Raw genomic sequence first — 56,766 nt, 5'->3', positions numbered from 1 at the left:
ACTTACCGCTCGCCAACTATCTCATCGATCAGGAGCATGAGAGCGTGGTGATCATGGGTGGTCAGTACAATAAAAGTCAGTCGATTACGCTTAGCCCACAGGACAGCGAAAACAGTCTCTACGCCGGACACTGGATGTTTACCAGCGGCAAAGGCCTGACCGCTGAAGGTTTGTATAAAACCGATATGCTGACCGCGATGGCGGAACAAAACATGCTCAACGTGGTAGGCAAACTCGTGGTGCTGGTCGACAGCAGTAAAGTCGGTGAACGCGCAGGCATGCTGTTCAGCCGCGCAGAACAGATCGACCTGGTGATCACCGGCAAAGGGGCTAACCCCGAGATCCTCCAGAAGCTGGAAGATCAGGGAGTAAAAGTGCTGCGCGTTTAAAGGTGCTGGCGGAAAAACGCTACCGTGGCGTCCAGCGCCGCTGGCGTGATGCGGTGGCGAACGCCTGATTCCCACAAACAGGTCAGATTACCGTCCAGCCCGTCCTTCTTTAACGCCTGCTGCAGGCGGAAGGTACCGTCAGGTGGCACTACATCATCCGCATCACCGTGCCACAGCAAAAGCGGGCGATCTGCGAGGCGCGGCAATGCCCGGGTTACTTCCCACTCTTCCAGCCTCGCGGTGATTTCCGCTAAATCCTGAGGGGGAAAAAGGGTCTTCGCCAGCGAGGTAAAATAACCCGAGCCCATCAGACAGGCGACCGACCTCACTTCTGGATGGTGCGTCATGATCCCCAGGGCTGTCATACCGCCCATTGACGCCCCGGCCACGGCCAGACGATTCTCGGCCACCAGCCCTGCCTCATAAAGCGCATCGCGCAACCCGGCAAACTCGGTCAGACTCCCGTGCAGTATGTGCCAGAACTGCCCAAGGCGCGCCTGCTCATTACCCATAAATCGTGCGCCGTGGTCAGGCGCATCCGGCATCACCACGCGAAAACCTGCCTGCGCCAGCGCGACCGCAAAGTAACTGTAAACCAGCTTCGATGAGGTAAATCCATGATAAAAAACCACAACAGGCAGCGGTTTATCACGTTTACCCGCTGGCATAGCGTGTAAAATTTCATGGTCGCCGAGATGGCGTATTTCAATTTCAATCATTGTCGACCCTGCACGAATGGATGATTCATAATGTTGAGAACTGGATTACGGTTTCAGGCTATTTTCATTCGAAAATTACGTCCCAGCTAACACTTCGGGAACATTCCCCCAAAACTAAATTCACAGACAACTACACTATGGCTATCAGGAAACGAGATATGGTTATGCACAGGTTTGCTGCTTTATTGCTGGTGTTTCTGCTCAGCGGCTGTAGCGCACTGCAGGGAACACCGCAACCCGCTCCCCCGGTTGCCGATCATCCGCAGGAGATTCGTCGTAATCAGACGGAAGGATTACAACGAATGGGCACCGTCTCCGCGCTGGTTCGCGGTTCGCCGGATGACGCAGAAGAGGCAATAAAGGCACAAGCCGTCGCCGCCAAAGCAGATTATTACGTCATTATTATGATCGACGAAACCATCATAACGGGGCAGTGGTATTCACAGGCCATTTTGTACCGAAAATAATGGTTTACCTTTGAACGACATTTACACTGCTTTGCGTCCATAGACATTTTCCTGTCCACAATAAACTCCATGCCAGCGACAAGGGATGGGAGTTTATTCGCGAAGGATTGCCCGGCGGATACCGGAAATATGTGAAATGGAGCTGACGATGAAACGAACTCTTGCTTTGACCTCTCTGTTGCTCTCCGCAGGCCTGGTGAGCACCACCGCGCAGTCAGCAGAATTCGCCAGTGCTGACTGTGTAACTGGCCTGAATGAAATTGGCCAGATCTCCGTGAATAATATCTCGGGGAGCCCGCAAGACGTTGAACGCGTCGTGGCATTAAAGGCCGATGAGCAGGGTGCTTCCTGGTATCGCATCATCCAGATGCAGGAAGATAACCATATCGACCACTGGCGGGTACAGGCCATTCTCTACGTGTAAACTCCCTCCTGATAAAAGCCACTTATTTTTAGTGGCTTTTCGCTTTTGCAAATTTTTTATCTTATGAAAAACCAATCAATAACAACAAAATAACATTTTGTTACATTAATTCAGTAAACGTAATCTCCGCTCTGCCGTTGAAGAACCACACCTATTCAATGATGAGCAATTTATGATCAACGTTTTTCGCCGTGCAGGCCTGGGGGCGAAGCTGTCGCTGCTGACGGGCGTCAGTGTCGCCACGCTGTTTCTGCTTTTCACTTTTCTGCTCAGTCAAAAAGCCAGCCAGCAGCTTGAAGCCCTTGCGGTAGAAGACCTGCACAATCAGTCCACCGGCATGGTCGACATGGTGCAGATGTTTAACACCAGCCTGAGTGAAGAGGTTGAGAGTTATACCCGGCTGTTTACCACCTTTTTACCGCAGCCACTGAATATTGATACTTCCCAGGCTCAGACGATTAACGGACTCAGCGTCCCGCTTCTGAAAGGCGGTGATACCGGACTGCATCAAAACAACACCCTGTCTGACGAGTTCCTGAACCGTACGGGAGCCATTTCGACGCTGTTTGTACGCAGCGGTAATGACTTTGTTCGCGTAGCCACCTCCCTGCGTAAAGAGAATGGCGAGCGGGCGATGGGCACCGTGCTGGATACCGCCAGCCCGGCCTTTGCCGCCGTCAACAGAGGGGAAGTCTACCGCGGACTGGCGCTGCTGTTTGGCAAACGCTATATCACCCAGTATCAGCCGGTTAAAAACGCCGAAGGACAGGTCATTGCGATCGTCTTTGTTGGCGTGGACATTACGCACTCCTGGAACGTCATGCGCGAGAAAATCCTCACCCGCCGCCTGGGCGAGAGCGGTCACTTCTTCGTGCTGGATCGCAGCAACGGCAAAACGCGCGGGCAATACCTGTTCCATGCCGGTGAAGAGGGGCAGTTGCCGAAGTGGGACGACGCGACGCAGCAGCAGCTTCTGGGTGACAAGCCCGGCACCCTGGAACGCGTAAGCGACGACGGCCGCACGCTTAAAATGGCGTATACCCCGCTGCCAGGCTGGAACTGGACTATCGTGGGCGAAGTGGATAAATCGGTGCTGCTCGCAAGCGTTAACGCCATGCGCGATCGCTTCCTGCTGGCCGGCGTGGTCTTATCTATCCTGTTTGCTGGTCTGTTTGTGGTCCTTATTCGCCGTGTGCTGACCCGGCCACTGAGCCATGTGATCCATCTTGCCCGGCAATATGCTGCAGGGGATCTCCGTTCCAGCCTGCCCGTGACGCGTCAGGACGAAGTCGGCCAGCTGATCGACGCCATTAACGGCATCGGCGGAGGCCTGCAAAAAATTGTTCTGCAGGTTCGCGAGGCCGCAGGCGAGATCCATTTGGGCACTAACGCGCTGGCTTCCGATACCGGCGAGATTTCTGAGCAGATCAACAAGCAGGCCAGCAGCGTGGAAGAGACCTCCGCCAGCATGGAGCAGCTGGCCGCCACCGTACAGCAAAATGCCGCCAACATGGAGCAAACGCAGCAGCTGGTGGGTGAAACCTCCCTCGCGGTCCATCAGGGCGGTGAGACGGTCACCCACGCCGTGTCGACCATGGACGACATTCGCGAGGCGTCAAAACGCATCGAAGACATCACGCGTGTGATTGAGTCCATCGCTTTCCAGACCAATATCCTGGCGCTGAATGCGGCAGTGGAAGCGGCCCGCGCGGGCGAGCATGGGAAAGGGTTTGCGGTGGTTGCGCAGGAAGTTCGCGCCCTGGCCGGACGCAGCGCCAACGCGGTGAAGGAGATTGAACAGCTGATTGGCGATACGCTCAGGAAAGTGAGCGAAGGCCATGCGCTGTCTGAACAGACGCGCCTGGCGATGGATGACATCATCATTCATATCGATAACATCAGCCAGCTGGTCACCGAGATTAACCATGCCTCACGCGAGCAGTCCGCAGGGATTGGCCAGGTGAATCTCGCCATGACCCACATTGGCGAAGCGTCGCATATTAATGCGGATCGTATCTCACGCAGCGAACAAACCGCTCAAACGCTGCGCGAGAAGGGGTCACATCTGGCTCAACTGGTGAGTCTGTTCCAGCTAAAAGACTAACCGACTCTGCCCGTCGCACGCAGCAGCAGGTCATTTTGCACCTGCTCGCTCATCAGCGTACCGCCACGGGTATCCAGCATCATGCGGCACCACGCCTGCGCCACCGGGGGCGATGCGTGCCGCAGCATTTCGCTTCCGGCCCCCAGCAGGAAAAGCTGCTGCGCAATTTCCCGCCCCTGCGCCTCCTGCGGTTTACGCAGTTTTTGCTGAAGCTGTCGCCAGCTGCGGTCGAAGTGTCTGTCCTGCCCTTTTACCTGTGCAAACTCATCGGCAAGCAGATCGTGAATACCCGGCTGCTTCGCCAGCACGCGCAGCACGTCCAGGCACATGATATTGCCGGGCCCTTCCCAGATGCTGTTCACCGGCATCTCGCGATACAGGCGGGGAAGTTCGCTCTCCTCGCAGTACCCGACTCCGCCCAGCACCTCCATCGCTTCCGCCACAAACGGGATGCCCGCTTTGCACACGCTAAATTTCGCGGCCGGGGTAAACAGCCGCGCCCATGCCGCTTCCTGGGGATCCGCGCGTTTATCCCACGCCCGGGCCAGGCGAAACAGCAGCGCCGTTTGCCCCTCCAGCACCAGCGCCATCCGACTTAACACCTCACGCATGAGCGGCTGATCGATAAGATTTTTGCCGAAGGTCTGACGCTGATGCGCGTGGTATAGCGCCACGGACAGCGCACGACGCATCAGTCCGTGGCTGCCCAGCGCGCAGTCAAAGCGCGTCAGGCCGCCCATTTTGAGGATCTGCCGTACCCCTTCGCCCTCTTCCCCCAGCAGCCAGCCGGAGGCATCAAGAAACTCTACCTCGCTGCTGGCGTTGGAGCGGTTCCCGAGCTTGTCCTTAAGGCGCTCCAGCCGGACGGCGTTGCGCTGTCCGTCAGGTAAAAAACGCGGCACAAAAAAGCAGGACAACCCGCCCTTCGCCTGTGCCAGCACCAGATGCGCATCGCTTTGCGGGACGGAGAAAAACCATTTATGGCCCACCAGCCGGTAGCTGCCGTCGCTGCATTTTTCCGCTTTGGTGGTGTTGCTCAGCACGTCCGAGCCGCCCTGTTTTTCCGTCATCCCCATACCGATCAGCAGGCCGCGTTTTTGCGCGCCAGGCGCCAGATGAGGATCGTAGCGATCGCTGAGCAGCGGCGTCAGCCAGTCGTGAAATAGTTTAGGGAGTGCCTGCTGCAGGAGCGGTGTCGCGGCAAACGTCATGGTGACGGGACAAAGCGTGCCTGCCTCAACCTGAGCATGAAGCACAAAGCGTGCGGCCCGGGCGACAAACGCCCCCTTACGCGCCTCCTCTTCCCATGCCAGGTTATGTACCCGATTGGCACACAGCCCCTGCATCAGCAGGTGCCATGCCGGGTGAAAGCGAACGTCATCCAGCCGCTCTCCGGTAGCGTCATAGCGAAGCAACTCCGGCGGATTCACGTTCGCCAGCCTGCCCAGCTCCAGCGACTCTGCGGTACCTAACTGCTGCCCGATGCTGGCGAGCAGTTCGATATCCCACTCGGCACCCTCACGCGAGACTGCGTCACGCAGCGCGCAGTCCGAGAGAAAAAGGTTGCTGTTAGAGAGTGGTGCAGGTTGATTGAAAACGGTATGAGTCTGCCAGTGCATACTGTCTCCCTCCTTCAGTGGCAATGACGATAAGTATGGACAGACCGCGCACACGCTGCATGGGAGGGGAGTCACACGTTCACGATCCCGCAGATATCATTCGTGAAATAGCTCACAGAACATAAGAATAAACTATTTCATGACTTCGCTTTTGTTGAATAATTTATTCTCTCCCCCTTTCAGTGAGGAAAGTTATGCAACCGGATGCGCACAAGCGAGCATTAATTGCCGGCTCCATTGGTAACTTTATCGAGTGGTATGAGTTTGCGGTCTACGGTTTTCTGGCGACCGTCATTGCGAAGAACTTCTTTCAGCTTGAAGGGGAAGCGGGGCTTACCAGCCTGATCCTCACCTACGCCTCATTTGCCATCGCCTTCTTCTTCCGCCCGCTGGGGGCGGTGGTGTTTGGCCGCATCGGCGACCGGATTGGCCGTAAGCCGACGCTAATCATTGTGCTGGTGCTGATGACGCTGGCCACCGCCGCCATCGGCATTGTGCCGGTCTACGCCAGCATCGGGATTGCCGCACCGCTGATCGTTACGCTGCTTCGGATCCTGCAGGGGCTGTTCGCGGGCGGCGAGTACGGCGGTGCAGTCTCGCTGATGACGGAGTTCGCCCCGCGAGGCAAGCGCGGGCTCTATGGTGCCTGGCAGTCCTTTACCGTGGCGCTGGGGCTGTTAGCGGGCGCCGGCATCGTGGCGCTGCTCTCCGCCCTTCTCACGCCTGAAGCCCTGCACGACTGGGGCTGGCGCATTCCTTTCTTCCTGGCGCTGCCCATGGGCGCTGTTGCGCTGTGGCTTCGCGTCAGCATGGAGGAGACACCCAGCTTTGTGCAGCAGCAGGACAAACCGGCCGTCGCTCAGGCGGACATTGCCGCCACGCTCCGGGCCATCGTGATGGGGATTGGCCGCGTGATGGTCTGGTCTGCGGCGGGGTACACCTACCTGGTCATTATGCCGACCTATCTGCAGTCGGCGCTGCACACCGGGTTTAATCAGGCGCTGTTGATCGCAGTGATTTCGAACGTTGGGTTTGCGCTGACGATCATTCCGTCGGGGATCCTGAGCGATCGGATCGGGCGTCGCACGGTGATGATTATCGCCACCGCGCTGCTGCTGATCCTCGCCCTGCCGCTGCTGAAACTTCTGCAGGCGGAGTCCAGCACGCTGGCGGTGAAAGCGATAGTGGTATTGATTGCGGGCGGTCTGGTGGGGATGTTGGCGGGGCCGGGCCCGGCGATGCTCTCTGAGATGTTCCCGACGCGCGTGCGCTATACGGGCCTGGGGCTGGCCTATTCGTTATCGAACGCGATTTTCTCGGGATGCGCAGGGTTAATCATAACCGGGCTGATTAAGCAGACGGGCAATCTGGATATTCCGGCGTACTACGTGATGGCGACGGCAGTAGTGAGTATTTTCGCGCTGATGACGCTGAGGAAGGATGACCATTTGCGGTCACTGGAGGAATGAGGTTAATGCCCGGTGGCGCTACGCTTACCGGGCCTACGGTACCGTGCCTTTGTAGGCCGGGTAAGGCGAAGCCGCCACCCGGCATAACAGGCTACCCGCGCTGACGCACCGCTTCAAACAGGCAGATGCCCGTCGCAACAGACACGTTCAGGGAGGACACGCTGCCCGCCATCGGGATGCTGATCAGCTCGTCGCAGTGCTCGCGCGTCAGGCGACGCATACCTTCACCTTCCGCCCCCATCACCAGCGCCAGACGGCCGGTCATTTTGCTCTGATACAGGGTATGATCCGCTTCACCGGCCGTGCCGACGATCCAGATGTTCTCTTCCTGCAGCATACGCATGGTGCGCGCCAGGTTGGTCACGCGGATCAGCGGAACGTTTTCCGCCGCGCCGCAGGCCACTTTCTTCGCCGTCGCGTTCAGCTGCGCGGAGCGATCTTTCGGCACGATCACCGCATGCACGCCCGCCGCATCCGCACTACGCAGACACGCGCCGAGGTTGTGCGGATCGGTAACGCCATCGAGGATCAGGAAGAACGGATTCTCGAGCTCAGCGATCAGATCCGGCAGATCGTTTTCCTGATACTGACGGCCCGGCTTCACGCGGGCAATGATCCCCTGGTGAACCGCGCCTTCACTTTTCTCATCCAGGAACTGGCGGTTAGCCAGCTGGATCACCACGCCCTGCGCTTCCAGGGCGTGGATCAGCGGCATCAGACGTTTGTCTTCACGCCCTTTCAGAATAAACACTTCCTGAAAACGCTCCGGTGCGCGCTCGAGAAGGGCCTGCACCGCGTGGATGCCGTAAATCATTTCACTCATTGATGGTTCTCGTAATAAGTATTTCCCCTCTCCCGGTTGGGGAGAGGGTCAGGGTGAGGGGAGAATTTACTCCGCCTGCTTTTTCTTAGCCGCGCGCTTCGCTTTGGTGGCGGCCGCTATTTTCTGTGTCTTCGCGGAAGGTTTCTTCGCGGCACGGGCTTCTTTCTTCGCCGCCTTCGGCTTCTGCTTCTTCTCACCGCGGAACGCGCTGTCCGGCTCGAAGTTCACCTTCTTACCGGCCTGACGGCGCTTGCCGCTCGTTTTGCCGTTTCCGCCTTTTTTCGCTCTTTCGCGCTCGGTTTTACCGACGTTACGCGGCGCGCGCTCGCTGGAGATCAGGCTGAAGTCGATTTTACGGTCGTCCATATTCACGGCCTCAACCTTCACTTCCACACGGTCGCCCAGACGATAGGTCTGGCCGCCAGATTCGCCGATCAGACGCTGACCGACCTGGTCGAAGCGGTAGTAGTCGTTATCCAGGCTGGAGACGTGCACCAGACCGTCGATAAACAGCTCGTCCAGACGAACGAAGAAGCCAAAGCCGGTCACGCTGGCAATCACGCCTTTGAAGACGTTACCGACCTGGTCCAGCATAAAGTCACATTTCAGCCAGTCCGCCACGTCGCGGGTGGCCTCATCGGCACGGCGTTCGGTCATGGAGCAGTGCTGACCCAGCTGCAGCATCTCTTCCATCGAATAGTGGTAGCCACCGGTTTCAGTGGTGTTCCCTTTATGGCCCTGCTCCTGCGCCAGCAGATACTTGATCGCACGGTGCAGCGAAAGGTCAGGGTAACGACGGATCGGCGACGTAAAGTGGGCGTAAGACTGCAGCGCCAGGCCGAAGTGACCGCGGTTTTCCGGATCGTAAATCGCCTGCTTCATCGAGCGCAGCAGCATTGTCTGTAGCATTTCTGCATCAGGACGATCGCTAATGGATTCCAGCAGCTCGGCGTAATCGCGCGGCTCTGGCTTATTGCCGCCCGGCAGCTCCAGACCGAGCTCGGCCAGCACGGAGCGGAACGCGGTGATGGCTTCCGTCGACGGTTTATCGTGAATACGAAACAGCGCAGGCTCTTTGGCTTTCTCAACGAAGCGTGCCGCCGAGATGTTCGCCAGGATCATACACTCTTCAATCAGCTTGTGCGCATCGTTACGCTGAGTCTGCTCGATGCGCTCAATGCGGCGCTCGGCGTTGAAGATAAATTTCGCCTCTTCGCTCTCAAAGGAGATCCCGCCGCGCTCTTCGCGCGCCTGATCCAGCGTTTTGTAGAGGTTATGCAGCTCTTCGATGTGTTTGACCAGCGGCGCGTACTGTTCGCGCAGATCCTGGTCGCCCTGCAGCATATGCCAGACCTTGGTGTAGGTCAGACGCGCGTGCGAGCTCATCACCGCTTCGTAGAATTTATAGCCAGTTAAGCGCCCTTTGTTGGAGATGGTCATCTCGCAAACCATACAGAGGCGGTCAACCTGCGGGTTCAGGGAACACAGGCCGTTAGACAGCACTTCCGGCAGCATCGGTACAACCTGCGACGGGAAGTAGACCGAGGTACCACGGCTGCGCGCTTCGTTATCCAGCGGGGTATGCGGACGAACATAGTAGCTTACGTCTGCAATCGCTACCCACAGACGCCAGCCGCCACCGCGTTTTTTCTCGCAGTAGACGGCGTCATCGAAGTCACGGGCGTCTTCACCGTCGATCGTAACCAGCGGCAGGGAGCGGAGATCCACGCGGCCCACTTTGGATTCTTCCGGCACTTCTTCGCGCAGGCTTTCGATCTGCTCTTCAACCGCTTTCGGCCAGATGTATGGAATTTCGTGGGTGCGCAGCGCCATATCAACGGCCATGCCGGTGCCCATATTATCGCCCAGCACTTCGACGATTTTACCTACCGCTTTGGTGCGACGGGTTGGGCGCTGGGTGAGTTCCACCACCACCACAAAGCCCATGCGGGCGCCCATCACCTCTTCAGGTGGGATCAGAATGTCGAAGCTCAGACGGCTGTCGTCCGGCACCACGAAGCCCACGCCCGCGTCGGTAAAGTAGCGACCAACAATCTGGCTGGTTTTTGGCACCAGGACGCGCACGACGCGCGCTTCTCGGCGACCTTTACGGTCAGCGCCCAGCGGCTGCGCCAGAATTTGGTCGCCGTGGATGCACATTTTCATCTGTTCAGATGAGAGATACAGATCGTCTTTACGGCCTTCCACCCGCAGGAAGCCGAAGCCATCGCGGTGACCAATGACGGTCCCTTTCAGCAGATCGAGGCGTTCTGGCAGCGCGTAGCACTGGCGGCGGGTAAAGACCAGCTGCCCGTCACGCTCCATCGCGCGCAGGCGGCGGCGAAGGGCTTCAATTTGCTCTTCACCTTCAATGTTTAATTCAACAGCAAGTTCTTCACGATTGGCGGGTTTTTCGCGTTTTGTTAAGTGTTCAATGATGAACTCGCGGCTGGGGATAGGATTCGCGTATTTTTCGGCTTCGCGTTCCTGGAAAGGATCGTGTGACATGTCGGTTCCTCCGTTGTCAGCTCCGGTGGAAATTTTCTTCATTCCACCAGCAATAATTTATAAAGCGGTTGATTCTCTTCAACCAAATCGGCCAGCGTGTAGTTATCCAGCTCCTTGAGAAAACTTTGCACGGCCTTAGAAAGCGCCTTTTTCAGGCGGCAGGCGGGCGTGATGTGGCAGAACTCGCTGCTGCAGTTCACCAGAGACAGCGGCTCCAGTTCACGTACCACATCGCCAACACGAATACTCTGTGCCGGTTTACCGAGACGGATCCCACCATTCTTCCCGCGGACGGCAGCAACGTATCCGGCACGACTAAGTTGATTGATTATTTTGACCATATGATTACGGGATACGCCGTAGACCTCTGTGACTTCAGAGATACTGGTCATTTTCCCATCGGGTAACGACGCCATGTAGATCAGCGCGCGTAAGCCGTAATCGGTGAAACTTGTTAACTGCACATCAACCTCAGGAAAAAGGGAAATCGCGGACAAACCGCAGAGATATTCATTAATGATGATAAACCAGCCAGATAGTTAGCGGCTAATTTATTTGACAGACGGGGCGAAAAAGCGGAGATCCAGGAGCGGTCGCCGGATGGCGCTACGCTTATCCGGCCTACGGGTCTCCCCGCAGGCCAGCAGTCACGAAGATTATGCGTCGAACGGGTCGCGCAGGATCATCGTTTCAGTACGATCCGGGCCGGTAGAAATAATATCGATCGGCACTTCGGTCAGTTCTTCAATACGCTTGATGTAATCCAGCGCCGCCTGCGGCAGGCCGCTACGCTCTTTCACACCGAAAGTGGTCTCAGACCAGCCCGGCATGGTTTCGTAGATTGGCTCAATGCCTTCCCAGTCGTCAGCAGCCAGCGGCGTGGTGGTCACTTCGCGGCCATCAGGCATACGGTAGCCTATGCAGATTTTCACTTCTTTCAGGCCGTCCAGTACGTCCAGCTTGGTCAGGCAGAAGCCAGACAGGGAGTTGATCTGCACTGCACGACGCACGGCAACCGCATCCAGCCAGCCGGTACGACGACGACGACCGGTGGTCGCGCCAAACTCGTTACCCTGCTTGCACAGGAACTCGCCGGTTTCATCAAACAGTTCGGTCGGGAATGGACCTGCACCCACGCGAGTGGAGTACGCTTTGATGATGCCCAGAACGTAATCCACATAACGTGGACCCAGGCCAGAGCCGGTCGCCACGCCACCCGCGGTGGTGTTGGAAGAGGTTACGTACGGATAGGTACCGTGGTCGATGTCCAGCAGCGTACCCTGCGCACCTTCGAACATGACGAAATCGCCACGCTTGCGCGCCTGGTCCAGCAGATCGGACACATCAACAACCATACCGGTCAGAATGTCTGCAATCGCCATGACGTCATCCAGCACTTTCTGGTAGTCAACAGCGTCAGCTTTGTAGAAGTTCACCAGCTGGAAGTTGTGATATTCCATCACTTCTTTCAGTTTTTCAGCGAAGGTTGCTTTGTCGAAGAGGTCACCCACGCGCAGACCGCGACGTGCAACTTTATCCTCGTAAGCCGGGCCGATACCACGACCGGTGGTGCCGATCGCTTTCGCGCCGCGGGCTTTTTCACGCGCAACGTCCAGCGCCACGTGATAGTCCAGGATCAGCGGGCAGGCTTCGGAGAGCAGCAGACGCTCGCGAACCGGGATACCACGGTCTTCCAGACCTTTCATCTCTTTCATCAGCGCCGCTGGAGACAGCACAACGCCGTTACCGATGATGCTGGTGACGTTTTCGCGAAGAATGCCTGATGGAATAAGATGGAGGACGGTTTTTTCACCGTTGATTACGAGAGTATGGCCTGCGTTGTGACCGCCCTGGTAGCGCACAACATATTTAGCCCGTTCAGTCAGAAGATCAACAATCTTCCCTTTACCTTCGTCACCCCATTGGGTGCCCAGTACGACGACGTTGTTACCCATTTTTTTCAAAATCACCGTTTGCTTAAAAATGGATTCTACCATCGCTTTTTCAGATATACAGCACTTTTTGACCTCAGAATATCCCAAATCCGACCACTTTTTGATCAGCCAATCGTTTTCCTCAACATGTAGTAGATCACGATGCCCGCAACCACAAGACCGCCGCCAAAACGACGTAAAATATTATCCGGCAGTTGGCTCATGGTGGCGATCATTCGACGCCAGGCGCGTGGATAGAGCATCGGTCCCAGACCTTCCAGCACCAGGACCAGGGCCAGCGCGAGCCAGATCGTTGAATTCATTTTTGTTCCTTATAAAAGAAAACCACCGCTCCGTGGGGAGCGGTGGTTTGAATACTCAAACGAGCCTGAGTTTATCGCGTTGCGTTAGTCGGCGTCTTCATATAACGGAAGAAATCGCTGTCCGGGCTGAGCACCATCACATCCTGGTTGCTCTGGAAGCTATTCTCGTAAGCACGCAGGCTACGGATAAAGGCATAGAAGTCAGGATCCTGACTGAAGGCATCGGCAAACAGCTTCGCCGCCTCGGCATCACCTTCACCACGCAGGATACGGCCCTGACGCTCAGATTCCGCCAGCGTTTTGGCCACTTCGTAGTCCGCAGCAGCACGCAGCTTCTCCGCCTCTTCCTGGCCCTGTGAACGGTGACGACGGGCGACCGCTTCACGCTCGGCGCGCATACGGTTGTAAATCGCCTCGGACACTTCCACCGGCAGGTTGATCTGCTTGATACGCACGTCTACCACTTCAATACCCAGCGCAGCCATACTGTTCGGGTTGATCACCGGCACTTTACCGTTGGTTTCAGCCTGAACGCGCTCAGCCGCTTTGGCAATCGCATCATCTGCTGCCGGCGTTGAAACTTCATCTTCAGTGCCCGCTGTGCCAGAGTTCAGCGCATCGCGAACTTCCAGGGTCAGACGGCCACGGGAGTCGGTCACGATGTCTTTCACATCCAGACGACCAATCTCAGAACGCAGACGGTCAGAGAACTTACGTTTCAGCAGCACTTCTGCCTGAGAAACGTCACCGCCGCCCGTTGCCAGGAAGTAACGGCTGAAATCGCTGATGCGCCATTTGATATAGGAATCAACGATCAGGTCTTTCTTCTCTTTAGTCACGAAACGGTCGGCCTGGTTATCCATAGTCTGGATACGCGCATCAAGCGTTTTCACTGACTGAATGAACGGCACCTTGAAGTGCAGACCCGGTTCGTAGATCACCGGGCGTTTGTCGCCATCACGCACGACGCTGCTGAACTGGAACTTGATCCCACGCTCGCCCTCTTTCACCACAAAGATCGAGGTATAAAGCACGACCAGTACGATGACGATGATCGCAATAACTGACTTACGCATCCTTATTCCCCCTGACGCTGGTAGTCGTTACGCTGCGCGTTAGCACGGCGTTGGTCCATAATGTCACCATCGCTCGAAGAAGACGTGGTTGTTGCGCTTGTGCTACCGGATGACGCAGGTGGCAGACGCAGCAGGTTGTTCGCACCGCTGTTGTCTTTTGCTGCCGGTGCAGAACCGCCTTTCAGCATCTGATCCAGCGGCAGCACCATCAGGTTTCCGCCTTTACTGTCGTTAACCAACACTTTGCGGGTGTGGCTCAGCACTTTTTCCATGGTCTCAATATAGAGACGCTCACGGGTAATTTCCGGCGCCGCTTTATATTCCGGCAGGATCTTCGCGAAGCGAGCGACCTCACCCTGTGCTTCCAGGATGGTCTGCGTCTTATACGCACGCGCTTCTTCCAGAATACGCTGCGCCTGACCGTTAGCACGTGGCTGAACTTCGTTGGTGTAGGCTTCTGCTTCACGGATGTACTGCTGTTCGTTTTCACGTGCAGCAATCGCATCGTCAAAGGCCGCTTTCACCTCTTCCGGCGGACGAGCGGCCTGGAAGTTGACGTCCAGCAGGGTAATCCCCATGTTGTATGGACGAATGGTCTCTTCCAGCTCACGCTGGGTATCGCTACGGATAACGGTACGACCTTCGGTCAGGATACGGTCCATGGTGTATTTACCGATCACCCCGCGCAGGGCGCTGTCGGTCGCCTGGCGCAGACTGTCATCAGCGCTGGTCACGCTAAACAGATAACGCTCAGGATCGGTCACGCGGTACTGCACGTTCATCTCAACGCGCACCACGTTTTCATCAGACGTCAGCATCACACCAGACGCTGCCAGTTCACGGACCGATTCCACGTTGACCGCGGTCACGTCGTCAATGAAGGTCGGTTTCCAGTTCAGGCCCGGCTCAACCAGATGGCTGAACTTGCCAAAACGCGTAACGACACCGCGTTCCGCTTCTTTAATAGTGTAGAACCCGGTAGCAGCCCAGATGATTACCACTGCAGCGGCAACAATACCGACTACGCGGCCACCCATTTGCGGGCGCGGCCCCTGGGTGGAATTTCCACCTGAGCCAGAACCTTTACCTCCGCCAAGACCACCAAGCTTCTTGCTCAGCTTGCGGAAGATATCATCCAGATCCGGCGGCCCCTGCTCGCGACCACCTTTGTTGCCATTTCCCCCAGAGTTGCCGCCTTGATTATTGCTGCTTCCCCACGGGTCGCGGTCCTGTCCGTTATTACCGGGCTGATTCCACGCCATGTATATGCTCCATATTTGTTATGCAAGGGCGAATTATTCAGGCATCCCCTTTCTGATCAGACGATATAGTCGACCAGCGCAGGTTCTTGTTTACAGAGGCGACGCCAGTCAACGATCGGCATACGCACCTGCATCCCCACGCTGCCGTCATCCTCCATCCACTCTTTTTCTATCGCCTGAAGCTGATAAAACCGGCTGCGCAGCCTGCCTTCCTGTGGCGGCAGTCGCAGCGTGTGCTGAGCTACCTCACCGGAAAGACGTTCTGTCAAAGCCTGGAAAAGCAGTGGCACACCAAGACCGGTCTGGGCAGAAAGCCAGACCCGAATCGGTTTGTTCTCTTCATCTCTGTCGATACGCGGTTCGAAATCGTCCAGCATATCGATCTTGTTCATCACCAACAGCGTTGGGATTTCGTGGGCGTCGATCTCTTCGAGCACCACGTTCACCGCGTCGATGTTCTCCTGCACGCGCACGTCTGCCGCATCAATCACGTGCAGCAGCAGGGTCGCCTGTCGCGTCTCCTGCAGGGTGGCCTTGAACGCCGCCACCAGGTCATGCGGCAGGTGACGGATAAACCCTACGGTATCCGCCAGCACCGTTTCACCGACGTCTGCAACGTCAATACGGCGCAGCGTCGGGTCCAGGGTCGCAAACAGCTGGTCTGCGGCATAAACCTGGGCCTCGGTTATCTGGTTAAACAGGGTGGATTTACCGGCGTTGGTATACCCCACCAGCGACACCGTCGGGATGTCGGCTTTGGTTCGTGCCCGACGCCCCTGCTCACGCTGTTTCTCGACCCTTTCCAGACGTGAGAGGATCTGGGTAATTCGGCCACGCAGCAAACGACGGTCGGTTTCGAGCTGGGTTTCACCCGGGCCGCGCAAACCAATCCCGCCTTTTTGTCTTTCAAGGTGGGTCCAGCCACGCACCAGACGCGTTGCCAGATGACGCAGCTGCGCCAGCTCAACCTGCAGTTTCCCTTCGTGGGTACGTGCACGCTGAGCAAAAATGTCTAAAATCAATCCCGTGCGATCGATAACACGGCATTCGCAGAGAGCTTCCAGGTTGCGCTCCTGGGCTGGAGACAGCGCATGATCAAACAACACGACTGACGCGCCGGTTGCTTTTACGGCATCCGCAATTTCGACTGCTTTACCTTCACCAACAAAATACTTTGGGTGCGGCGCTTTACGGCTACCGGTAATCACCTGCATTGCTTCGACACCGGCGGAAGAGACCAGAGATTCAAACTCCTGGAGGTCTTCCATATCTTTGTCTTGCGAAAAATAGATGTGTACCAGCACCGCCTGCTCACCGGCATCATAACGGTCAAACAAGCGTAAACCTCTCTAAAAAGATCAGCGGGGAACGCAGGATCCCTGGCTCCCCGTGTGGATAACAGTGCGAAACCTTATTCGGTCTCGTCGCTGTCCTGCGCTGGCGTTGAAGAACCCTGCGCGTTGCTGCCATGATGGTAGTTACTACCTGTGCCGCCGCCAGCGTTATTGCTGTGATGAGATACCGGACGGGACGGAACAACAGTAGAAATAGCGTGCTTATAGACCATCTGACTGACCGTGTTTTTCAACAGAATCACGAACTGATCGAAAGACTCAATCTGACCTTGCAGCTTAATACCATTCACCAAATAAATAGAAACTGGAACACGTTCCCGACGCAATGCGTTCAGGAACGGATCTTGTAAAGATTGCCCCTTAGCCATTCTATCTTTTCCTTATATGCTTGTTTTGTACTTAGAACCTTGCGATTCTGAAAAATTGCGCACGATACGCCTCAATTGTACACATTCAGTGAGCGATATCACCAACAACCTCAATCACGTCGCTTAACGCCTGTTGTGGTTTTTCACTGTCTAACCAGTGAACCCCTTCCCAACCGCGCAACCAGGTGATCTGGCGCTTCGCTAACTGTCTCGTGGCGCAAACACCTCGATAAACCATTTCATCGTATGAAATCTCACCTTCAAGGTACGACCACATCTGGCGGTATCCCACACAACGAATGGAAGGCATGTCCGTATGCAAATCTCCACGGGCAAATAGCGCCCGCACTTCTGCTTCAAAATCTGAAGCTAACATCTGATGAAAACGCTGCTCAATTCGCTGATGGAGCAGTTCACGGCTCGCCGGGGCGATGGCGAACTGATGCACCTGATACGGCAGAGCGTCTCCTGACGTTTGCGTCAGTTCCGTTAAAGTTTTACCCGAAATGAAAAAAACTTCCAGTGCCCGGGAAAGCCTTTGCGGATCATTTGGATGGATCCGCGCTGCGGCAACCGGGTCAATCTCCGCCAGTTGCTGATGCAAAACGTCCCACCCCTGCTCTGCCGCCTGCTGCTCAATTTTCGCTCTTACTTCCGGGTCCGCGGATGGCAGAGGTGATAACCCCTCCAGCAGCGCCTTGAAGTAGAGCATGGTTCCGCCAACCAACAGCGGTATACGCCCCGCCGCCGTTATCTGGGCCATCTCGGCTAAGGCATCCCGGCGAAAATCCGCTGCGGAGTAAGCCTGAGCCGGGTCGAGGATATCCAGCAAACGGTGCGGTGCCGCGCGCAGTTCTTCTGCGTCAGGCTTCGCCGTGCCGATGTCCATCCCTCGGTAGATGAGGGCGGAGTCGACGCTAATCAACTCTACCGGCAAAACTTTACGCAACTCAATGGCGAGCGCCGTTTTGCCGGAGGCCGTTGGGCCCATTAAAAAAATTGCCTTAGGCAGGCTCGCCTTACTTACGTCAATCATGTTTCAGGGCGTTCATCGCCGTTTTTAAATCAACAGGTTGTAATAACCCACCCGGCGGCGCTTTCACCAGATGCGGACAGAGGCGTTCCACCTCCGCCAGCACGCTGATGGCCTGTGCCATGCTCCACGGCGCGTGTTCGCTGGCCAGATGGCGGGCGATCCACTGCGCGGTGTTAGCGGCATCAAACGATGTTTGCTGCGCCAGGTAGCCTATCAGTTCAGGAATCAAGTTTTGTAAATTTTGTTGGCGTAAGGGTAAAGGCACTGCACGAATTGTCACATGTTGTGGTTCGAGCACAATTTCAATACCCATTTGCGCCAGCTGTGCTTCGGCACGCTGCAATATCCTTGTTTCATCAGGGGATATTTTCAGGCGAACCGGAATTAACAGCGGCTGCGCACAGGCGGCATTTTCGCCCGGCGTGAGCTGCACCTGTTTAAGCCAGCGTTCGGCAACCGGCAGTGCCAGAAGCATCAATTTGCCGTCACGTTCCAGCAGAGCCATATCCGGCGCGATAATCGTCAGCACCCGGCCAAAACTCTGGCTATGGCCGTCCAGAGAAGGCTGAGGTGCCGGAATAGGTTCTTTACGCTCTACGACTGGCGTCTCCAGCAGTTTGCGGTACAACGCGCCCTGCTGCTTTTGATAGCCAGGCTGGGCATTCGGGTAGTTGGCACCCGTTGGACGCGGTGCGGCCCCTGCGGAGGAAAAGCGCGGCGCTTCCGGTTCACGCGCAACGGCGGGCTCCGCAAAATGGTTGCGGCCTGCAGCGACACGGTTTTCAGGAATTGGGCGTGGCGCAGGTTCTGCGTGTTCCAGCGGCAACGGCGTTTCACCCTGCTGCTGCAGCACGCTCAGCACGCCCTGATAGATAAAATCATGCACCAGTCGCGACTGGTGGAACCGCACTTCATGCTTGGCAGGATGGACGTTCACATCCACCTGATGCGGGTCGATTTCCAGATAAAGCACGAAAGCAGGCTGCTGATCGGCCCCGAGCTTGTCTTCGCAGGCCTGGCGAATGGCGTGATTGATGAGACGGTCGCGCATCATGCGGCCGTTGACGTAGCAATACTGGATCTCCGCAAACGCAGCGCTGCTCGCGTTCGGATCGGCTACCCAGCCGCGCAGCGCCAGATCGCCGTGCTGCCACTCAATGGCCAGCGCCTGTTCCAGAAACGGGGTCCCGCAAATGGCGCCCAGCCGACGCTCTTTCTGTCCACCTTCTGCCACCGCGCGATACTGACGCATCACCTTGCCGTTGTGGCTGAGGTTGATGGTGACATCGAAACGCGCCAGCGCGATGCGGCGGATGATCTCGTCGATGTGTCCGAATTCGGTCTTCTCGGTACGCATGAACTTGCGTCGGGCGGGGGTGTTGTAGAAGAGATCTAATACTTCAAGCGTCGTGCCGACAGGGTGCGCCGCGGGTTTGACCGTCACATCCATATCGCGCCCTTCGGCGTAAGCCTGCCAGGCTTCCTGCTGTTCGGCGGTACGGGAGGTCAGCGTTAAGCGCGAAACCGAGCTGATACTGGCCAGCGCTTCACCGCGAAAGCCGAGGCTAATAATCGCTTCCAGGTCATCCAGAGAAGCAATTTTACTGGTGGCGTGACGGGCCAGCGCCAGCGCCAGCTCCTCTTTTTTAATGCCGCAGCCGTTGTCGCGAATGCGGATAAGCTTCGCGCCGCCGCGCTCGATATCAATATCGATGCGGGTCGCGCCCGCATCGAGGCTGTTTTCCACCAGCTCCTTCACGACCGACGCGGGACGTTCCACCACCTCACCGGCGGCGATTTGGTTCGCAAGCTGCGGCGGCAGAACCTGAATCGGCATGAATTCTCCTTAGTTGGTCGCGGTCATCTCACCCGGTAGCGCTGCGCTGGCCGTCTGGGCAGCGCCGCTCTGTGGCGCAGACTGCAGCGGATGGGCATCAAAGTATTTACGCAGACCGTTATAAATCGCTTCGGCAATTTGCTGCTGATAGCTGTCGCTTCCCAGCAGACGCTCTTCACCGTTGTTACTGATAAAGCCCGTCTCTACAAGGATGGATGGGATATCTGGCGAGCGCAGAACGCCGAGGCTGGCATGTTCAGGACGACGCTTATGCAGCACACCAATGCTTTGCAGCTGGTTCAATACGTTAGTGGCCACATCATACCCGACGCGCTGAGAATGACCGAATTGTAAATCCAGCACCGCCTGGCTCAGGTACGGGTCTGACTGGCTGTTTGCCAGCACATCGCCCGCGCCGCCTAGCAGTTCAGACTGCTTCTCATGCTCTTCCAGCCAGTTGGCCATTTCGCTGTTGGCGCGACGGTTCGAGAGTACCCATACCGAGGCACCGGTCGCGTTACGGTTAGGCGCAGCATCTGCGTGGATGGAAACCAGGAAATTCGCATTCTGCTTGCGCGCGACGTCCGAACGCCCCATTACCGAAATGAAGTAATCCCCGTCGCGGGTCAACACGCCTTTGAACGTAGGGTCGTCGTTGAGCAGTGCACGCAGCTTACGGGCAATGGCGATGGTGACATTTTTCTCTTGCGTCCCACCCGGGCCAATCGCCCCCGGGTCCTGTCCACCATGACCTGCATCAATGGCGATAATCACTTTGTCACCGCTGGTCGCAGCACGGCGCGTACTCACCGCCGGACGGGTCACCGTATTGCTGCTGGTTGCCGCAGTGATGCGATCGTTCTGTGATTTAAATGGATTACGCGCAGGTTCAGCAGGACGCGGCGTATACACCGGTTCTTCCACGCGTTTGGCAACGACAGGCGGCGGTGGAGGCGGTGGCGGGACATCGGCATTGATGGTAAAGACCACCGTATAGTTCGCCCCGTTTTGCTGCTTCACCGCCTTCGTTTTGCCCTTTTCGGTCAGATCGACCACCAGGCGTAACGACTGGCTATCCTGCGGCGTACCCGAACGGATACTTTTCACCAGGTTGTTGCCGCTGAACTGCAGCGGTAATCCCTGGATCACGCCTGTCTGTTTGATATCCAGCGCCACGCTGTGGCTGTCTGGCTGTGAAAACGCATACTCAGGATCGCCCATAAAGCTGAACGTGATCCGGGCCTGGCTTTCGCCGTTCGATACCTGAATATCTGAAAGATTTGCCGCCCCGGCCTGCGCGCACAGCAGCACGGTGGCAGCCAACAACCAACCTTTAACGCGATTTATCATCCCGTCATCCCTACGCTTAACCGGCCAGACGCGCCAGTAAGGAACTGCCTGATGAGGAAACAGCACTGATGCGTGCCTCACGCCCTTGAGCCTGGTAATCTAAGTGAATTTCGACATCCGGGTCAGGCAGCACACCCGCACCTTGTTGCGGCCACTCCACCAGGCAAATGGCGTCGTTGGCAAAATAATCACGGATCCCCATAAATTCCAGCTCCTCAGGATCCGCAAGGCGGTATAAATCGAAGTGGTACACCATGAGATTTTCAAGGGTGTACGGTTCTACCAGCGTGTAGGTTGGGCTTTTCACATTCCCGTTATGCCCTAACGCCTGCAAAAAACCCCGGCTGAAGGTGGTTTTACCCGCCCCTAAATCACCATACAGATAAATGACGGTTGCCCCCTGACAGGCCTGCGCCACGCGCTTGCCGAGATCTAAAGTGGCTTGTTCATCAGGTAAAGGAATCGCTCGATTAGTCATTTTCTACGTCAATCACATCCGGGTTAACTACACGCCGCAGCGTGCAAAAGAGATCGGTGGCCAGCATACCGCGCGTACCGTAACGCGCAGCCAGTTTATCTGCCGCAACGCCGTGGGCCACGCAGCCCGCACAGGCTGCATCATAAAGGGGAAGTTTCTGTCCAAGCAATGCGCCAATAATACCGGAAAGCACATCGCCCATGCCGCCGCTCGCCATGCCCGCATTTCCGGCATCAATAACGCCCTGCGTCTCGTCACAGGCGACAACGGTTCCCGCCCCTTTTAAAACGGCAACACCTCCGTAACGTTTTACCAGACGCTGAGCAGAAAGTAAGCGATCGCTTTCAATTTCTGCCACGCTGCAGTTAAGCAGCCGCGCGGCTTCGCCGGGGTGTGGCGTCAGAATGCGATTGTGACGCTTATCCGGGTTTATTGCCAGAAGGTTAAGCGCGTCGGCATCCCACAGCATCGGTTTGCGAAAATTCTCGACCTTTTGCAGGGCCTGTTTACCCCACGCCTGCTGCCCAAGCCCGGGACCGATCACCACCACGTCCGCCCATTCGAGGCTTTGCTCCAGCGTCTGGAGCGTAAGCTCATGGACCATCAGCTCCGGTCGGGCCGTGACGATCGGCGCAATATTCTCAATGCGAGTGAGCACTCGCACTAATCCGGCGCCGCTGCGCAGAGCCGCTTCACCAGTCATGCGAATCGCACCCGCCGTACCGTGGTCACCGCCCACAATCACCAGCCTGCCGTGATCGCCCTTATGTGACGTTGGTCGTCGCGGCGGGAGCCACGCTGCAAGCTGCGACGCATCATAACGCATGAGGTGCGTTTCCTGCCCGGCCAGCCAGCTCTCCAGCCTCAGCGCACTGTGGTGCAACACGCCAACGACATCCCGCGCTTTGCCGGTCAGTAATCCTGGCTTCAGGGCGATAAAGGTTACCGTATGTGCCGCCTGAATCACCGCCCCCGGCGTCGCACCCGTTTGTGCAATCAGGCCAGAGGGAATATCCAGGGCGACTACCGGCGCGGAATGTCTGTTAGCGTGTTCAATGAGTGCGGCAACGTTTTCGCGCGGCGCGCTGCGCAGCCCGGTGCCCAGCAGCCCGTCAACAATCAGATCAACATCCTCTGGCCAGACGATATCAGGCGCATGAATCACACCGCCGGCGTTCAGCCATGCCTCCCGCGCCGCGCTGGCCTCTTCCGGCAGCGGTTTATCACTTTCGAGAGCCAGCAAGGTCACGCGGATACCCGCAGCCACCGCGAGACGGGCGACGACGTAGCCGTCACCGCCGTTGTTGCCGTGCCCGCACAGAATCAGCCAGTGGGCGGCCTGCGGCCAGGCGCTACGGGCAACGTCAAACGCTGCCTCACCCGCGCGGAGCATCAGTTCATACAGGGTAATCCCGAGGCTGTCTGCAGCCTCTTTTTCGGCGCGCCGGAGGTCATCCGCATGCCAGATGGAATGTGGTATACTTGCGGGGTTTTTCTTCACCGTATGGTCCGTCATGTCACAGCCCCTCGATCTCAATGAATTAGCGCAAAAAATCAAACAGTGGGGTGCTGAGCTTGGCTTCCAGAAGGTAGGCATTACCGATACCGACCTCTCCGCCAGCGAGCCCAAACTGCAGGCCTGGCTGGACAAACAATACCACGGCGAAATGGAGTGGATGGCACGTCATGGCATGATGCGCGCCCGTCCACACGAGCTTTTGCCGGGCACATTACGCGTCATCAGCGTGCGCATGAACTACCTGCCCGCCAACGCGGCCTTTGCGCGCACGCTCAAAGACCCCTCGCTGGGTTACGTTAGCCGGTACGCCCTCGGTCGTGATTACCATAAGCTTCTGCGTAACCGTTTAAAAAAACTCGGGGAAACTATTCAGCAGCACTGTGTTTCGCTGAATTTTAGACCCTTTGTCGATTCCGCGCCTATTCTTGAGCGTCCGATCGCCGAAAAAGCCGGGCTTGGCTGGACAGGTAAGCACTCACTTATTCTTAGCCGCGACGCCGGATCGTTCTTCTTCCTCGGTGAACTGCTGATTGATTTACCGCTGCCGGTAGACGGCCCGGTAGAGGAAGGCTGTGGCCGCTGCGTGGCCTGTATGACCATCTGCCCCACCGGCGCCATCGTTGAGCCTTACACCGTTGATGCGCGCCGCTGTATCTCCTACCTCACGATCGAACTGGAAGGCGCCATTCCAGAGGAGTTCCGACCGCTTATCGGCAACCGCATCTACGGCTGCGACGATTGCCAGCTCATCTGCCCGTGGAACCGCTATTCACAGCTCACCGACGAAGAGGATTTCAGCCCGCGCAAGGCGCTCCATGCCCCGCCGCTCGCTGAACTGTTCGCCTGGACCGAAGCCTGGTTCCTGAAAGTGACGGAGGGTTCGGCCATCCGCCGTATCGGCCATCTGCGCTGGCTGCGAAATGTGGCCGTCGCGCTGGGGAATGCCCCGTGGGATGAAGCGAATATTCGGGCGCTTGAAAGCCGTAGAGGTGAGCACCCACTTCTTGATGAACACATAGAATGGGCGATTGCGCAGCAAGTTGAGAAACGTAATGCCTGCGTGGTCGAGGTGCAGCTACCGAAGAAACAGCGTCTGGTGAGGGTGATTGAAAAAGGGCTTCCGCGGGATGCCTGAACTATTCACAGCCTGTGAATAAAATTACAAACTCAAGCGCCATCAGGGCTGGAGAAGAGTTCAAGTGATCTCAATAACATTTTGAAATCAAATTTTATTAAGTAAATACAGTATCTTATGAAGATATTATTCACCCTGCTAAGTTTTAACCCTGTTTCGGTTAAGCGCAGTTTCTGTGGATAACTCTGTTCACAAGAGTATTTCAGAGAAAACAGAAAACGTCCCCAGCGATGCTTTTCGCTGTGGATATTTTAGAGATGAAGAAGAATTTGGAGCGGGAAACGAGACTCGAACTCGCGACCCCGACCTTGGCAAGGTCGTGCTCTACCAACTGAGCTATTCCCGCTTGGGCAGTCTGTGCTGTGAAAGCACTTTCAAATTTTGGAGCGGGAAACGAGACTCGAACTCGCGACCCCGACCTTGGCAAGGTCGTGCTCTACCAACTGAGCTATTCCCGCAAATCTGCACTGCTTTTGTTGCTGTCGTAACGTGTAATTCTCTGTCGTTACGGGAGGCGCATTATACGAGAAATCCTTTTAGCTGCAACCCCCCTTAAAGCGATTTTTTCGAAATTCAGTTCAAATGCTTATTTAATCGGCAAGCTGCACAATTTAACGACAAAAAGCCGGCCACGCAAGGCGCCGGATCTCAAAATCACAGCTTAATAAAGTTTTCGCGGTAGTAAGAAAGCTCCGCCACGGACTCTCGGATATCGTCCATCGCCTGATGCGTCCCCTGCTTTTTAAAGCCGTCGAGAATTTCAGGCTTCCAGCGACGCGCCAGCTCTTTCAGCGTGCTGACATCCAGATAGCGGTAGTGGAAGTAAGACTCCAGCTCCGGCATGTACTTAAACAGGAAACGACGATCCTGGCCGATGCTATTCCCACAAATAGGTGATTTGCCCGCCGGAACCCACTGTTTCAGGAACTCAAGCGTCGCCAGCTCCGCCTCACGGTCACCCATGGTGCTCGCCTTCACGCGCTCCACCAGGCCACTGCCGGTGTGGGTACGCACGTTCCACTCGTCCATCAACGCCAGTTGGTCATCAGACTGATGCACCGCAATCGTAGGCCCTTCCGCCAGGATATTCAGGTTGGCGTCCGTCACCAGGGTCGCAATTTCAATAATGCGATCGCGCTCGGGATCCAGCCCGGTCATTTCGAGATCGATCCAAATCAGGTTGTTTTCATCCGCGCTCATGTTATTTTCCACCCTTCTCGCATAACCGGCAGTAGCAGGTTAACTAGTATTAATTAGAGTGTATCATAGAGGTTTTGCCCCCTACGGGCGACCAGGAGCCAGTGCGATTGAGTAAAAATAAACTCTCCAAAGGGCAGCAGCGCCGCGTGAATGCCAATCACCAGCGCCGTCTTAAAACCACTGCGGAGAAGGTCGATTACGACGACAACCTGTTTGGCGACCCAACGGAAGGCGTAGTCATCAGCCGTTTCGGTATGCACGCTGACGTGGAATCCGCCGATGGTGCCATTCACCGCTGCAACATCCGCCGGACCATTCGTTCTCTGGTGACCGGCGACCGCGTCGTCTGGCGACCGGGTAAAGAGGCGGCGGAAGGCGTAACGGTAAAAGGTATTGTTGAAGCAGTCCATGAGCGCACGTCCGTGTTAACCCGTCCCGATTTCTACGACGGGGTCAAACCGATTGCCGCCAACATTAACCAAATCGTTATCGTATCGGCGATTTTGCCCGAACTGTCGCTCAATATTATCGACCGATACCTCGTCGCCTGCGAAACGCTGCAGGTTGAACCTATCATCGTGCTGAACAAAATCGATCTGCTGGACGACGACGGGATGGCCTTCGTCAATGAGCAGATGGATATCTATCGCAAAATTGGCTATCGCGTCCTGATGGTCTCCAGCTACACCAAAGATGGCCTGAAACCGCTTGAAGAGGCGCTTACCGACCGCATCAGCATCTTTGCGGGCCAGTCCGGCGTGGGTAAATCGAGCCTGCTGAACAACCTGCTTGGCCTTCAGCAAGAGATCCTCACCAACGATGTATCTGACGTCTCGGGCCTCGGCCAGCACACCACCACCGCGTCACGCCTGTATCACTTCCCACATGGCGGCGACGTGATCGACTCCCCGGGCGTGCGAGAGTTCGGTTTATGGCACCTTGAGCCGGAACAAATCTTTAACGGATTTGTCGAATTCCATGATTATTTAGGCGCTTGCAAGTACCGCGACTGTAAACACGATAACGATCCAGGCTGCGCTATCCGTGAAGCGGTTGAGAAAGGCGAAATCGCGGAGACCCGCTTCGAGAATTATCACCGCATTCTTGAGAGCATGGATCAGGTAAAAACGCGTAAAAACTTTTCTGATTCTGATAACTGACAACTAAGCTAAGCATCGCTAAAATCGTCCCCTTTTTTCAGGTTCCGGTGGCTTACCGCCGGATCAGGAACGACAAAACAATGGCCTGGAGGCTACCTTGTTAAACGCATTTAAACTTTCGCTTCAATACATTCTGCCAAAACTGTGGCTCACTCGCCTGGCGGGCTGGGGCGCGAGCAAACGCGCAGGCTGGCTGACCAAACTGGTCATCGACCTTTTCGTAAAATATTACAAGGTCGACATGAAAGAGGCGCAGAAGCCGGATACCGCCAGCTACCGCACCTTCAACGAATTCTTCGTGCGCCCGCTGCGTGACGACGTGCGCCCGGTGAACACCGACCCTAACGTCCTGGTGATGCCGGCAGACGGCGTGATCAGCCAGTTGGGTAACATCGAAGACGACAAAATTCTGCAGGCGAAGGGCCATAACTACAGCCTGGAAGCGCTGCTGGCGGGTAACTACCTGATGGCGGATCTGTTCCGCAACGGTACCTTTGCCACCACCTATCTGTCACCGCGCGACTACCACCGCGTGCACATGCCGTGTAACGGCATCCTGCGTGAAATGATTTACGTCCCGGGCGATCTGTTCTCCGTGAACCACCTGACCGCGCAGAACGTGCCAAACCTGTTTGCCCGTAACGAGCGCGTCATCTGCCTGTTCGATACTGAATTTGGCCCTATGGCCCAGATTCTGGTCGGTGCGACCATCGTTGGCAGCATCGAAACCGTCTGGGCAGGCACCATCACCCCGCCGCGCGAAGGCGTGATCAAACGCTGGACCTGGCCTGCCGGTGAAGCGGAAGGTTCCGTGGCCCTGCTCAAAGGTCAGGAGATGGGCCGCTTTAAGCTGGGCTCCACCGTGATCAACCTGTTTGCGCCGGGCAAAGTGAAGCTGGCTGAACAGCTTGAAAGCCTGTCGGTGACAAAGCTGGGCCAGCCGCTGGCGGTCTCTACCGAAACCTTCGTGACGCCGGATGCAGAGCCTGCTCCGCTGTCACAGGAAGAGATTCACGCCGAGCACGACGCCAGCCCGCTGGTTGACGACAAAAAAGACGAAGGCTAACAACAGAAGGATCGCTGACGTGCGCCCGATTATCGTTCTACTGATGGCCTGGTGCCTCAGCATGGGGGCGTACGCAGCGACAGCCCCCGACGCCAAACAGATAACCCAGGAACTGGAGCAGGCAAAAGCGGCCAAACCCGCTCAGCCAGAGACCGTCGAGTCGCTCCAGTCTGCACTGAACGCGCTTGAGGAGCGGAAAGGCTCGCTTGAGCGCGCTCAGCAGTATCAGCAGGTTATCGACAACTTCCCCAAACTCTCGCAGACGCTGCGCGCGCAGCTCAATAACTTGCGCGACGAACCGCGCGATGTGCCGGCAGGGATGACCTCCGACGCGCTGAACCAGGAGATCCTGCAGGTCAGCAGCCAGCTTCTGGAAAAGAGCCGCCTTGCTCAGCAGGAGCAGGAGCGAGCGCGCGAAATTGCCGACTCCCTCAGCCAGCTTCCGCAGCAGCAAACCGACGCCCGCCGCCAGCTTAATGAAGTTGAGCGCCGCGTGGGGACACAAAACGGCAACACGCCACAGGCGCAGGCCCAAAATCTGGGCCTGCAGGCAGAATCGGCTCGCCTGAAGGCCCTTGTCGATGAGCTCGAGCTGGCGCAGCTTTCCGCCAATAACCGCCAGGAGCTGTCGCGGATGCGCTCAGAACTCGCTCAGAAGCAGAGCGAGCAGCTGGACGCCTATCTTCAGGCCTTGCGCAACCAGCTCAATAGCCAGCGCCAGCGTGAAGCGGAGCGCGCGCTGGAAAGTACCGAGCTGCTGGCAGAAAATAGCGATAACCTGCCTGCCGGCATCGTCGAGCAGTTTAAGGTCAACCGTGAGCTTTCGGCCGCGCTGAATCAACAGGCGCAGCGTATGGATCTGGTGGCCTCGCAGCAGCGTCAGGCCACTAATCAAACCCTTCAGGTTCGCCAGGCGCTCAACACCCTGCGCGAACAGTCCCAGTGGCTCGGATCGTCAAACCTGCTGGGCGAAGCGCTACGCGCCCAGGTCGCGCGCCTGCCGGAGATGCCGAAGCCGCAGCAGTTGGATACCGAAATGGCCCAGCTGCGTGTTCAGCGACTGCATTTTGAAGATCTTCTCAATAAGCAGCCGCAAATCCGCCAGATCCGTCAGGCTGACGGACAGCCTCTGACCGGCGAGCAAAGCCGCATTCTGGAAGCCCAGCTGCGTACCCAGCGTGAACTGCTGAACTCTCTGCTCCAGGGCGGGGATACGCTGATTCTTGAGCTGACCAAGCTAAAAGTGTCCAACAGCCAGCTGGAAGATGCCCTGAAAGAGGTGAACGAGGCGACGCACCGTTACCTCTTCTGGACGTCCGACGTGCGTCCGATGACCTTCTCGTGGCCAATTGAGATTGTCCAGGATCTGCGCCGTCTGATTTCGCTGGATACCTTCAGCCAGCTGGGACAGGCCAGCGTGATGATGCTCACCAGCAAAGAGACCATTTTCCCGCTGCTGGGGGCGTTAATTCTGGTGGGCTTCAGCATTTACTCGCGCAGACATTTCACCCGCTTCCTCGAGCGTTCCAGTTCCCGGGTGGGGAAGGTTACCCAGGATCACTTCTGGCTGACGTTGCGCACCGTATTCTGGTCGATTCTCGTCGCCTCCCCGCTGCCGGTGCTGTGGATGACGCTGGGCTATGGCCTGCGGGAAGCCTGGCCCTATCCGCTCGCGGTAGCGATTGGCGATGGCGTCACCGCCACGGTACCGCTGCTGTGGGTGGTAATGATTTGCGCCACCTTTGCGCGACCCAATGGCCTGTTCATCGCCCACTTTGGCTGGCCGCGTAATCGCGTGGCGCGCGCCATGCGTTACTATCTGATGAGCATCGGGCTGATTGTGCCGCTGATTATGGCGCTGATCATGTTCGATAATCTCAACGACCGGGAGTTTTCAGGCTCGCTGGGCCGCCTCTGCTTTATGCTGATATGCGGAGCGCTGGCCATCGTCACGCTCAGCCTGAAGCGCGCGGGTATTCCGCTCTATCTGGATAAAACCGGCAGCGGTGACAATATGTTCAACCGGCTGCTCTGGAACCTGCTGCTCAGCGCACCGTTGATTGCGATGCTGGCAGCCGCGGTGGGTTACCTGGCGACGTCGCAGGCGCTGTTGGCACGTCTCGAAACCTCGGTGGCCATCTGGTTCCTGCTGCTGGTGGTGTATCACGTTATCCGCCGCTGGATGCTGATCCAGCGCCGCCGTCTGGCGTTTGACCGTGCCAAGCATCGCCGGGCGGAGATCCTCGCCCAGCGCGCGCGGGGTGAGGAAGAGCCAAACCACGTTAACAGTACGGAAGGTACGACGGAGGCGGATGAGGTCGAACTGGATCTGGATGCCATCAGTACCCAGTCCCTGCGCCTGGTTCGTTCCATCCTGATGCTGATTGCCCTCCTCTCGGTCATCTTCCTGTGGTCGGAGATCCACTCCGCGTTTGGCTTCCTGGAGAACATCTCGCTGTGGGACGTGACGTCCACGGTGCAGGGTGTTGAAAGCCTGGAGCCGATCACCTTAGGGGCGGTGCTGATTGCCATTCTGGTGCTGATCATCACCACCCAACTGGTGCGTAACTTCCCGGCGCTGCTGGAGCTGGCGCTGCTGCAGCATCTGGATTTAACGCCGGGTACGGGCTATGCAATCACGACCATTACCAAGTATCTGATCATGCTGTTTGGCGGTCTGGTTGGCTTCTCGATGATCGGCATTGAGTGGTCGAAGCTCCAGTGGCTCGTCGCAGCGCTCGGCGTTGGGTTAGGTTTTGGTTTACAGGAGATCTTCGCCAACTTCATCTCGGGCCTGATCATTCTGTTCGAAAAACCGATCCGTATTGGCGATACCGTCACGATCCGCGATCTGACCGGCAGCATCACGAAGATCAACACCCGTGCGACGACGATCAGCGACTGGGATCGGAAAGAGATCATCGTGCCAAACAAGGCGTTTATTACCGAGCAGTTCATCAACTGGTCGCTCTCAGACTCCGTTACCCGTGTGGTGCTGACGGTACCGGCACCGTCGGACGCGAACAGCGAAGAGGTCACCCAGATCCTCTACACTGCCGCGGAGCGCTGCTCGCTGGTCATCGACAACCCGGCGCCGGAAGTCTTCCTTGTGGATTTACAGCAGGGGATTCAGATTTTCGAGCTGCGTATCTACGCCGCCGAAATGGGCCACCGTATGCCGCTGCGCCATGAGATCCACCAGCTGATTCTGGCGGGCTTCCGCGAGCACGGTATTGATATGCCGTTCCCACCGTTCCAGATGCGTCTGGAAAGCCTGGACGGGCGTAAAACGGGAAGAACGCTGACGTCAGCGGCGCGTACGCGCCCGGCGGGCAGCTTATAACGCGTCTCCCCTCCCTTTCGGGAGGGGAATATTCCCGCTACGCCACTTCTGCGATGTACGCCGTCGCGCGTCGACGGTAATTCTCATAAATTCCCATCGCTAACAGCGAGAAGAAGATTGGGCCGCCGACCATCCACAGCGCGCTGTTCCAGTCGTTCGCCTCAATTACCGGCTGAATAATGGTAAAGATGTTGGCAAACGCCACCACCACCACCACCACCGTGGTCGCCAGCAGCGTTGCCGCGCGGGTTTTAAAAATCACAAACGGACGTTCAAGCTCCTGCTTCGCCTTAAAGAACGGGAACGCCAGGGTCAGGAACAGGTACGGCAGCGTCATCGACACGTTCGCCATCAGGGTCAGCTTGTTATAGAACGCCGATGCGGTATCACCGCCAAATGACACCAGCAGAATAAACACGCACACCAGCAGACACTGCATCCACATGGCGTTGGCAGGCATGCCTGCGGTATTGAGCTGGGTCATGCGTCCCGGCCACAGCGCTTTTGGCGTACCCTGGATGATCGCTTTCAGCGGCGAGTAGATCAGCGTGAAGAATGCGCCGGTATAGGCAAGGAACATCGACAGGCCGGTAATGCGCGCAAACCAGATCCCCATGGTGGCCGATGCTTCCGGCGTCAGGTGCATGGCGTTACCCAGCGTCATCCCCAGGCTTTTCATCAGCACGTAGGTAATGTTCCCGAGGTTGGTGGTGTTGTTACTCAATACCTGCTGCCAGTTGGTGCTGACGCCCCAGAGGAAAATCGCCAGTGAATAGCCGATGGAAATCACGATAGCGGCAAAAATAATCCCTTTGGCAAAGTTCTTTTCCGGGTTCTCGGTCTTGTCGACCAGCCCGCCCACCGCTTCAATACCGCCGTAGGCGAAGATGGCAAACACCACGAAGGAGAGCATGGCCAGCCCGGACTGGTAACCTGGATTAGGCGAGGAAACGAAGTTCACCTCCTGCGCAAAATGACCACCGTTCAGGCACAGAATGGCAATACTCACCAACAGCAGCACCAGGTTCAGGCACATCACGGAAATACCGCCAACGGCAGTGATACGGGCAATTTTGTTGATGCCTTTTGACGCCACCAGCGTGACCACCACCATCCAGCATACCGCCAGGATACCGACGACCTGCGTGGAGCTCAGCCCCGCCAGAGACCAGACCTGCGTTTTATCGGCACCGAAAAGAAACGTGGAGAATGGCACCCAGACTTTGGCCGCCGTGCTGACCATCCAGACGACATAAGAGGAGAACCACATAAACGTGCCGATAAAGGCATAACGCGGGCCGACGCTGTTGTTCATCCAGGAGTAGATCCCGCCCTCTTCTTTCCGGTAAGCCGAGCCCATCTCCGCCATCATCAGCGCAAACGGGATAAAGAAGAACAGAGCCGAAACGATATAAAACGGCGTCGCGCTGTAACCCATCAGATAGAACGCTGATGGGCTGTTGGCAAAGCCAAAGACTGAGGTAAATATCATCAGGATGAGCCCGGTGAGGGTCATCTTTTTGAGTGACTGGGACATAGAACCATCCGAAAAGGAATTAAACTGCGCGGATGGTAGCAGATGACCAGACTAATATTGTGGCTATAAGGGGCAAATTAAGAAAAAGACCCGCATATTAATAATATGGCAGTTTTTAATGTGGCAGGGCCAAATGACCGAGTAGGCCGGGTAAGCGACAGCGCCACCCGGCAATTCTTTAAGCGCGATCGACCGTAAAGGCAATCACATCGCCAAGCTGCTCTGCGCCCAGGGCCAGCATGACCAGACGGTCAACACCCAGCGCCACGCCGGAGCAATCTGGCAGACCTGCTTTTAATGCTTCAAGCAGATTAACATCAATAGGCTGCTGCGGCAGGCCGCGCGCGGCGCGCTTGCGGTTATCCTGCTCGAAACGTTGCGCCTGCTCGCGCGCGTCGGTCAATTCGTGGAAGCCGTTCGCCAGCTCAATGCCTTTGTAATAGACCTCAAAACGCTCTGCCACACGGTGGTCTTCGGTGCTGATCTGCGCCAGTGACGCCTGGCTTGCCGGGAAGTGATAGACAAACGTCGGACGGTCTTTGCCAATCTGCGGTTCCACGCCGAAGGTGAACAGCAGCTGCAGCAGCGTGTCGCGGTCCTCTTCGGTATCTGCCACGTTGCTCAGATCCAGTTTTGCCGCCACTTCGCGCAGCAGGGTTTTGTCCGCCGACAGCGGATCGATTTCCAGATGGCGCTGGAAGGCCTGCTGATAAGAGAGCGTTTCCGCTTCTGAGCAATCCAGAACCTGCTGAAGCAGATCGTCCACCTCATTCATCAGGCGGTACATATCATAATGCGGGCGGTACCACTCCAGCATGGTGAATTCCGGGTTGTGGTGACGACCCATCTCTTCGTTGCGGAAGCTACGGCACAGCTGATAGACCGGACCACATCCCGCCGCCAGCAGGCGTTTCATGTGGTATTCCGGGCTGGTCATCAGATACAAATTCATGCCCTGAGAGTGGCCGGGGCCAACAAAACGGGTTTCAAACGGGACCAGATGAATATCCGTTACCGTTGCCTGACTCATGCACGGGGTTTCCACCTCCAGGACGCCGCGGTCGGCAAAGAAACGGCGGATCTCCGTCATAATTGCAGCGCGTTTTAACAGATTAGGGATGGATGCGCTCGGCTCCCAGGTGGCCGTTTCGCTCATGAGTTGTTCTCCGATTTCAGACAAGGGCACGAAGTCTACTCGTTAGCAGGGACAGAGACAAATTTTGCGCAGTAAAAAAGCGCATTTCATTTAGGTGAACAATTGCGTGATGCAATTCATCAATCTCAATGATAAATCGCCGGACAGAACAGCAAAAAAATCGAACACGTCAAATTTCCCTGACATCTACACGGTTATACTGTTTTACCCATAAAGGAGCAGTGGAAACGCTTTCGCAATCGTCCTTTTGGACGGGTGAACTACCTTTAGTTTGTCGCGTTGCGAAATAACAAAAATCTGGAGGAATGTCGTGCAAACTTTTCAGGCCGATCTTGCCGTAATAGGCGCTGGCGGGGCTGGATTACGTGCTGCGATTGCTGCAGCGCAAGCTAATCCCAACGCTAAAATCGCATTGATTTCAAAAGTCTATCCAATGCGCAGCCACACGGTGGCCGCAGAAGGAGGATCCGCCGCCGTTGCGCAGGATCATGACAGCTTTGAATACCATTTCCACGACACGGTTGCAGGGGGCGACTGGCTTTGCGAGCAGGATGTCGTTGACTACTTTGTGCACCATTGTCCAACGGAGATGACCCAGCTTGAGCAGTGGGGATGTCCGTGGAGCCGCCGCCCGGACGGCAGCGTCAACGTTCGTCGCTTCGGCGGCATGAAGATCGAACGTACCTGGTTCGCCGCCGATAAGACCGGCTTCCACATGCTGCACACCCTGTTCCAGACCTCCCTTCAGTTCCCACAAATCCAGCGCTTTGATGAGCATTTCGTCCTCGACATTCTGGTGGATGATGGACACGCGCGCGGCCTGGTGGCGATGAACATGATGGAAGGCACGCTCGTCCAGATCCGCGCCAATGCGGTGGTGATGGCGACGGGCGGTGCGGGCCGTGTTTATCGTTATAACACCAACGGCGGCATCGTCACCGGCGACGGTATGGGTATGGCGCTCAGCCACGGCGTGCCGCTGCGCGATATGGAGTTCGTGCAGTATCACCCAACCGGTCTGCCGGGCTCCGGCATTCTGATGACGGAAGGCTGCCGCGGTGAAGGCGGTATCCTGGTCAACAAAAACGGCTACCGCTACCTGCAGGATTACGGCATGGGCCCGGAAACCCCGCTCGGCGAGCCGAAGAACAAGTACATGGAACTCGGCCCGCGCGACAAAGTCTCTCAGGCTTTCTGGCACGAGTGGCGCAAAGGCAACACCATCTCCACACCGCGTGGCGACGTGGTTCACCTCGACCTGCGTCACCTGGGCGAGAAAAAGCTGCTGGAACGTCTGCCGTTCATCTGCGAGCTGGCGAAAGCCTACGTCGGCGTCGATCCGGTGAAAGAGCCGATTCCAGTCCGCCCAACGGCGCACTACACCATGGGCGGGATCGAAACCGACCAGCAGTGTGAAACCCGTATTAAGGGTCTGTTCGCCGTCGGTGAATGTTCCTCCGTGGGCCTGCACGGTGCTAACCGCCTCGGCTCAAACTCGCTGGCCGAGCTGGTGGTCTTTGGCCGCATGGCGGGCGAGCGCGCGATGGAACGCGCGGCAACCGCAGGCGAAGCTAACGGTGCCGCGCTGGATGCGCAGGTCGCAGACGTTGAAAAACGCCTGAAAGATCTGGTGAACCAGGAAGGTAACGAGAACTGGTCTAAGATCCGCGACGAGATGGGCCTGTCGATGGAAGAAGGTTGCGGTATCTACCGTACCCCTGAGCTGATGCAAAAAACCGTCGATAAGCTGGCGGAACTGCAGGAGCGCTTCAAGCGCGTGCGCATCACCGACACCTCCAGCGTCTTCAACACCGACCTGCTCTATACCATCGAGCTGGGCCACGGCCTGAACGTGGCGGAATGTATGGCGCACTCTGCGCTGGCGCGTAAAGAGTCGCGTGGGGCGCATCAGCGTCTTGATGAAGGCTGTACCGAACGTGACGACGTCAACTTCCTGAAACACACTCTCGCCTGGCGCGATGCGGATGGCACCACACGTCTGGACTACAGCGACGTGAAAATCACCACGCTGCCGCCGGCTAAACGCGTGTACGGTGCAGAAGCAGAAGCCGCCGAGAAGAAGGAGAAGGCGAATGGCTGAGATGCAAAAACTGAAAGTTGAAGTGGTGCGCTACAACCCGGAAGTGGATGCCGCACCGCACAGCGCTTTCTATGAAGTTCCTTACGACGAGCAAACCTCCCTGCTGGACGCGCTCGGGTATATCAAAGACAACCTGGCGCCAGACCTGAGCTACCGCTGGTCCTGCCGCATGGCGATCTGCGGCTCCTGCGGCATGATGGTCAACAAGGTGCCGAAGCTGGCCTGTAAGACCTTCCTGCGTGACTACACCAAAGGCATCAAGGTCGAAGCCCTGGGCAACTTCCCTATCGAGCGCGATCTGGTGGTCGATATGACCCACTTTATCGAAAGCCTGGAAGCCATTAAGCCCTACATCATTGGCAACCCGCGCACGCCGGATCAGGGGCCAAACACCCAGACCCCGGCTCAGATGGCGAAATACCATCAGTTCTCCGGCTGCATTAACTGCGGTCTTTGCTACGCCGCCTGTCCGCAGTTTGGCCTGAACCCCGAGTTCATCGGCCCGGCCGCCATTACCCTGGCGCACCGCTATAACGAAGACAGCCGCGACCACGGTAAAAAAGAACGTATGGCGCAGCTTAATAGCCAGAACGGCGTCTGGACCTGTACCTTTGTGGGTTATTGCTCCGAAGTCTGTCCGAAGCACGTCGACCCGGCCGCCGCCATTCAGCAGGGTAAAGTGGAAAGCTCGAAAGACTTTCTTATCGCTACCCTGAAACCACGCTAAGGAGTGCATGATGACGACTAAACGCAAAGCCTATGTGCGGCCTGTGCCGTCCACCTGGTGGAAAAACCTGCCGTTTTATCGCTTCTACATGCTGCGTGAAGGCACAGCGGTACCGGCGGTCTGGTTCAGCCTTGAGCTGATGTACGGCATTTTTGCCCTCAAGCATGGCCCGGAAACCTGGGCCAGCTTTGTCGGTTTCCTGCAAAACCCGATCATTGTCATTCTGAACCTGATCGTGCTTGCAGCCGCGCTGCTGCATACCAAAACCTGGTTTGAACTGGCGCCAAAAGCGGCGAACATCATCGTAAAAGGCGAGAAAATGGGGCCAGAACCGGTGATTAAGGGGCTCTGGGCGGTGACGATTCTGGTCACCGTGGTCATTCTGTTTGTCGCACTGTTCTGGTAAGGAGACTACTGTGATCAATCCAAATCCAAAACGTTCTGACGAGCCGGTCTTCTGGGGCCTCTTTGGCGCAGGCGGCATGTGGAGTGCCATCATTGCCCCCGTCATCATTTTGCTGGTGGGCATTATGCTGCCGCTGGGGCTGTTCCCGGGCGATGCGCTGAGCTACGAACGCGTACTGGCGTTCGCGAGCAGCTTTATTGGTCGCGTGTTCATCTTCCTGATGATCGTCCTGCCGCTGTGGTGTGGCCTGCACCGTATTCACCATGCGATGCATGACCTGAAAATCCATGTCCCGAGCGGGAAATGGGTATTCTACGGTCTGGCGACCATCCTGACCGTGGTCACGCTGATTGCCGTGATCACTATCTGACGCCTCTGGCCCGCCATCCGGCGGGCCTTTTATTTCTGCATCTTCCCCACCAGCCATTGAGCAAACTCGCGCATTGCGGGCGTTTCTGCGCGTGACTGCAGCCTCGTGAGCCAGTAGCTACCAAGGTCAATCTGCGTCGCAAAGGGTTGCACAATGCGCTCACTGTTCAGCAGATGGGTGAACATATCGACAGGGGCAATCGCGATGCCCGTACCTGCCTGCGCGGCTTCCAGCATGGTCACGGACGAATCAAATACCATTACCCGGTGCGTCGGTGAAGGCGGGTTTTCTCCCGCGGCCTGCATCCAGGCGGTCCACTCGTCGCGCCGGTAAGAACGCAGGAGGGTAAACTTCAGGATATCGGCAGGGGTGTGCAACGCGGCTGCAATGTCAGGCGTGCAAAGCGGCGCAAGCGGTGCAGGGCAAAGAAACGTCGCTTCCGTGCCGTGCCACGCCCCACCGCCATAACGAATGGCGTAATCAAGCCCCTCGGCTGCCGGATCGACGCGATTGTTGTGCGTCGACAGCTGAAGATCGATATGCGGATAGCAGCGACGAAAGTCCGCGAGCTGCGAGAATAACACCCCGGTAGCAAAGGTACCCACCACGCCAATTTTCAGCTTCTCCTGGGCGCGCTGGCTGGCAAAGCGATCCAGCATTCCGGCAATTCGGTCGAACGAGTCATTCAGTACCGGCAGCAAATTCTCGCCTTCCGTGGTCAGCATCAGCCCACGCGAAACGCGGACGAACAGCTGGCAGTTAAGGTGCTGCTCAAGCGCCTTTACGTGCTGGCTAATCGCGGAATGGGTGACATTCAGCTCGATAGCGGCATGCGTAAAACTGAGGTGCCTGGCGGCCGCTTCGAAGGCGCGAAGCGAATTAAGCGGAAGATAGCTGCGGGTCATGGTCCCATCCGTTAGAAAAATTAACAGCTAATGCTAAATTTAACCGTTTGTCAGCCACAGTCAAATCCAACAGACTACAGCGGTCTGACGGGCCCGGACACTCCCTTGAACTGCTATTACGGAAGATAACCGATGATGACAAAATCCCTAAGCTGTGCCCTGCTGCTCAGCGTCGCCAGCGCTGCATTCGCCGCACCGATGTCCGAAACACAGCTGGCTGAGGTGGTGGAACGTACCGTTACGCCGCTGATGAACGCGCAGGCCATTCCGGGTATGGCGGTGGCGGTAATTTATCAGGGTCAGCCACACTACTTTACCTTCGGTAAAGCCGATGTTGCGGCGAACAAACCCGTCACCCCGCAAACCCTGTTTGAGCTGGGCTCTATAAGTAAAACCTTCACCGGCGTACTGGGCGGCGATGCCATTGCCCGGGGTGAAATAGCGCTGGGCGATCCGGTAGCAAAATACTGGCCTGAGCTCACGGGCAAGCAGTGGCAGGGCATTCGCATGCTGGATCTGGCAACCTATACCGCAGGCGGTCTGCCGTTACAGGTGCCGGATGAGGTCACGGATACCGCCTCTCTGCTGCGCTTTTATCAAAACTGGCAGCCGCAGTGGAAGCCGGGCACCACGCGTCTTTACGCTAACGCCAGCATCGGTCTTTTTGGTGCGCTGGCGGTTAAACCTTCCGGCATGAGCTATGAGCAGGCCATGACGACGCGGGTCTTTAAACCCCTCAAGCTGGACCATACCTGGATTAACGTCCCGAAAGCGGAAGAGGCGCATTACGCCTGGGGATACCGTGAGGGTAAAGCGGTCCACGTTTCGCGAGGGATGCTGGACGCGGAAGCCTATGGCGTAAAAACTAACGTGAAGGATATGGCGAGCTGGCTGATAGCCAACATGAAGCCGGATTCTCTTCAGGCTCCCTCACTCAAGCAAGGCATTGCTCTGGCGCAGTCTCGCTACTGGCGCGTGGGGGCCATGTATCAGGGGTTGGGCTGGGAGATGCTCAACTGGCCGGTCGATGCCAAAACCGTCGTCGGAGGCAGTGATAACAAGGTGGCGCTGGCACCATTGCCCGTGGCAGAAGTGAATCCACCCGCGCCGCCGGTCAAAGCCTCCTGGGTCCATAAAACAGGCTCGACGGGCGGGTTTGGCAGCTACGTGGCATTTATTCCTGAAAAGCAGCTCGGCATTGTGATGCTGGCGAATAAAAGCTATCCGAACCCGGCACGCGTTGAGGCGGCATACCGTATCCTCGACGCGCTGCAGTAAAACATTGCCGGGTGGCGGCTTCGCCTTACCCGGCCTACAAAACCACGGTGTGCGGCGAAATTCGCCGCACAATCTTCCGCATTTTTCCTGCTGTCATCTACACTTAACAAAAAAACAGTAAGGAAACTCCTATGCGCATTCTGCCTGTTATCGCCGCGGTGACAGCCGCGTTTTTAGTGGTTGCCTGCAGTTCCCCTACCCCGCCTCCTGGCGTCACCGTCGTCACGCCTTTTGATGCACAACGCTTCCTTGGAACATGGTATGAAATCGCGCGACTCGACCATCGGTTTGAGCAGGGTTTAGAGAAGGTCACGGCGAATTACAGTCCGATGGATGATGGCGGTATTCAGGTGATCAACCGGGGCTATAATCCCGATCGGGAGATGTGGCAGCAGTCGGTGGGAAAAGCGTACTTCACTGGCGACCCGCGACGGGCCGCGCTTAAGGTCTCTTTCTTTGGTCCGTTTTATGGCGGTTATAACGTGATAGCGCTCGACAAAGCGTATCGCCATGCGCTGGTCTGTGGGCCGGATCGCGACTACCTGTGGATACTCTCCCGCACGCCAACTATTTCACCCGAAATGAAGCAGCAGATGCTGGACGTCGCGACCCGGCAAGGGTTTGATGTATCAAAACTTATCTGGGTAAAACAGCCCCATTAGTGGGTGCTGAGCTTAAGCCCAACGATCCCGGCCACAATCAGAGCGAGGCTGGCGATACGCGCCAGACTCGCTGACTCGCCGAGTAGCAAAATGCCGGTGATGGCGGCCCCCACTGCGCCAATACCCGTCCAGACGGCATAAGCCGTTCCCACAGGCAAAGAGCGCATCGCCCAGGATAGCAGAACAATACTGACTATCATGGCGGTAACGGTAATGACGCTGGGCGTCAGGCGGGTAAATCCGTGGGTGTACTTGAGACCAATCGCCCATACCACTTCGAGCAGGCCAGCAATAAAAAGAATGATCCAGGACATGTCAGGCTCCTTAACTTAATGCAAGTTGGGGCCGTCCCCGGTGAAAGAAACGCTTACGGGTCGTCCCGTAAGGCAGAGATTACGCCACCTATTGTGGTTAGCGTGCTATTTTTTTTCAATCCTTTTTTGCTGAACACGTTAAGGCAAGAAATAGCCGCAGTATGGCGCGGAGTTCCGGCTTTTAGCACTCATCCGACTTCTCTATGATGATGTGCTTTCTGATGGCAGGAAGCCAAACCACTAGCCGACTGCGAATAAAATATGTTCAAAATTCTTTTGATTGACCGTTGTCACTTCACCCGCGCGGGGTTTGAAGCATGGCTCAATCATTCCGGTTTGTTCCCGGGACACTACGTTGTGACCGGGCTGAATAATCTGTTTCTTGCCAGAGAACACATTCTGCAATGGAAACCGACGCTGGTTATCGCTGACCTGTACGGCTTCAGGCAGGATATTCACCATTTTCAGCAGCTCTCTTCCCTGCTTAACGCCAGTGAACGATTACCGTTTATTTTGCTGCAGTCGGGAGAGGACAGCGGCATGACCGACTGGCTTGGGAAGTTTCCGGTCTGGTCGTCGCTGTTGAAAAACGCCAGTCTCGAAGAGGTGGCAACGGTTATCAACGACGCGCTAATTTCGCGCGCCAGCGCTGACAGACCAACGGCGGCGGCTCCCTTGCTGACCCGACAGGAAGAGAAGGTGCTGACGTTATGGATGGACGGCGCGAGCAATCAAAAAATTGCCGCTCACCTGAGCATCAACGGAAAAACGGTTTATACCTATAAACGCAATATCCGCATGAAATTACATATGGATACGCGTTTTTCTCCGTTCTTATCCCTGCAGGAATCAGAAAGCTGACGGTACGAAACCCGGCTGGTCCCGTACCGTTTATTCATTACTGCTGAGCTTTTGTTGCCGCACCAGAGATTGCGCTACCACCTTCAGAAATATCCTGACCGACGCCACGCGTGGTATTACAGGCCGTTAACACTGAAGAAAGTACCAGGACTGAAAAGATCGCTGCAATTGTCTTCTTAACCATAATATCTTCCTTTTATAGCCAAAGTTGTTTTGTGTATAGCAACTTAAGAATAGACAAAATCCCGCCGGTTGACGGAAGAGGAAGCATTTTTAGGAAAATTAGACGAACTTAGCTGGCGGCGTGAGAAATGATATGACCCAGATCCTGGATATCTTGTCCCATTCCACGCGTGGTGTTACAGCCAGAAAGCAATGCACTGGAGAGCGCTAACAGAAGCAGAATTTTAACGGTACGTTTCATCATCCCTGCCTGCAAAAAATCGGGCGCAGCGGGCGCTGCGCCTTCAATCATACGTAAATTACTTCACGCGGGATACGTATTCGCCGGAGCGGGTATCCACTTTGATCACTTCGCCAGTCTGTACGAACAGTGGCACTTTCACCACTGCGCCGGTAGACAGTTTGGCTGGCTTACCGCCGGTACCTGCAGTATCACCCTTCAGACCTGGATCGGTTTCAACGATTTCCAGTTCTACGAAGTTTGGTGGGGTCACTGCGATAGGCTGGCCGTTCCACAGGGTCACGATGCACTCAGCCTGATCCAGCAGCCATTTAGCGCTGTCACCTACCGCTTTCTCATCAGCAGACAGCTGTTCGAAAGTGGAGTTGTTCATGAAATGCCAGAACTCGCCATCGTTGTACAGATAGGTCAGGTTCATATCAACAACATCAGCGCCTTCAGCAGAGTCAGTAGACTTGAAGGTTTTCTCAACACGGGTACCGGTCAGCAGACGGCGCAGCTTAACGCGTGCGAATGCCTGGCCTTTACCTGGTTTAACGAATTCGCTGGCTTCAACCGCGTACGGTTCGCCGTCCATCATGATTTTAAGACCAGCACGAAAATCGTTGCTATAGTACGTTGCCATAAGGCCCTCTAAATTTGTTAACTGGTAGCTAAGCCACAAAATGGCGCATATTGTAACCCTAAACACCCCGTCCAGAGAAGATTGGTTATCGCAACTTGCCGATGTAATCACCAGTCCTGATGAATTGCTGCGTCTTTTAGACCTCGATCAGCACCCAGAGTTGCTTGCAGGCCGCGAGGCAAAGCGCCTTTTCTCCCTGCGCGTTCCCCGTGCGTTTGTGGCGCGGATGGAGAAAGGCAACCCCGACGATCCGCTATTAAAACAAACGCTTACTTCGCAGGATGAATTCATTACTGCGCCGGGATACAGCACCGATCCGCTGGAAGAGCAGAACAGCGTGGTGCCGGGTTTACTGCACAAGTATCTCAACCGCGCCCTGCTGCTGGTAAAAGGCGGCTGTGCGGTAAATTGTCGTTATTGCTTCCGTCGGCACTTCCCCTATGCCGAAAACCAGGGCAATAAACGCAACTGGAAGGTCGCGCTGGACTATATCGCCGCCCATCCGGAGCTGGATGAGATTATTTTTTCCGGCGGTGACCCGTTGATGGCGAAAGATCATGAGCTGGACTGGCTGCTGACTCAGCTTGAAGCCATCCCGCACATTAAGCGCCTGCGCATTCATAGCCGCTTACCGATTGTTATTCCGGCACGTATCACCGACGGCCTTGTGGCACGCCTGGAGCAATCTCGCCTGCAGGTGCTGCTGGTGAATCATATTAATCACGCGAACGAAATTGACGATGCGTTTCGCGCGGCGATGGCGCGACTGCGTAAAGCGGGCGTGACGCTGCTGAACCAGAGCGTGCTGCTGCGCGGCGTGAATGATAGCGCCCGCGTGCTGGCCGATCTGAGCAATGCCCTGTTTGATGCGGGCGTGATGCCGTATTACCTGCACGTGCTGGATCGCGTTCAGGGCGCGGCGCATTTCATGGTGACGGATGAAGAAGCCCGGCAGATTATGCGCGAACTGTTAACGCTGGTTTCAGGCTATATGGTGCCGAAGCTGGCACGCGAGATTGGCGGAGAGCCGAGCAAGACGCCGCTCGATTTGCAGCTGCGGCAGCACTAAAAAGGCAGGTGGCGCTACGCTTACCCGCCCTACAGGGCCGGGCGCAGCGCCATTAGCACATTACATCAGTTCGGGCACTTATAGACCTGGCCCGTCATCTGGCTGGCGGTCGGCACGAAGCTGGACAGCATACTCTGCGTTGGGCTACTTACGCCGTAAATCACGTTGCCGCCCATTGCCGCAGCCTGATTACGCAGGGCATTCGCCGCTCCGCGCATAGAACCGCCTTCCTCACCGTGCTGACCCGACATCCAGTTACTTTGTTCACCGGTTGCCGTGCCTAACAGCTGGCATTCACTGCCAGGCTTATCTTCCACAAAGCGAACGCCCTGGCCCGCTGCCGACAGCTCATTGCTGGAGCTACAACCCGCCAGCAGCAGTGCTGCCCCTACAATCCCTGCACAGACTTTTACGCGCATGTTATTCCTCGTTTTCAATAAGCTGGACAGTAATTGTCCGTGTGTAAATCTTATACCTAAAAGATGACTAAAAGAAAAACCCCCGCGCATTTCTGCGAGCCAGATTCCGCGAGGCACTCCTCCGACATCTTAAATGAATTCTGATAATAACCTTTGGGATATCGTGTTTTAGCCCCCGATCGTTTTTAGTGATGCAACGTACAACTTTTGTACGCGACTAAAAAAGGAGGTTTTATGAGTGCATCATCCTCAGGAGAGGAAAAAGTGACATGGGTGGGTTATGTGGCGTTTGTACTTACCATCGTTTTTTTCTCGGGCTTTTTCGCCAAAAGTACCGAATGGTGGCGCGTGCTGGATTTTACCGTCTTAAACGGCAGCTTTGGCCCGGTCAACGGCGCTCTGACGTTTCGCGGAACGGGCGGAACGGGGGCGAAAGACGGTTTCCTCTTTGCCCTTGAGCTGGCTCCCTCGGTCATTTTATCGCTTGGTATCATCGCCGTCACCGAAGGTCTGGGCGGGTTACGTGCCGCACAGCAGCTTATGACCCCCATTTTACGTCCGCTGCTGGGTGTGCCGGGCGTTTGCTCCCTGGCGCTGATAGCCAACCTGCAAAACACCGATGCGGCGGCAGGGATGACCAAAGAGTTAACCGATGAAGGCGCGATTACGGATCAGGAGCGCGCTATTTTCGCCACCTTCCAAACCAGCGGTAGCGCCATCATTACCAACTATTTTTCTTCCGGTGCCGCGCTCTTCACCGTTATCACCATCCCGGTGATTACGCCGCTGGCCGTTATTCTGGTGTTTAAATTCGTTGGTGCGAACGTCCTGCGCCTGTGGATCGCCCACATGGAAAATCGTCGTCTTCAGGAGGAAGAACATGATCGCCCAGCCGCGTAAAAATATCATGGATCTGTTTATTGACGGCGCCCGGCGCGGCTTTACCATCGCCACCACCAGCCTCTTGCCGAACGTCGTCATGGCGTTTGTCATCATTCAGGCGCTCAAGGTCACCGGCCTGCTGGATATTGTCGGCAAGATATGCGAGCCAATTATGGCGCTGTGGGGCCTTCCGGGTGCGGCGGCAACGGTTCTTTTGGCCTCGGTGATGAGTATGGGCGGCGGCGTGGGCGTCTGCGCCAGCCTGGTCGCCGCCGGCACGCTTAACGGCCACGATGCCACCATCCTGCTGCCCGCCATCTATCTAATGGGCAATCCGGTGCAAAACACCGGCCGCTGCCTGGGTACCGCCGGCACGCTTAACGGCCACGATGCCACCATCCTGCTGCCCGCCATCTATCTAATGGGCAATCCGGTGCAAAACACCGGCCGCTGCCTGGGTACCGCCGGCGTAAACCCGAAATATTATCCGCATATTATTACTCTTTGTGTCATTAATGCCCTGCTCTCAATGTGGGTGATGCAGCTACTCTTCTGAGGAGATAAAAATGGATTTTTCAGTGCTGAAACCCCACCTTTTCCGCAACGCACATCTCTACGCCCCGGAGGATAAGGGACATTGCGATCTGCTGATCGCTGCGGGAAAAATCGTGGCGATCGAAAAAGCGAACCACGGAACAACGAGGCCAGACTGCCCGGAAAGCGATCTGGCTGGGGCGGTGGTTTGCCCGGGGTTTATTGACCAGCATGTGCATTTGATCGGTGGCGGCGGTGAGGCGGGCCCTCACACCCGCACGCCAGAAGTTCGCCTGTCTGCACTCGTTGCCGCAGGCATCACCTCGGTTGTTGGCCTGCTAGGCACCGACGGCGTGACCCGGCATCCTGAATCGCTGCTGGCAAAAACGCGGGCCCTTGAACATGAAGGGATCAGCGCATGGATGCTGACGGGGGCGTACGGGCTGCCTTCGCCGACCATCATCGGCAGTGTCGAAAAAGACGTGGCGCTGATTGATAAAATCATTGGCGTGAAATGCGCGATCTCTGACCATCGTTCTTCCGCGCCAGCCGAGGACCAGCTCGCCAGTATGGCTGCCCAGTCACGCGTAGGCGGGCTGTTGGGTGCCAAAGCGGGTATTTCCGTGTTTCACCTCGGCAACAGCCCAAAGCTGCTGGAGCCGCTATTTAGCATCCTGAATAACGCCGACGTTCCCCGCGTGAAACTGCTGCCAACGCACGTAAACCGCGCCCGGGCGCTGTTCCTTGCCGCGCTGAGCTATGCCCGCGAAGGCGGCTTTATCGACATCACGACCAGCATCAGTGAACCGATTGACGCCGCCAGCGCCATCGTGATGGCCCGCGAGGCGCAGGTGCCGTTTAACCGGCTTACGCTCAGTTCGGACGGCAACGGCAGCCAGCCGAAATTTGATGAGAGCGGCAATCTGGTGGGTATGGGCGTGGCGGGGTTCGAATCCCTGCTCGAAACGTTGCAGCAGCTGGTCAGCCGGCATCAGCTGCCGCTGGAAGAGGCGCTTCTTCCCTTTACGCGAAACGTGGCGGCGTTTCTCGGGCTGGAGCATAAGGGACGGCTCGCGCCCGGATGCGACGCGGATTTCCTGGTACTGACGGACGATCTGAAGATTCGCGAGGTCTGGGCCAAAGGCCGCCAGATGGTGCGTGAAGGTGCCGTGTGCGTCAAAGGGACTTTCGAATAGCACGCAATAAAAAACCCCGGGCATTTCTGCCCGGGGTTCGTTCTGAGAGGTTCAGAACAACATGATTACATCATGCCGCCCATTCCACCCATGCCGCCCATGCCAGCAGCACCTAAGTCAGGCGCATCGCCTTTAGGCAGGTCGGTCACCATGCACTCGGTGGTGATCATCAGACCAGCAACAGAGGCCGCGTACTGCAGAGCAGAACGGGTCACTTTAGTTGGGTCCAGGATACCGAAGTCGATCATGTTGCCGTATTCTTCAGTTGCCGCGTTGTAACCGTAGTTACCTTCGCCCGCTTTAACCTTGTTTGCTACCACAGATGGCTCTTCACCGGCGTTAGACACGATCTGACGCAGAGGCGCTTCCATTGCGCGCAGCGCAACTTTGATACCCACGTTCTGGTCTTCGTTCTGAGCGGTCAGGCCAGCCAGTTTAGCGGCAACGCGCACCAGCGCAACGCCACCACCCGCAACCACGCCTTCTTCTACCGCAGCACGGGTCGCGTGCAGGGCATCGTCAACGCGCGCTTTTTTCTCTTTCATTTCAACTTCGGTCGCAGCACCGACTTTGATTACCGCAACGCCGCCTGCCAGTTTCGCTACGCGCTCCTGCAGTTTTTCACGGTCGTAATCGGAAGTCGCTTCTTCGATCTGCTTACGGATCTGACCTACGCGGCCCTGAATAGCGGCTTCTTCACCCACGCCATCGATGATGGTGGTGGTGTCTTTGTTGATCACAACGCGTTTCGCCTGGCCCAGGTCTTCCAGGGTCGCTTTTTCCAGCTCCATACCGATCTCTTCAGAGATGACGGTACCGCCGGTCAGGGTAGCGATATCCTGCAGCATCGCTTTACGACGATCGCCGAAGCCAGGTGCTTTAACCGCAGCCACTTTCACGATGCCGCGCATGGTGTTAACCACCAGGGTCGCCAGCGCTTCGCCTTCAACATCTTCAGCGATGATAACCAGCGGTTTGCCTGCTTTCGCAACGGCTTCCAGCACTGGCAGCATTTCGCGGATGTTGGAGATTTTTTTGTCAGCCAGCAGGATGAACGGGCTTTCCAGCTCAACAGCGCCAGTCTCTGGCTTGTTGATGAAGTATGGGGACAGGTAACCGCGGTCGAACTGCATACCTTCAACCACGTCCAGTTCGTCTTCCAGACCGGTACCGTCTTCAACGGTGATTACGCCTTCTTTACCGACTTTGTCCATCGCTTCCGCGATCAGTTTACCTACGGTTTCGTCGGAGTTAGCGGAGATGGTACCAACCTGAGCAATCGCTTTAGAGTCAGAGCACGGTACGGACAGCGCTTTCAGTTCTTCCACAGCGGAGGCGACAGCTTTGTCGATACCACGTTTCAGATCCATTGGGTTCATGCCCGCCGCAACGGCTTTCAGACCTTCGGTGATGATGGCCTGCGCCAGAACGGTCGCGGTGGTGGTACCGTCGCCTGCAGCGTCGTTCGCTTTAGAGGCCACTTCTTTCACCATCTGCGCACCCATGTTTTCGAACTTGTCTTCCAGCTCGATTTCACGTGCTACGGAAACACCGTCTTTGGTGATGGTTGGCGCGCCGAAGGATTTATCCAGCACTACGTTACGGCCTTTCGGGCCCAGGGTCACTTTAACTGCATCTGCCAGTACGTTTACGCCGCGGAGCATTTTTACACGAGCGTCGTTACCGAATTTTACGTCTTTAGCTGCCATGTTCTTATTTCCTCAAATTCTCGTGCGTAAATTACGCTTCAACAATTGCCAGAATGTCGCTCTCGGACATGATCAACACTTCTTCATTGTCGATCTTCTCGGATTTCACGCCGTAGCCATCGTTGAAAATTACGATGTCACCAACTTTAACGTCCAGTGGCTGCACAGTTCCGTTTTCCAGGATGCGGCCCTTACCGACAGCGATGATTTCGCCACGCGTTGATTTGGCTGCTGCAGAACCGGTCAGAACGATGCCGCCAGCAGACTTGGTTTCAACTTCTTTACGTTTGACGATCACACGATCATGTAACGGACGAATACTCATTGATAGCTCTCCTTTGAGAAAGTCATTATCAGTTATGGATGACGCCGGCCCGCATGCGGTTTTCCGACTAGTGCCCTGAGAGATGGGGATAGCTTTTTACCCCTTCAAGGGGGAGTTGAAAAAAAATTTTGCGAAAGTGTTACCATCGCCTCTCTTTTGGAATTGGCAGGACGATGTCAATGAGTGGACTCAAGCAGGAGTTGGGGCTGGCGCAGGGGGTCGGCCTGCTCTCAACCTCCTTATTAGGGACGGGCGTGTTCGCCGTACCTGCACTGGCGGCACTGGTAGCCGGAAATAACAGTCTGTGGGCGTGGCCCGTTCTGATTGTATTGGTTTTCCCGATTGCCATTGTGTTTGCCATCCTGGGGCGGCATTTCCCCAGCGCGGGCGGCGTGGCGCATTTTGTCGGGCTGGCATTTGGCCCGCGACTGGAGCGTGTGACCGGCTGGCTGTTTCTCTCCGTTATTCCGGTTGGGCTTCCTGCGGCGCTGCACATTGCAACCGGCTTTGGCCAGGCGCTGTTTGGCTGGCATGACGAGCAGTTGCTGTTGGCCGAACTGGGTACGCTGGCTATCGTCTGGTGGGTGGGTTCACGCGGAGCCCGCTCCAGCGCCAACCTGCAGACACTGGTTGCGGTGCTGATTGTCGCGCTCGTTGCCGCTATCTGGTGGGCGGGCGATATCACCGTAAAAGAGATTCCCTTCCCGGCCGTGACAGACGTCGACCACTCACAGCTTTTTGCCGCGCTCTCCGTCATGTTCTGGTGTTTTGTCGGTCTGGAAGCCTTTGCCCATCTGGCGTCGGAATTTAAGCAGCCTGAACGTGATTTCCCCCGCGCACTGATGATCGGCCTGCTGCTGGCAGGCACGGTGTACTGGGCGTGTACTGTGCTGGTGTTGCACTTCAAGGCTTTCGGAGCCGATCTCGCCGCCGCGGCATCGCTGCCGGGTATTGTGGTTGAACTGTTTGGTGTGAAGGCGCTGTGGATCGCCTGCGTTATCGGCTATCTGGCCTGTTTTGCTAGCCTTAACATTTATATCCAGAGCTTTGCCCGTCTGGTGTGGTCTCAGGCGCTTTACAGACCTGATAACCGCCTCGCACGGCTGTCTAAACGCCAGCTGCCGCTGAATGCCCTGAATGCCGTACTGGGCTGCTGCGTGGTGAGTACGCTGTGCATTTACGCCCTGAAGGTCAATCTGGATACGCTGCTCGTCTACGCCAACGGCATTTTCATCATGATCTACCTGCTGTGTATGCTGGCGGGATGCCGTTTGCTGAAAGGCCGTTATAAAGCACTGGCGCTTGTCGGGGGGCTACTGTGCCTGCTGTTGCTGGCAATGGTGGGATGGAAGAGCGTGTATGCCATCGTCATGCTGGCGGTGTTGTGGCTGGCGCTTTAGTAGGCCCGGTAAGCGAAGCGCCACCGGGCAACAAAATCACCGATCGTCTTTGTGATCCAGACGGTCGTGCTGTTCATCCTTACGCTGATATTCCCCTTCAAACGTGTCGCCTGGCCCGGTGCTGAACCCACCGCCCGGCATACGGCTAAAGCGCAGATGCGGCAGCAGCTTCATGGTCAGGTGCTTTTGCACCGGCGGCAGAAGCAGCAGAAGGCCGAGGAAGTCGGTAAAGAACCCGGGCAGAATCAGCAGCAGCCCCGCAATAATCAACGACACGCTTTTGATCATCTCTTCCGCCGGGCTTTCGCCTGCGGCCATCTTTTGCTGCATTATCAGGAAATTTTTGAAACCCTGATTACGCACCAGCGACATGCCGATGACGGAGGTGAAAATCACCAGAATCAGCGTCAGCAGGACGCCCAGCACATGGGCAACCTGGATGAAAATGGAAATCTCAATGTAAACATAGAGAAAGAAAGCAATAAACGGTATCCAGCGCACTGGCATCTCCTGTGTGGCAGAGGCCATCGGCCCCTGTCTGAATGTGTTCGCGACGCGCGTTTGTATGAGATGGTGACGGTTAGCGAAAATTCAATCAGTTTGCACGGATATTTTTTTTGGAAATATTAAAGCGGTGACCCATTTCACAGATTAATAATTATCATGGAATCGGCTCGATAATAAGTGATCCAGCTTACGGCAATTCGCTATCATCAGCATATGATCTCGAGCATCTGGCTGATTGAGGGAATAATCGTCGGTCAGAAAATATTCAAAACCACATAAATACTGTGTGTTTAGTACAATCCATCGGCAGCTTGAAAAGAAGGTTCACATGTTAAACAACATTCGTATCGAAGAAGACTTGTTGGGTACCAGGGAAGTTCCAGCGGATGCCTACTACGGTGTCCACACTCTGAGAGCGATTGAAAACTTCTACATCAGCAACAGCAAAATCAGCGACATCCCTGAGTTTGTTCGTGGCATGGTGATGGTGAAGAAAGCCGCAGCCCTGGCCAACAAAGAGCTGCAAACCATTCCTAAAAGCGCGGCAAATGCGATTATCGCAGCCTGCGATGAAGTGCTGAACAACGGCAAATGCATGGATCAGTTCCCGGTTGACGTCTATCAGGGCGGCGCGGGCACCTCCGTCAACATGAATACCAACGAAGTACTGGCAAACATTGGCCTGGAGCTGATGGGTCACCAGAAAGGTGAATACCAGTACCTGAACCCGAACGACCACGTCAACAAATGCCAGTCCACCAACGACGCCTACCCTACCGGCTTCCGTATCGCGGTGTATGCCTCCGTGGTGAAACTGGTGGATGCGATCAACCAGCTGGGTGATGGCTTCCAGCGTAAAGCGGTTGAGTTCCAGGACATTCTGAAAATGGGTCGTACCCAGCTGCAGGATGCGGTGCCGATGACCCTCGGCCAGGAATTCCACGCGTTTAACGTCCTGCTGAACGAAGAGACTAAAAATCTGCTGCGCACCTCCGAGCTGCTGCTGGAAGTGAACCTGGGCGCTACCGCCATCGGTACGCGTCTGAACACCCCGGATGGCTATCAGCAGCTGGCGGTACAGAAGCTGGCTGAAGTGTCCAACCTGCCGGTTGTGCCTGCAGAAGACCTGATTGAAGCGACCTCCGACTGCGGCGCCTACGTCATGGTACACAGCGCGCTGAAACGTCTGGCGGTGAAACTGTCCAAAATTTGTAACGACCTGCGCCTGCTCTCTTCCGGCCCGCGCGCTGGCCTGAACGAAATCAACCTGCCAGAACTGCAGGCAGGTTCGTCCATCATGCCAGCCAAGGTGAACCCGGTCGTGCCAGAAGTAGTGAATCAGGTTTGCTTCAAAGTCATCGGTAACGATACGACCGTGACCATGGCCTCTGAAGCGGGTCAGCTGCAGCTGAACGTGATGGAGCCAGTCATTGGCCAGGCGATGTTTGAATCTATCCACATTCTGACCAACGCCTGCTACAACCTGCTGGAAAAATGCATCAACGGCATCACAGCGAATAAAGAAGTCTGCGAGGGTTATGTCTATAACTCCATCGGGATCGTCACCTACCTCAACCCGTTCATCGGTCACCATAACGGCGACATCGTCGGTAAGATTTGCGCCGAAACCGGTAAGAGCGTGCGTGAAGTGGTGCTGGAGCGCGGGCTGTTGACCGAAGCCGAGCTGGACGATATTTTCTCAGCCCAGAACCTGATGCACCCGGCCTATAAAGCGAAACGATATACCGATGAAAGCGAACAGTAACCGTTCAGGCTAGGCTTCTTAAGGCACGTCACTTGTGACGTGCCTTTTTTCTTTTTAGGCGTTACCAAAATACAACAATTCAATATCAACTTGTTAATAAGCAAGGCAGGTCCTTATGTTTGGAGCAGAACTCGTCATCGTCTTGTTGGCGATTTATTTGGGAGCACGACTCGGGGGTATCGGCATCGGTTTTGCCGGCGGTCTTGGAGTGCTCGTTCTTACCCTTATCTTTCAGATTAAACCCGGCGCAATCCCGTTCGACGTTATCGAAATCATCATGGCAGTCATTGCCGCTATTGCCGCCATGCAGGTGGCAGGCGGTATGGACTACCTGGTGAGCCTGGCGGAGCGCATGCTACGCCGCCACCCGAAATACATAACCTTCCTTGCTCCGCTGGTGACCTGGTTTATGACCATTCTCGCCGGTACTGGCCACACCGCTTTCTCCACGCTGCCGGTGATCACCGAAGTGGCTAAAGAACAGGGCATCCGTCCGTCGCGTCCGCTCTCTATTGCCGTCGTCGCGTCCCAGATCGCGATTACCGCCTCGCCGATTTCCGCGGCGGTGGTCTTCTTCGCCGGTATCCTGGAGCCGATGGGCGTGAGCTACCTGACGCTGCTGGCGATCTGCATTCCGGTGACGCTGATTGCGGTGATGATTACCGCCGTGCTGTGTAACTTCCTCGGTGCTGAACTGAAAGACGATCCGGTTTATCAGGAGCGTCTGGCAAAAGGTGAAGTGAGCCTGCGCGGCAGCCAGGTCTTCGAACTGAAGCCACATGCGAAACGCTCCGTGCTGTTGTTCCTGATTGGTATTGTTGCCGTCATGTTCTATGCGACCGCCATCAGCGATACCGTGGGGCTGATCCAGAACCCGGTCCTGCCGCGTAACGAAGCGATTGTGGTCTTCATGCTGACCATCGCGACGCTGATTAGCATCACCTGTAAAATTGACACCAGCGAAGTGCTGAACGCCAGCACCTTCAAATCCGGCATGAGCGCCTGCGTGTGCGTGCTGGGTGTGGCGTGGCTCGGTGATACCTTCGTGAAAGCGCACATCAGCGACATTCAAACCGTGGCCGGCGACCTGCTGCATAACTACCCGTGGCTGCTGGCGGTCGTGCTGTTCTTTGCGGCTACCCTGCTCTACTCTCAGGCAGCGACCACCAAAGCGCTGATGCCTGCGGCTCTGATGCTGGGCGTCACCCCGTTAACCGCTATTGCCTCGTTTGCTGCCGTTTCTGCCCTGTTCGTGCTGCCTACCTACCCAACCTTGCTGGCGGCCGTTGAGATGGACGACACCGGCTCAACCCGTATCGGTAAGTATGTGTTTAACCATGCGTTCCTGATCCCGGGCGTGGTCGCCATTTCACTCTGCGTGATCCTCGGCTTTATCATCGGTGGCGTGGTGCTGTAAACCGTTCCCCGTTGTAAAAATAGTTAAAATCGGGCCGCTCTGCGGCCCGTTTCATTAATGACCAACCGCCTTGCGTGATATAGTGAAGCCTTTCGTGATGAGGAGGTCGACTTGTGAACACGCCTGATGCCGTTGTCGTACTGTGCACCGCCCCTGATGAAGCTTCTGCCCAGGATCTCGCCGCCAAAGTGCTGGCCGAAAAACGGGCAGCCTGCGTCACGCTCCTCCCCGGCGCTACCTCTCTTTACTATTGGGAAGGTAAGCTGGAGCAAGAGTACGAAGTCCAGATGTTGCTCAAAACCAATCTGACAAACCAGCAGGCACTCCTCGACTGCCTCAAATCTCATCATCCTTACCAAACCCCGGAACTGCTGGTTCTGCCAGTGGTCCACGGCGATAACGACTATCTCTCATGGCTCAACGCTTCCTTACGCTAATCCTGCTGCTTTGCAGCACATCGGTTTTTGCCGGGCTGTTTGACGCGCCCGGCCGTTCGAACTTCATTCCTGCCGATCGGGCGTTTGTTTTCGATTTCCAGCAAAACCAGCACGACCTTACGCTCAACTGGCAGGTGAAAGAGGGCTATTACCTCTATCGCAAACAGGTGAGCATTACGCCTGCTCAGGCCAGCGTGGGCGCATTACAGATGCCCGCTGGCGAGTGGCATGAAGATGAGTTTTACGGCAAAAGCGAAATCTATCGCCAGCGCCTGGGCGTGCCCGTTACGGTGAACCAGGCGGATAAAGGCGCGACCCTGACGGTGACCTATCAGGGGTGCGCGGATGCCGGATTCTGCTATCCGCCGGAAACAAAGGTGGTTCCGCTTAGTGAGGTGAAAGCGTCGCCCACGATTTCACCTCTTCCTTCAGGCGAGAAGCATGAGGATACCGCTGACCTTCCGTTCTCCGCGCTGTGGGCCTTACTGATTGGCATTGGCATTGCCTTTACCCCCTGCGTGCTGCCGATGTATCCGCTCATCTCTGGCATCGTGCTGGGCGGCAAACAGCGCCTTTCCACCGCACGCGCGCTGCTGCTGGCCTTTATTTACGTGCAGGGTATGGCGCTGACCTACACGGCGCTCGGCCTTGTGGTCGCCGCTGCCGGGTTGCAGTTCCAGGCCGCACTTCAGCACCCGTACGTGCTGATTGGCCTGTCGGCGATATTTATCCTGCTGGCACTGTCGATGTTTGGCCTGTTCACGCTGCAGTTACCGTCAGCTCTGCAAACCCGCTTAACGCTGATGAGCAATCGTCAGCAGGGTGGTTCGGCAGGCGGCGTGTTTATGATGGGGGCCATCGCCGGACTGATTTGCTCCCCTTGCACCACTGCCCCGCTGAGCGCCATCCTGCTCTATATTGCCCAGAGCGGCAATCTGTGGCTCGGCGGCGGTACGCTGTACCTTTACGCGCTGGGCATGGGCCTGCCGCTGATTCTGGTCACGGTTTTCGGCAACCGCCTGCTGCCGAAGAGCGGCCCGTGGATGGAGACGGTGAAAACCGCATTTGGTTTTGTGATTCTGGCGCTGCCGGTGTTTCTGCTGGAACGCATTACGGGTGACGTATGGGGCACTCGCCTGTGGGCGATGCTCGGCGTAGCGTTCTTCTCCTGGGCATTTATCGTCAGTCTGGGGGCCAAAAAAGCGTGGATGCGCCTGGTGCAAATTCTCCTGCTCGCCGCCGCGCTGGTGAGCGTGCGTCCTCTGCAGGATTGGGCGTTCGGCTCGCCGGTCGGCCAGACGCAGGCGCATTTGAACTTTATGCAGATTAAGAACGTCGATGAGCTCAACAGCGCGCTTGCGCAGGCGAAGGGCAAACCGGTGATGCTCGATCTCTATGCCGACTGGTGCGTCGCCTGTAAAGAGTTTGAAAAATACACCTTTAGCGATCCACAGGTGCAAAACGCCCTGAAAGAGACGGTTCTGCTCCAGGCGAACGTGACAGCCAATAATGCGCAGGATAAGGCTCTGCTGAAGCAGCTTAACGTGCTCGGGCTGCCAACCATTCTGTTCTTCAATCAACAGGGTCAGGAGCAGCCAGAACAGCGTGTAACCGGGTTTATGGATGCAGCGGCATTTAGCGCGCATTTGCGCAATCGCCAACCGTAAACAACACTTTAAACGGAACATACCGTTGGGAATAGCGGAGGAGATAACCGTGCAACGTGAAGACGTACTGGGACAAGCCCTGCAATTACTTGAGATTTATGGGATCGCCAGCACCACGCTTGAGATGGTAGCCGACCGTATCGATTACCCCCTGGATGATCTTAAGCGCTTCTGGCCGGATAAAGAGGCGCTCGTTTATGATGCTCTGCGCTATCTCAGCCAGCAGGTTGATATCTGGCGCAGGCAGCTGATGCTGAATGAAGAACTGACTGCGGAACAAAAGCTTCTGGCGCGCTATACCGCCCTGACGGAATGTGTCAGCAACAACCGCTATCCGGGCTGCCTGTTTATTGCGGCCTGTACGTTCTATCCCGATCCCGACCATCCTGTCCATCAGTTGGCGGATCAGCAAAAACGGGCTGCGCATGACTTCACTCACGAGCTGCTGACCCGTCTTGAAGTGGATGACCCGGCAATGGTGGCGAAACAGATGGAGCTGGTGCTGGAGGGCTGCCTGAGCCGCATGCTGGTGAACCGTAGCCAGGCCGATGTGGATACGGCGCACCGACTGGCAGAAGATATTCTGCGCTTTGCTCAGTGCCGTATGGGCGGGGCGTTAACGTAAGCGAACCTGTCATATTTGACGTATTCGACGCGTAAACCATCAGATTGCCGCAAAGTTAAGCAATTGAACAGCTTTCCCCGAAATAATGTTGACGATAAGGCGCGATTGCGGTTTAATGCGCTCCGTTGCCCGGATAGCTCAGTCGGTAGAGCAGGGGATTGAAAATCCCCGTGTCCTTGGTTCGATTCCGAGTCCGGGCACCACTATTTAAAGAACCCAGCCTATGGCTGGGTTTTTGCTTTTCTGCGTTTATAAATCCCTTCTTTAGTATTCTTGCTTCTTTTTACCGTGGGATCGTGCGGTCTGCCATGCCCGGTGGCGCTGCGCTTACCGGGCTACAGGTTTTGTAGGCCGGATAAGGCGAAGCCGCCATCCGGCATGATTTCTGACGCACAAAGCAAAAAACCCCGCACCTGCCGGTACGGGGTTCTTCTAATTGATGCCTGGCAGTTCCCTACTCTCACATGGGGAGACCCCACACTAC

At 56.3% G+C, this 56,766-nt stretch carries 54 protein-coding genes and 3 tRNA genes (1 of these 57 only partly in view); 27 read left to right on the top strand and 30 right to left on the bottom strand.

The features are described 5' to 3' along the window. Positions 1-389 carry the 3' portion of an HTH-type transcriptional regulator UlaR gene (gene ulaR / locus AA74_RS0106455; RefSeq protein WP_008502904.1) on the top strand. Its footprint begins 367 nt before the window's first position, so only the last 389 of its 756 coding nucleotides appear in the window; its start codon lies off the left edge, out of view; its stop codon occupies positions 387-389. Here the strand turns inward: ulaR and yjfP are convergent. Further along, entirely contained in the window at positions 386-1,108 is a 723-nt protein-coding gene (gene yjfP, locus AA74_RS0106450) for an esterase (RefSeq protein WP_025911918.1), read from the bottom strand. The genes ulaR and yjfP overlap by 4 nt on opposite strands. Positions 1,109-1,245: 137 nt before the next feature. Here yjfP and bsmA point away from each other — a divergent pair, with 137 nt between their 5' ends. The 3 genes from bsmA (at position 1,246) to AA74_RS0106435 (ending at position 4,103) form a co-directional block, all read left to right on the top strand. Continuing rightward, positions 1,246-1,575, top strand: coding sequence for a biofilm peroxide resistance protein BsmA (gene bsmA, locus AA74_RS0106445; RefSeq protein WP_023616161.1), 330 nt, complete (start codon positions 1,246-1,248; stop codon positions 1,573-1,575). Positions 1,576-1,711: 136 nt separating this feature from the next. Continuing rightward, the gene (gene yjfN, locus AA74_RS0106440) at positions 1,712-1,999 is read left to right on the top strand and encodes a DUF1471 family protease activator YjfN (RefSeq protein ID WP_021240708.1); all 288 of its coding nucleotides are present in this window, start codon (positions 1,712-1,714) and stop codon (positions 1,997-1,999) included. 172 nt (positions 2,000-2,171) lie between these two features. Next, entirely contained in the window at positions 2,172-4,103 is a 1,932-nt protein-coding gene (locus AA74_RS0106435; protein ID WP_025911914.1) for a methyl-accepting chemotaxis protein, read from the top strand. On the opposite strand, the gene AA74_RS0106430 is transcribed toward AA74_RS0106435, so the two are convergent. After that, positions 4,100-5,722, bottom strand: coding sequence for an isovaleryl-CoA dehydrogenase (locus AA74_RS0106430; RefSeq protein ID WP_025911912.1), 1,623 nt, complete (start codon positions 5,720-5,722; stop codon positions 4,100-4,102). The two genes, AA74_RS0106435 and AA74_RS0106430, sit on opposite strands and share 4 nt — an antisense overlap. 194 nt (positions 5,723-5,916) lie before the next feature. Between AA74_RS0106430 and AA74_RS0106425 the strand changes: the two genes are divergently transcribed. Then, positions 5,917-7,191: an MFS transporter gene (locus AA74_RS0106425; protein WP_023326551.1), complete on the top strand. Its 1,275-nt coding sequence runs from the start codon at positions 5,917-5,919 to the stop codon at positions 7,189-7,191. A 91-nt stretch (positions 7,192-7,282) separates the two neighbouring features. Here AA74_RS0106425 and rlmB read toward each other — a convergent pair whose 3' ends face one another. The 14 genes from rlmB to nnr all read right to left on the bottom strand — a co-directional run bounded on the left by rlmB (position 7,283) and on the right by nnr (position 23,057). Continuing rightward, positions 7,283-8,014, bottom strand: a complete 732-nt coding sequence (rlmB, locus tag AA74_RS0106420) for a 23S rRNA (guanosine(2251)-2'-O)-methyltransferase RlmB (RefSeq protein ID WP_008502911.1) — start codon at positions 8,012-8,014, stop codon at positions 7,283-7,285. A gap of 66 nt (positions 8,015-8,080) precedes the next feature. Beyond that, on the bottom strand, positions 8,081-10,522 hold the full coding sequence (rnr, locus tag AA74_RS0106415; RefSeq protein WP_008502912.1) for a ribonuclease R: 2,442 nt from the start codon (positions 10,520-10,522) through the stop codon (positions 8,081-8,083). 38 nt (positions 10,523-10,560) lie between these two features. Then, positions 10,561-10,986, bottom strand: coding sequence for a nitric oxide-sensing transcriptional repressor NsrR (gene nsrR, locus AA74_RS0106410; protein ID WP_023293453.1), 426 nt, complete (start codon positions 10,984-10,986; stop codon positions 10,561-10,563). Positions 10,987-11,178: 192 nt separating this feature from the next. Continuing rightward, a complete protein-coding gene (locus AA74_RS0106405; protein WP_025911898.1) occupies positions 11,179-12,477 on the bottom strand; it encodes an adenylosuccinate synthase in 1,299 nt (432 codons plus the stop codon). A gap of 104 nt (positions 12,478-12,581) precedes the next feature. Next, positions 12,582-12,779 carry a DUF2065 domain-containing protein gene (locus AA74_RS0106400; protein ID WP_003855996.1) on the bottom strand — a complete coding sequence of 66 codons (198 nt, stop codon included), beginning with the start codon at positions 12,777-12,779 and terminating at the stop codon, positions 12,582-12,584. 71 nt (positions 12,780-12,850) lie between these two features. After that, entirely contained in the window at positions 12,851-13,855 is a 1,005-nt protein-coding gene (gene hflC, locus AA74_RS0106395; protein WP_008502916.1) for a protease modulator HflC, read from the bottom strand. A 2-nt stretch (positions 13,856-13,857) separates the two neighbouring features. Next, a complete protein-coding gene (hflK, locus tag AA74_RS0106390) occupies positions 13,858-15,117 on the bottom strand; it encodes an FtsH protease activity modulator HflK (protein WP_008502917.1) in 1,260 nt (419 codons plus the stop codon). Positions 15,118-15,173: 56 nt separating this feature from the next. Continuing rightward, positions 15,174-16,454, bottom strand: coding sequence for a ribosome rescue GTPase HflX (hflX, locus tag AA74_RS0106385; RefSeq protein WP_008502918.1), 1,281 nt, complete (start codon positions 16,452-16,454; stop codon positions 15,174-15,176). Positions 16,455-16,528: 74 nt separating this feature from the next. After that, positions 16,529-16,840 (bottom strand): RNA chaperone Hfq, encoded by a 312-nt coding sequence (gene hfq / locus AA74_RS0106380; protein ID WP_008502919.1) that lies wholly within the window; start codon positions 16,838-16,840, stop codon positions 16,529-16,531. An 85-nt stretch (positions 16,841-16,925) separates the two neighbouring features. Beyond that, positions 16,926-17,876, bottom strand: coding sequence for a tRNA (adenosine(37)-N6)-dimethylallyltransferase MiaA (miaA, locus tag AA74_RS0106375; protein WP_023293455.1), 951 nt, complete (start codon positions 17,874-17,876; stop codon positions 16,926-16,928). Continuing rightward, entirely contained in the window at positions 17,869-19,713 is a 1,845-nt protein-coding gene (mutL, locus tag AA74_RS0106370; protein ID WP_023326549.1) for a DNA mismatch repair endonuclease MutL, read from the bottom strand. Before mutL ends, miaA begins: the two co-directional genes overlap by 8 nt. 9 nt (positions 19,714-19,722) lie before the next feature. Further along, complete coding sequence (gene amiB / locus AA74_RS0106365) at positions 19,723-21,063, bottom strand: N-acetylmuramoyl-L-alanine amidase AmiB (protein WP_021240715.1); 1,341 nt, start codon at positions 21,061-21,063, stop codon at positions 19,723-19,725. A 16-nt stretch (positions 21,064-21,079) separates the two neighbouring features. After that, positions 21,080-21,541, bottom strand: coding sequence for a tRNA (adenosine(37)-N6)-threonylcarbamoyltransferase complex ATPase subunit type 1 TsaE (gene tsaE / locus AA74_RS0106360; RefSeq protein WP_008502923.1), 462 nt, complete (start codon positions 21,539-21,541; stop codon positions 21,080-21,082). After that, on the bottom strand, positions 21,534-23,057 hold the full coding sequence (gene nnr / locus AA74_RS0106355; RefSeq protein WP_025911894.1) for a bifunctional ADP-dependent NAD(P)H-hydrate dehydratase/NAD(P)H-hydrate epimerase: 1,524 nt from the start codon (positions 23,055-23,057) through the stop codon (positions 21,534-21,536). The genes tsaE and nnr overlap by 8 nt, the downstream gene beginning before the upstream one ends. On the opposite strand from nnr, the gene queG reads away from it, so the two are divergent. Further along, entirely contained in the window at positions 23,056-24,195 is a 1,140-nt protein-coding gene (gene queG / locus AA74_RS0106350) for a tRNA epoxyqueuosine(34) reductase QueG (RefSeq protein ID WP_023345299.1), read from the top strand. The genes nnr and queG overlap by 2 nt on opposite strands. Before the next feature lie 270 nt (positions 24,196-24,465). On the opposite strand, the gene AA74_RS0106345 is transcribed toward queG, so the two are convergent. The 3 genes from AA74_RS0106345 to orn all read right to left on the bottom strand — a co-directional run bounded on the left by AA74_RS0106345 (position 24,466) and on the right by orn (position 25,395). Beyond that, a tRNA-Gly gene (locus AA74_RS0106345) sits at positions 24,466-24,541 on the bottom strand. Positions 24,542-24,577: 36 nt separating this feature from the next. Continuing rightward, positions 24,578-24,653 (bottom strand) — tRNA-Gly (locus tag AA74_RS0106340). 196 nt (positions 24,654-24,849) lie between these two features. Beyond that, positions 24,850-25,395 (bottom strand): oligoribonuclease, encoded by a 546-nt coding sequence (gene orn, locus AA74_RS0106335; RefSeq protein WP_008502926.1) that lies wholly within the window; start codon positions 25,393-25,395, stop codon positions 24,850-24,852. A gap of 107 nt (positions 25,396-25,502) precedes the next feature. Between orn and rsgA the strand changes: the two genes are divergently transcribed. The 3 genes from rsgA to mscM all read left to right on the top strand — a co-directional run bounded on the left by rsgA (position 25,503) and on the right by mscM (position 30,964). Next, on the top strand, positions 25,503-26,555 hold the full coding sequence (gene rsgA, locus AA74_RS0106330) for a small ribosomal subunit biogenesis GTPase RsgA (protein ID WP_008502927.1): 1,053 nt from the start codon (positions 25,503-25,505) through the stop codon (positions 26,553-26,555). 97 nt (positions 26,556-26,652) lie between these two features. Next, complete coding sequence (asd, locus tag AA74_RS0106325) at positions 26,653-27,621, top strand: archaetidylserine decarboxylase (protein WP_025911888.1); 969 nt, start codon at positions 26,653-26,655, stop codon at positions 27,619-27,621. 19 nt (positions 27,622-27,640) lie between these two features. Then, positions 27,641-30,964, top strand: coding sequence for a miniconductance mechanosensitive channel MscM (gene mscM / locus AA74_RS0106320; protein WP_021240719.1), 3,324 nt, complete (start codon positions 27,641-27,643; stop codon positions 30,962-30,964). A gap of 37 nt (positions 30,965-31,001) precedes the next feature. Here the strand turns inward: mscM and yjeM are convergent, their stop codons facing one another. Beyond that, positions 31,002-32,501, bottom strand: a complete 1,500-nt coding sequence (gene yjeM / locus AA74_RS0106315) for a glutamate/gamma-aminobutyrate family transporter YjeM (protein ID WP_025911885.1) — start codon at positions 32,499-32,501, stop codon at positions 31,002-31,004. A gap of 178 nt (positions 32,502-32,679) precedes the next feature. After that, positions 32,680-33,657, bottom strand: a complete 978-nt coding sequence (gene epmA / locus AA74_RS0106310; protein ID WP_008502931.1) for an elongation factor P--(R)-beta-lysine ligase — start codon at positions 33,655-33,657, stop codon at positions 32,680-32,682. Positions 33,658-33,967: 310 nt separating this feature from the next. Here epmA and frdA point away from each other — a divergent pair, with 310 nt between their 5' ends. The 4 genes from frdA to frdD are packed head-to-tail and all read left to right on the top strand — an operon-like array spanning position 33,968 to position 37,261. Beyond that, positions 33,968-35,758: a fumarate reductase (quinol) flavoprotein subunit gene (frdA, locus tag AA74_RS0106305; protein WP_008502932.1), complete on the top strand. Its 1,791-nt coding sequence runs from the start codon at positions 33,968-33,970 to the stop codon at positions 35,756-35,758. Then, positions 35,751-36,485, top strand: a complete 735-nt coding sequence (locus AA74_RS0106300; RefSeq protein ID WP_003855955.1) for a succinate dehydrogenase/fumarate reductase iron-sulfur subunit — start codon at positions 35,751-35,753, stop codon at positions 36,483-36,485. Before frdA ends, AA74_RS0106300 begins: the two co-directional genes overlap by 8 nt. Positions 36,486-36,495: 10 nt before the next feature. Next, the gene (gene frdC, locus AA74_RS0106295; protein ID WP_025911882.1) at positions 36,496-36,891 is read left to right on the top strand and encodes a fumarate reductase subunit FrdC; all 396 of its coding nucleotides are present in this window, start codon (positions 36,496-36,498) and stop codon (positions 36,889-36,891) included. A 10-nt stretch (positions 36,892-36,901) separates the two neighbouring features. Then, positions 36,902-37,261, top strand: a complete 360-nt coding sequence (gene frdD, locus AA74_RS0106290) for a fumarate reductase subunit FrdD (RefSeq protein ID WP_008502934.1) — start codon at positions 36,902-36,904, stop codon at positions 37,259-37,261. A 29-nt stretch (positions 37,262-37,290) separates the two neighbouring features. Here frdD and ampR read toward each other — a convergent pair whose 3' ends face one another. Next, positions 37,291-38,166, bottom strand: a complete 876-nt coding sequence (gene ampR / locus AA74_RS0106285) for a LysR family transcriptional regulator AmpR (RefSeq protein WP_023293463.1) — start codon at positions 38,164-38,166, stop codon at positions 37,291-37,293. A 132-nt stretch (positions 38,167-38,298) separates the two neighbouring features. Between ampR and blaMIR the strand changes: the two genes are divergently transcribed. Both blaMIR and AA74_RS0106275 read left to right on the top strand, forming a co-directional pair. After that, positions 38,299-39,444, top strand: a complete 1,146-nt coding sequence (gene blaMIR, locus AA74_RS0106280) for an MIR family cephalosporin-hydrolyzing class C beta-lactamase (protein WP_025911878.1) — start codon at positions 38,299-38,301, stop codon at positions 39,442-39,444. A gap of 131 nt (positions 39,445-39,575) precedes the next feature. Continuing rightward, complete coding sequence (locus AA74_RS0106275) at positions 39,576-40,106, top strand: lipocalin family protein (RefSeq protein WP_021240724.1); 531 nt, start codon at positions 39,576-39,578, stop codon at positions 40,104-40,106. Here AA74_RS0106275 and sugE read toward each other — a convergent pair. Further along, positions 40,103-40,420: a quaternary ammonium compound efflux SMR transporter SugE gene (gene sugE / locus AA74_RS0106270; RefSeq protein ID WP_008502938.1), complete on the bottom strand. Its 318-nt coding sequence runs from the start codon at positions 40,418-40,420 to the stop codon at positions 40,103-40,105. The genes AA74_RS0106275 and sugE overlap by 4 nt on opposite strands. Positions 40,421-40,681: 261 nt before the next feature. Between sugE and AA74_RS0106265 the strand changes: the two genes are divergently transcribed. Next, on the top strand, positions 40,682-41,281 hold the full coding sequence (locus AA74_RS0106265) for a LuxR C-terminal-related transcriptional regulator (protein WP_021240725.1): 600 nt from the start codon (positions 40,682-40,684) through the stop codon (positions 41,279-41,281). A gap of 37 nt (positions 41,282-41,318) precedes the next feature. Here the strand turns inward: AA74_RS0106265 and ecnB are convergent, their stop codons facing one another. The 3 genes from ecnB to efp all read right to left on the bottom strand — a co-directional run bounded on the left by ecnB (position 41,319) and on the right by efp (position 42,330). Beyond that, positions 41,319-41,465: a lipoprotein toxin entericidin B gene (gene ecnB, locus AA74_RS0106260; RefSeq protein WP_003025482.1), complete on the bottom strand. Its 147-nt coding sequence runs from the start codon at positions 41,463-41,465 to the stop codon at positions 41,319-41,321. A gap of 108 nt (positions 41,466-41,573) precedes the next feature. Next, positions 41,574-41,705, bottom strand: a complete 132-nt coding sequence (locus tag AA74_RS0106255; RefSeq protein WP_024907352.1) for an entericidin A/B family lipoprotein — start codon at positions 41,703-41,705, stop codon at positions 41,574-41,576. 58 nt (positions 41,706-41,763) lie between these two features. Then, positions 41,764-42,330, bottom strand: a complete 567-nt coding sequence (gene efp, locus AA74_RS0106250; protein ID WP_008502940.1) for an elongation factor P — start codon at positions 42,328-42,330, stop codon at positions 41,764-41,766. A 40-nt stretch (positions 42,331-42,370) separates the two neighbouring features. Here efp and epmB point away from each other — a divergent pair, with 40 nt between their 5' ends. Next, positions 42,371-43,399 (top strand): EF-P beta-lysylation protein EpmB, encoded by a 1,029-nt coding sequence (gene epmB / locus AA74_RS0106245; RefSeq protein WP_025911872.1) that lies wholly within the window; start codon positions 42,371-42,373, stop codon positions 43,397-43,399. A gap of 65 nt (positions 43,400-43,464) precedes the next feature. Here the strand turns inward: epmB and AA74_RS0106240 are convergent, their stop codons facing one another. Continuing rightward, complete coding sequence (locus AA74_RS0106240) at positions 43,465-43,818, bottom strand: DUF4156 domain-containing protein (RefSeq protein WP_008502942.1); 354 nt, start codon at positions 43,816-43,818, stop codon at positions 43,465-43,467. Between the two features lie 234 nt (positions 43,819-44,052). Here AA74_RS0106240 and AA74_RS0106235 point away from each other — a divergent pair, with 234 nt between their 5' ends. Genes AA74_RS0106235 through iadA form a run of 3 tightly spaced genes read left to right on the top strand, consistent with a single transcriptional unit; the run spans position 44,053 to position 46,430 of the window. Beyond that, the gene (locus AA74_RS0106235; protein ID WP_025911870.1) at positions 44,053-44,718 is read left to right on the top strand and encodes a nucleoside recognition domain-containing protein; all 666 of its coding nucleotides are present in this window, start codon (positions 44,053-44,055) and stop codon (positions 44,716-44,718) included. Beyond that, complete coding sequence (locus tag AA74_RS0106230) at positions 44,699-45,256, top strand: YjiG family protein (RefSeq protein ID WP_025911869.1); 558 nt, start codon at positions 44,699-44,701, stop codon at positions 45,254-45,256. Before AA74_RS0106235 ends, AA74_RS0106230 begins: the two co-directional genes overlap by 20 nt. A 10-nt stretch (positions 45,257-45,266) precedes the next feature. Further along, the gene (iadA, locus tag AA74_RS0106225) at positions 45,267-46,430 is read left to right on the top strand and encodes a beta-aspartyl-peptidase (RefSeq protein ID WP_025911868.1); all 1,164 of its coding nucleotides are present in this window, start codon (positions 45,267-45,269) and stop codon (positions 46,428-46,430) included. Between the two features lie 65 nt (positions 46,431-46,495). On the opposite strand, the gene groL is transcribed toward iadA, so the two are convergent. Together groL and AA74_RS0106215 are read right to left on the bottom strand one after the other, a co-directional pair. Continuing rightward, positions 46,496-48,139 (bottom strand): chaperonin GroEL, encoded by a 1,644-nt coding sequence (groL, locus tag AA74_RS0106220; protein WP_008502946.1) that lies wholly within the window; start codon positions 48,137-48,139, stop codon positions 46,496-46,498. 31 nt (positions 48,140-48,170) lie between these two features. Then, positions 48,171-48,464, bottom strand: a complete 294-nt coding sequence (locus tag AA74_RS0106215; RefSeq protein ID WP_003855929.1) for a co-chaperone GroES — start codon at positions 48,462-48,464, stop codon at positions 48,171-48,173. A gap of 179 nt (positions 48,465-48,643) precedes the next feature. On the opposite strand from AA74_RS0106215, the gene yjeH reads away from it, so the two are divergent. Next, the gene (gene yjeH / locus AA74_RS0106210) at positions 48,644-49,864 is read left to right on the top strand and encodes an L-methionine/branched-chain amino acid transporter (protein ID WP_025911862.1); all 1,221 of its coding nucleotides are present in this window, start codon (positions 48,644-48,646) and stop codon (positions 49,862-49,864) included. A 36-nt stretch (positions 49,865-49,900) separates the two neighbouring features. Here the strand turns inward: yjeH and AA74_RS0106205 are convergent, their stop codons facing one another. After that, positions 49,901-50,365, bottom strand: a complete 465-nt coding sequence (locus AA74_RS0106205; protein ID WP_023616652.1) for an FxsA family protein — start codon at positions 50,363-50,365, stop codon at positions 49,901-49,903. A 334-nt stretch (positions 50,366-50,699) separates the two neighbouring features. Between AA74_RS0106205 and aspA the strand changes: the two genes are divergently transcribed. From aspA to AA74_RS0106175, 6 genes are all read left to right on the top strand, one after another. Further along, complete coding sequence (gene aspA / locus AA74_RS0106200) at positions 50,700-52,136, top strand: aspartate ammonia-lyase (protein ID WP_003855923.1); 1,437 nt, start codon at positions 50,700-50,702, stop codon at positions 52,134-52,136. 115 nt (positions 52,137-52,251) lie between these two features. After that, on the top strand, positions 52,252-53,553 hold the full coding sequence (locus tag AA74_RS0106195) for an anaerobic C4-dicarboxylate transporter (protein ID WP_024907357.1): 1,302 nt from the start codon (positions 52,252-52,254) through the stop codon (positions 53,551-53,553). A 113-nt stretch (positions 53,554-53,666) separates the two neighbouring features. Beyond that, positions 53,667-53,990: a divalent cation tolerance protein CutA gene (cutA, locus tag AA74_RS0106190; RefSeq protein ID WP_025911849.1), complete on the top strand. Its 324-nt coding sequence runs from the start codon at positions 53,667-53,669 to the stop codon at positions 53,988-53,990. Then, positions 53,966-55,657 (top strand): protein-disulfide reductase DsbD, encoded by a 1,692-nt coding sequence (locus AA74_RS0106185; protein ID WP_025911846.1) that lies wholly within the window; start codon positions 53,966-53,968, stop codon positions 55,655-55,657. The genes cutA and AA74_RS0106185 overlap by 25 nt, the downstream gene beginning before the upstream one ends. 49 nt (positions 55,658-55,706) lie before the next feature. Then, positions 55,707-56,282 carry a transcriptional regulator gene (locus AA74_RS0106180; RefSeq protein WP_021240733.1) on the top strand — a complete coding sequence of 192 codons (576 nt, stop codon included), beginning with the start codon at positions 55,707-55,709 and terminating at the stop codon, positions 56,280-56,282. 127 nt (positions 56,283-56,409) lie between these two features. Further along, positions 56,410-56,485 (top strand) — tRNA-Phe (locus tag AA74_RS0106175). Positions 56,486-56,766 lie beyond the last annotated feature (281 nt).

It is taken from the genome of Enterobacter sp. 5-4 (assembly GCF_000612205.1).
Lineage (GTDB): Bacteria > Pseudomonadota > Gammaproteobacteria > Enterobacterales > Enterobacteriaceae > Enterobacter > Enterobacter roggenkampii.
This window is presented reverse-complemented; position numbering and strand designations above follow the sequence as displayed.

What these genes read in the sequence shown, in the direction of transcription:
- AA74_RS0106300 (WP_003855955.1), top strand. Translation starts at nt 35,751, where the DNA reads ATGGCTGAGATGCAAAAACTGAAAGTTGAAGTGGTGCGCTACAACCCG.
- orn (WP_008502926.1), bottom strand. Translation starts at nt 25,395, where the DNA reads ATGAGCGCGGATGAAAACAACCTGATTTGGATCGATCTCGAAATGACC.
- AA74_RS0106215 (WP_003855929.1), bottom strand. Translation starts at nt 48,464, where the DNA reads ATGAGTATTCGTCCGTTACATGATCGTGTGATCGTCAAACGTAAAGAA.
- aspA (WP_003855923.1), top strand. Translation starts at nt 50,700, where the DNA reads ATGTTAAACAACATTCGTATCGAAGAAGACTTGTTGGGTACCAGGGAA.
- AA74_RS0106230 (WP_025911869.1), top strand. Translation starts at nt 44,699, where the DNA reads ATGATCGCCCAGCCGCGTAAAAATATCATGGATCTGTTTATTGACGGC.
- miaA (WP_023293455.1), bottom strand. Translation starts at nt 17,876, where the DNA reads ATGATTGACGTAAGTAAGGCGAGCCTGCCTAAGGCAATTTTTTTAATG.
- nnr (WP_025911894.1), bottom strand. Translation starts at nt 23,057, where the DNA reads ATGACGGACCATACGGTGAAGAAAAACCCCGCAAGTATACCACATTCC.
- bsmA (WP_023616161.1), top strand. Translation starts at nt 1,246, where the DNA reads ATGGCTATCAGGAAACGAGATATGGTTATGCACAGGTTTGCTGCTTTA.
- AA74_RS0106255 (WP_024907352.1), bottom strand. Translation starts at nt 41,705, where the DNA reads ATGAAACGTACCGTTAAAATTCTGCTTCTGTTAGCGCTCTCCAGTGCA.
- rnr (WP_008502912.1), bottom strand. Translation starts at nt 10,522, where the DNA reads ATGTCACACGATCCTTTCCAGGAACGCGAAGCCGAAAAATACGCGAAT.
- tsaE (WP_008502923.1), bottom strand. Translation starts at nt 21,541, where the DNA reads ATGACTAATCGAGCGATTCCTTTACCTGATGAACAAGCCACTTTAGAT.
- yjfN (WP_021240708.1), top strand. Translation starts at nt 1,712, where the DNA reads ATGGAGCTGACGATGAAACGAACTCTTGCTTTGACCTCTCTGTTGCTC.
- iadA (WP_025911868.1), top strand. Translation starts at nt 45,267, where the DNA reads ATGGATTTTTCAGTGCTGAAACCCCACCTTTTCCGCAACGCACATCTC.
- AA74_RS0106185 (WP_025911846.1), top strand. Translation starts at nt 53,966, where the DNA reads ATGGCTCAACGCTTCCTTACGCTAATCCTGCTGCTTTGCAGCACATCG.
- AA74_RS0106195 (WP_024907357.1), top strand. Translation starts at nt 52,252, where the DNA reads ATGTTTGGAGCAGAACTCGTCATCGTCTTGTTGGCGATTTATTTGGGA.
- AA74_RS0106430 (WP_025911912.1), bottom strand. Translation starts at nt 5,722, where the DNA reads ATGCACTGGCAGACTCATACCGTTTTCAATCAACCTGCACCACTCTCT.
- hflK (WP_008502917.1), bottom strand. Translation starts at nt 15,117, where the DNA reads ATGGCGTGGAATCAGCCCGGTAATAACGGACAGGACCGCGACCCGTGG.
- frdC (WP_025911882.1), top strand. Translation starts at nt 36,496, where the DNA reads ATGACGACTAAACGCAAAGCCTATGTGCGGCCTGTGCCGTCCACCTGG.
- epmA (WP_008502931.1), bottom strand. Translation starts at nt 33,657, where the DNA reads ATGAGCGAAACGGCCACCTGGGAGCCGAGCGCATCCATCCCTAATCTG.
- AA74_RS0106435 (WP_025911914.1), top strand. Translation starts at nt 2,172, where the DNA reads ATGATCAACGTTTTTCGCCGTGCAGGCCTGGGGGCGAAGCTGTCGCTG.
- yjfP (WP_025911918.1), bottom strand. Translation starts at nt 1,108, where the DNA reads ATGATTGAAATTGAAATACGCCATCTCGGCGACCATGAAATTTTACAC.
- AA74_RS0106235 (WP_025911870.1), top strand. Translation starts at nt 44,053, where the DNA reads ATGAGTGCATCATCCTCAGGAGAGGAAAAAGTGACATGGGTGGGTTAT.
- amiB (WP_021240715.1), bottom strand. Translation starts at nt 21,063, where the DNA reads ATGATAAATCGCGTTAAAGGTTGGTTGTTGGCTGCCACCGTGCTGCTG.
- AA74_RS0106240 (WP_008502942.1), bottom strand. Translation starts at nt 43,818, where the DNA reads ATGCGCGTAAAAGTCTGTGCAGGGATTGTAGGGGCAGCACTGCTGCTG.
- sugE (WP_008502938.1), bottom strand. Translation starts at nt 40,420, where the DNA reads ATGTCCTGGATCATTCTTTTTATTGCTGGCCTGCTCGAAGTGGTATGG.
- mutL (WP_023326549.1), bottom strand. Translation starts at nt 19,713, where the DNA reads ATGCCGATTCAGGTTCTGCCGCCGCAGCTTGCGAACCAAATCGCCGCC.
- blaMIR (WP_025911878.1), top strand. Translation starts at nt 38,299, where the DNA reads ATGATGACAAAATCCCTAAGCTGTGCCCTGCTGCTCAGCGTCGCCAGC.
- rlmB (WP_008502911.1), bottom strand. Translation starts at nt 8,014, where the DNA reads ATGAGTGAAATGATTTACGGCATCCACGCGGTGCAGGCCCTTCTCGAG.
- ecnB (WP_003025482.1), bottom strand. Translation starts at nt 41,465, where the DNA reads ATGGTTAAGAAGACAATTGCAGCGATCTTTTCAGTCCTGGTACTTTCT.
- hflC (WP_008502916.1), bottom strand. Translation starts at nt 13,855, where the DNA reads ATGCGTAAGTCAGTTATTGCGATCATCGTCATCGTACTGGTCGTGCTT.
- groL (WP_008502946.1), bottom strand. Translation starts at nt 48,139, where the DNA reads ATGGCAGCTAAAGACGTAAAATTCGGTAACGACGCTCGTGTAAAAATG.
- epmB (WP_025911872.1), top strand. Translation starts at nt 42,371, where the DNA reads ATGGCGCATATTGTAACCCTAAACACCCCGTCCAGAGAAGATTGGTTA.
- yjeH (WP_025911862.1), top strand. Translation starts at nt 48,644, where the DNA reads ATGAGTGGACTCAAGCAGGAGTTGGGGCTGGCGCAGGGGGTCGGCCTG.
- queG (WP_023345299.1), top strand. Translation starts at nt 23,056, where the DNA reads ATGTCACAGCCCCTCGATCTCAATGAATTAGCGCAAAAAATCAAACAG.
- AA74_RS0106425 (WP_023326551.1), top strand. Translation starts at nt 5,917, where the DNA reads ATGCAACCGGATGCGCACAAGCGAGCATTAATTGCCGGCTCCATTGGT.
- AA74_RS0106405 (WP_025911898.1), bottom strand. Translation starts at nt 12,477, where the DNA reads ATGGGTAACAACGTCGTCGTACTGGGCACCCAATGGGGTGACGAAGGT.
- AA74_RS0106265 (WP_021240725.1), top strand. Translation starts at nt 40,682, where the DNA reads ATGTTCAAAATTCTTTTGATTGACCGTTGTCACTTCACCCGCGCGGGG.
- AA74_RS0106275 (WP_021240724.1), top strand. Translation starts at nt 39,576, where the DNA reads ATGCGCATTCTGCCTGTTATCGCCGCGGTGACAGCCGCGTTTTTAGTG.
- AA74_RS0106400 (WP_003855996.1), bottom strand. Translation starts at nt 12,779, where the DNA reads ATGAATTCAACGATCTGGCTCGCGCTGGCCCTGGTCCTGGTGCTGGAA.
- yjeM (WP_025911885.1), bottom strand. Translation starts at nt 32,501, where the DNA reads ATGTCCCAGTCACTCAAAAAGATGACCCTCACCGGGCTCATCCTGATG.
- efp (WP_008502940.1), bottom strand. Translation starts at nt 42,330, where the DNA reads ATGGCAACGTACTATAGCAACGATTTTCGTGCTGGTCTTAAAATCATG.
- ampR (WP_023293463.1), bottom strand. Translation starts at nt 38,166, where the DNA reads ATGACCCGCAGCTATCTTCCGCTTAATTCGCTTCGCGCCTTCGAAGCG.
- hfq (WP_008502919.1), bottom strand. Translation starts at nt 16,840, where the DNA reads ATGGCTAAGGGGCAATCTTTACAAGATCCGTTCCTGAACGCATTGCGT.